Origin of the sequence: Labrys sp. WJW (assembly GCF_001676615.1) — a bacterium.
Lineage (GTDB): Bacteria > Pseudomonadota > Alphaproteobacteria > Rhizobiales > Labraceae > Labrys > Labrys sedimenti.
The window spans coordinates 56,955-113,742 of sequence record NZ_LYXZ01000035.1 but is presented as its reverse complement, the minus strand read 5'-3'; the positions used below and the strand labels follow the sequence as shown (position 1 = coordinate 113,742).

Annotated in this window: 50 protein-coding genes (2 of these 50 only partly in view); 18 read left to right on the top strand and 32 right to left on the bottom strand. The window is 64.7% G+C overall.

Annotated elements, in window-relative coordinates:
* From BA190_RS21255 to BA190_RS21245, 3 genes are all read right to left on the bottom strand, one after another.
* Positions 1-398, bottom strand: the start of a protein-coding gene (locus tag BA190_RS21255; protein ID WP_068291753.1) for an MFS transporter. It extends 760 nt beyond the left edge of the window; 398 of the gene's 1,158 nt are visible here — the first part of the coding sequence; the start codon lies at positions 396-398; its stop codon lies beyond the left edge, outside the window.
* A gap of 241 nt (positions 399-639) precedes the next feature.
* Complete coding sequence (locus BA190_RS21250; protein WP_068291972.1) at positions 640-1,527, bottom strand: DMT family transporter; 888 nt, start codon at positions 1,525-1,527, stop codon at positions 640-642.
* A gap of 172 nt (positions 1,528-1,699) precedes the next feature.
* Positions 1,700-2,686, bottom strand: a complete 987-nt coding sequence (locus BA190_RS21245; protein WP_068291752.1) for an MDR family oxidoreductase — start codon at positions 2,684-2,686, stop codon at positions 1,700-1,702.
* 372 nt (positions 2,687-3,058) lie between these two features.
* On the opposite strand from BA190_RS21245, the gene ppdK reads away from it, so the two are divergent.
* Positions 3,059-5,725: a pyruvate, phosphate dikinase gene (ppdK, locus tag BA190_RS21240; protein WP_068291749.1), complete on the top strand. Its 2,667-nt coding sequence runs from the start codon at positions 3,059-3,061 to the stop codon at positions 5,723-5,725.
* Positions 5,726-5,824: 99 nt separating this feature from the next.
* On the opposite strand, the gene BA190_RS21235 is transcribed toward ppdK, so the two are convergent.
* Complete coding sequence (locus tag BA190_RS21235) at positions 5,825-6,985, bottom strand: S8 family serine peptidase (protein ID WP_068291745.1); 1,161 nt, start codon at positions 6,983-6,985, stop codon at positions 5,825-5,827.
* A gap of 186 nt (positions 6,986-7,171) precedes the next feature.
* On the opposite strand from BA190_RS21235, the gene BA190_RS21230 reads away from it, so the two are divergent.
* From BA190_RS21230 to BA190_RS21220, 3 genes are read left to right on the top strand one after another with little or no spacing between them, the layout of a single operon-like run.
* Positions 7,172-7,774, top strand: coding sequence for a LemA family protein (locus BA190_RS21230; RefSeq protein WP_068291742.1), 603 nt, complete (start codon positions 7,172-7,174; stop codon positions 7,772-7,774).
* Between the two features lie 13 nt (positions 7,775-7,787).
* Complete coding sequence (locus BA190_RS21225) at positions 7,788-8,669, top strand: YgcG family protein (protein WP_082979934.1); 882 nt, start codon at positions 7,788-7,790, stop codon at positions 8,667-8,669.
* Between the two features lies 1 nt (position 8,670).
* Positions 8,671-9,369, top strand: coding sequence for a TPM domain-containing protein (locus BA190_RS21220; protein ID WP_068291738.1), 699 nt, complete (start codon positions 8,671-8,673; stop codon positions 9,367-9,369).
* 152 nt (positions 9,370-9,521) lie between these two features.
* On the opposite strand, the gene BA190_RS21215 is transcribed toward BA190_RS21220, so the two are convergent.
* The 4 genes from BA190_RS21215 to BA190_RS21200 all read right to left on the bottom strand — a co-directional run bounded on the left by BA190_RS21215 (position 9,522) and on the right by BA190_RS21200 (position 14,143).
* A complete protein-coding gene (locus tag BA190_RS21215) occupies positions 9,522-10,673 on the bottom strand; it encodes a Gfo/Idh/MocA family protein (RefSeq protein WP_068291737.1) in 1,152 nt (383 codons plus the stop codon).
* A gap of 201 nt (positions 10,674-10,874) precedes the next feature.
* Complete coding sequence (locus tag BA190_RS21210) at positions 10,875-11,708, bottom strand: carbohydrate ABC transporter permease (protein WP_068291736.1); 834 nt, start codon at positions 11,706-11,708, stop codon at positions 10,875-10,877.
* Positions 11,708-12,586, bottom strand: coding sequence for a carbohydrate ABC transporter permease (locus BA190_RS21205; protein WP_068291734.1), 879 nt, complete (start codon positions 12,584-12,586; stop codon positions 11,708-11,710). The genes BA190_RS21210 and BA190_RS21205 overlap by 1 nt, the downstream gene beginning before the upstream one ends.
* A 210-nt stretch (positions 12,587-12,796) precedes the next feature.
* Positions 12,797-14,143: an extracellular solute-binding protein gene (locus BA190_RS21200; RefSeq protein WP_068291732.1), complete on the bottom strand. Its 1,347-nt coding sequence runs from the start codon at positions 14,141-14,143 to the stop codon at positions 12,797-12,799.
* Between the two features lie 219 nt (positions 14,144-14,362).
* Between BA190_RS21200 and BA190_RS21195 the strand changes: the two genes are divergently transcribed.
* Together BA190_RS21195 and zwf are read left to right on the top strand one after the other, a co-directional pair.
* Positions 14,363-14,962: a GNAT family N-acetyltransferase gene (locus tag BA190_RS21195; protein ID WP_068291731.1), complete on the top strand. Its 600-nt coding sequence runs from the start codon at positions 14,363-14,365 to the stop codon at positions 14,960-14,962.
* A gap of 143 nt (positions 14,963-15,105) precedes the next feature.
* Positions 15,106-16,482, top strand: coding sequence for a glucose-6-phosphate dehydrogenase (zwf, locus tag BA190_RS21190; protein ID WP_068291728.1), 1,377 nt, complete (start codon positions 15,106-15,108; stop codon positions 16,480-16,482).
* Between the two features lie 165 nt (positions 16,483-16,647).
* On the opposite strand, the gene BA190_RS21185 is transcribed toward zwf, so the two are convergent.
* Positions 16,648-17,460, bottom strand: a complete 813-nt coding sequence (locus BA190_RS21185) for a hypothetical protein (RefSeq protein WP_156771627.1) — start codon at positions 17,458-17,460, stop codon at positions 16,648-16,650.
* 301 nt (positions 17,461-17,761) lie between these two features.
* A complete protein-coding gene (putA, locus tag BA190_RS21180) occupies positions 17,762-21,472 on the bottom strand; it encodes a trifunctional transcriptional regulator/proline dehydrogenase/L-glutamate gamma-semialdehyde dehydrogenase (protein WP_156771626.1) in 3,711 nt (1,236 codons plus the stop codon).
* Between the two features lie 163 nt (positions 21,473-21,635).
* Here putA and BA190_RS21175 point away from each other — a divergent pair, with 163 nt between their 5' ends.
* On the top strand, positions 21,636-22,112 hold the full coding sequence (locus BA190_RS21175) for an Lrp/AsnC family transcriptional regulator (RefSeq protein WP_068291726.1): 477 nt from the start codon (positions 21,636-21,638) through the stop codon (positions 22,110-22,112).
* Positions 22,113-22,688: 576 nt separating this feature from the next.
* Entirely contained in the window at positions 22,689-24,887 is a 2,199-nt protein-coding gene (locus BA190_RS36910; protein ID WP_068291723.1) for a patatin-like phospholipase family protein, read from the top strand.
* A 27-nt stretch (positions 24,888-24,914) separates the two neighbouring features.
* Here the strand turns inward: BA190_RS36910 and BA190_RS21165 are convergent, their stop codons facing one another.
* Positions 24,915-25,946 carry a GlxA family transcriptional regulator gene (locus tag BA190_RS21165; protein WP_068291718.1) on the bottom strand — a complete coding sequence of 344 codons (1,032 nt, stop codon included), beginning with the start codon at positions 25,944-25,946 and terminating at the stop codon, positions 24,915-24,917.
* A 312-nt stretch (positions 25,947-26,258) separates the two neighbouring features.
* On the opposite strand from BA190_RS21165, the gene BA190_RS21160 reads away from it, so the two are divergent.
* Complete coding sequence (locus BA190_RS21160; RefSeq protein WP_202908500.1) at positions 26,259-28,202, top strand: M1 family metallopeptidase; 1,944 nt, start codon at positions 26,259-26,261, stop codon at positions 28,200-28,202.
* A gap of 88 nt (positions 28,203-28,290) precedes the next feature.
* Here BA190_RS21160 and BA190_RS21155 read toward each other — a convergent pair whose 3' ends face one another.
* Both BA190_RS21155 and BA190_RS21150 read right to left on the bottom strand, forming a co-directional pair.
* Positions 28,291-29,454: a winged helix-turn-helix domain-containing protein gene (locus tag BA190_RS21155; RefSeq protein WP_068291717.1), complete on the bottom strand. Its 1,164-nt coding sequence runs from the start codon at positions 29,452-29,454 to the stop codon at positions 28,291-28,293.
* A 232-nt stretch (positions 29,455-29,686) separates the two neighbouring features.
* Complete coding sequence (locus tag BA190_RS21150; protein ID WP_068291715.1) at positions 29,687-30,706, bottom strand: zinc-dependent alcohol dehydrogenase family protein; 1,020 nt, start codon at positions 30,704-30,706, stop codon at positions 29,687-29,689.
* Positions 30,707-31,009: 303 nt separating this feature from the next.
* On the opposite strand from BA190_RS21150, the gene xseA reads away from it, so the two are divergent.
* Both xseA and BA190_RS21140 read left to right on the top strand, forming a co-directional pair.
* Entirely contained in the window at positions 31,010-32,587 is a 1,578-nt protein-coding gene (gene xseA / locus BA190_RS21145; protein ID WP_068291714.1) for an exodeoxyribonuclease VII large subunit, read from the top strand.
* Between the two features lie 55 nt (positions 32,588-32,642).
* Positions 32,643-32,864, top strand: a complete 222-nt coding sequence (locus BA190_RS21140; RefSeq protein ID WP_068291712.1) for a DUF2093 domain-containing protein — start codon at positions 32,643-32,645, stop codon at positions 32,862-32,864.
* Between the two features lie 117 nt (positions 32,865-32,981).
* Here the strand turns inward: BA190_RS21140 and lpxK are convergent, their stop codons facing one another.
* The 6 genes from lpxK to BA190_RS21110 all read right to left on the bottom strand — a co-directional run bounded on the left by lpxK (position 32,982) and on the right by BA190_RS21110 (position 37,761).
* Positions 32,982-33,998 carry a tetraacyldisaccharide 4'-kinase gene (lpxK, locus tag BA190_RS21135; protein ID WP_245314873.1) on the bottom strand — a complete coding sequence of 339 codons (1,017 nt, stop codon included), beginning with the start codon at positions 33,996-33,998 and terminating at the stop codon, positions 32,982-32,984.
* A complete protein-coding gene (locus BA190_RS21130; protein WP_068291711.1) occupies positions 33,995-35,275 on the bottom strand; it encodes a 3-deoxy-D-manno-octulosonic acid transferase in 1,281 nt (426 codons plus the stop codon). The genes lpxK and BA190_RS21130 overlap by 4 nt, the downstream gene beginning before the upstream one ends.
* Entirely contained in the window at positions 35,272-35,976 is a 705-nt protein-coding gene (locus BA190_RS21125; RefSeq protein WP_082979931.1) for a lysophospholipid acyltransferase family protein, read from the bottom strand. The genes BA190_RS21130 and BA190_RS21125 overlap by 4 nt, the downstream gene beginning before the upstream one ends.
* Before the next feature lie 6 nt (positions 35,977-35,982).
* Complete coding sequence (locus BA190_RS21120) at positions 35,983-36,228, bottom strand: DUF4170 domain-containing protein (protein WP_068291710.1); 246 nt, start codon at positions 36,226-36,228, stop codon at positions 35,983-35,985.
* Between the two features lie 118 nt (positions 36,229-36,346).
* Complete coding sequence (locus BA190_RS21115; RefSeq protein ID WP_082979930.1) at positions 36,347-37,165, bottom strand: 3'(2'),5'-bisphosphate nucleotidase CysQ; 819 nt, start codon at positions 37,163-37,165, stop codon at positions 36,347-36,349.
* 77 nt (positions 37,166-37,242) lie between these two features.
* The gene (locus BA190_RS21110) at positions 37,243-37,761 is read right to left on the bottom strand and encodes a GNAT family N-acetyltransferase (protein WP_068291952.1); all 519 of its coding nucleotides are present in this window, start codon (positions 37,759-37,761) and stop codon (positions 37,243-37,245) included.
* A 238-nt stretch (positions 37,762-37,999) separates the two neighbouring features.
* Here BA190_RS21110 and BA190_RS21105 point away from each other — a divergent pair, with 238 nt between their 5' ends.
* Both BA190_RS21105 and BA190_RS21100 read left to right on the top strand, forming a co-directional pair.
* Positions 38,000-38,365 (top strand): nuclear transport factor 2 family protein, encoded by a 366-nt coding sequence (locus tag BA190_RS21105; protein WP_068291706.1) that lies wholly within the window; start codon positions 38,000-38,002, stop codon positions 38,363-38,365.
* Entirely contained in the window at positions 38,362-39,204 is an 843-nt protein-coding gene (locus BA190_RS21100; protein ID WP_082979928.1) for a helix-turn-helix domain-containing protein, read from the top strand. The genes BA190_RS21105 and BA190_RS21100 overlap by 4 nt, the downstream gene beginning before the upstream one ends.
* 392 nt (positions 39,205-39,596) lie before the next feature.
* Here the strand turns inward: BA190_RS21100 and BA190_RS21095 are convergent, their stop codons facing one another.
* The 9 genes from BA190_RS21095 to BA190_RS21055 form a co-directional block, all read right to left on the bottom strand.
* A complete protein-coding gene (locus tag BA190_RS21095; RefSeq protein WP_068291702.1) occupies positions 39,597-39,932 on the bottom strand; it encodes an antibiotic biosynthesis monooxygenase in 336 nt (111 codons plus the stop codon).
* 19 nt (positions 39,933-39,951) lie between these two features.
* Positions 39,952-40,911: a TonB family protein gene (locus BA190_RS21090; protein ID WP_068291701.1), complete on the bottom strand. Its 960-nt coding sequence runs from the start codon at positions 40,909-40,911 to the stop codon at positions 39,952-39,954.
* On the bottom strand, positions 40,908-41,369 hold the full coding sequence (locus BA190_RS21085) for an ExbD/TolR family protein (protein ID WP_068291699.1): 462 nt from the start codon (positions 41,367-41,369) through the stop codon (positions 40,908-40,910). The genes BA190_RS21090 and BA190_RS21085 overlap by 4 nt, the downstream gene beginning before the upstream one ends.
* The gene (locus BA190_RS21080; RefSeq protein WP_068291698.1) at positions 41,366-42,034 is read right to left on the bottom strand and encodes a MotA/TolQ/ExbB proton channel family protein; all 669 of its coding nucleotides are present in this window, start codon (positions 42,032-42,034) and stop codon (positions 41,366-41,368) included. Before BA190_RS21080 ends, BA190_RS21085 begins: the two co-directional genes overlap by 4 nt.
* Positions 42,035-42,101: 67 nt before the next feature.
* Positions 42,102-42,530: a Tat pathway signal sequence domain protein gene (locus tag BA190_RS21075; protein ID WP_156771624.1), complete on the bottom strand. Its 429-nt coding sequence runs from the start codon at positions 42,528-42,530 to the stop codon at positions 42,102-42,104.
* Entirely contained in the window at positions 42,527-43,342 is an 816-nt protein-coding gene (locus tag BA190_RS21070) for an ATP-binding cassette domain-containing protein (RefSeq protein WP_068291689.1), read from the bottom strand. Before BA190_RS21070 ends, BA190_RS21075 begins: the two co-directional genes overlap by 4 nt.
* A complete protein-coding gene (locus BA190_RS21065; RefSeq protein ID WP_068291685.1) occupies positions 43,339-44,394 on the bottom strand; it encodes an iron ABC transporter permease in 1,056 nt (351 codons plus the stop codon). The genes BA190_RS21070 and BA190_RS21065 overlap by 4 nt, the downstream gene beginning before the upstream one ends.
* Before the next feature lie 4 nt (positions 44,395-44,398).
* Positions 44,399-45,271, bottom strand: coding sequence for a hemin ABC transporter substrate-binding protein (locus BA190_RS21060; RefSeq protein ID WP_068291681.1), 873 nt, complete (start codon positions 45,269-45,271; stop codon positions 44,399-44,401).
* Between the two features lie 10 nt (positions 45,272-45,281).
* Positions 45,282-47,414, bottom strand: a complete 2,133-nt coding sequence (locus BA190_RS21055) for a TonB-dependent hemoglobin/transferrin/lactoferrin family receptor (RefSeq protein WP_245314871.1) — start codon at positions 47,412-47,414, stop codon at positions 45,282-45,284.
* A 246-nt stretch (positions 47,415-47,660) separates the two neighbouring features.
* Here BA190_RS21055 and BA190_RS21050 point away from each other — a divergent pair, with 246 nt between their 5' ends.
* Entirely contained in the window at positions 47,661-48,539 is an 879-nt protein-coding gene (locus tag BA190_RS21050) for a ChuX/HutX family heme-like substrate-binding protein (protein WP_082979927.1), read from the top strand.
* Complete coding sequence (locus BA190_RS21045; protein ID WP_068291674.1) at positions 48,536-48,907, top strand: bleomycin resistance family protein; 372 nt, start codon at positions 48,536-48,538, stop codon at positions 48,905-48,907. Before BA190_RS21050 ends, BA190_RS21045 begins: the two co-directional genes overlap by 4 nt.
* A 65-nt stretch (positions 48,908-48,972) precedes the next feature.
* Here the strand turns inward: BA190_RS21045 and BA190_RS21040 are convergent, their stop codons facing one another.
* Complete coding sequence (locus tag BA190_RS21040) at positions 48,973-49,962, bottom strand: zinc-dependent alcohol dehydrogenase family protein (protein WP_068291673.1); 990 nt, start codon at positions 49,960-49,962, stop codon at positions 48,973-48,975.
* Between the two features lie 103 nt (positions 49,963-50,065).
* On the opposite strand from BA190_RS21040, the gene BA190_RS21035 reads away from it, so the two are divergent.
* Positions 50,066-50,965, top strand: a complete 900-nt coding sequence (locus BA190_RS21035; RefSeq protein ID WP_068291671.1) for a LysR family transcriptional regulator — start codon at positions 50,066-50,068, stop codon at positions 50,963-50,965.
* Positions 50,966-50,973: 8 nt separating this feature from the next.
* Here the strand turns inward: BA190_RS21035 and ubiA are convergent, their stop codons facing one another.
* Both ubiA and BA190_RS21025 read right to left on the bottom strand, forming a co-directional pair.
* Positions 50,974-51,936: a 4-hydroxybenzoate octaprenyltransferase gene (gene ubiA, locus BA190_RS21030; RefSeq protein WP_068291669.1), complete on the bottom strand. Its 963-nt coding sequence runs from the start codon at positions 51,934-51,936 to the stop codon at positions 50,974-50,976.
* A gap of 15 nt (positions 51,937-51,951) precedes the next feature.
* Complete coding sequence (locus tag BA190_RS21025; protein WP_068291668.1) at positions 51,952-52,416, bottom strand: hypothetical protein; 465 nt, start codon at positions 52,414-52,416, stop codon at positions 51,952-51,954.
* Between the two features lie 221 nt (positions 52,417-52,637).
* On the opposite strand from BA190_RS21025, the gene BA190_RS21020 reads away from it, so the two are divergent.
* The gene (locus BA190_RS21020) at positions 52,638-53,375 is read left to right on the top strand and encodes a 16S rRNA (uracil(1498)-N(3))-methyltransferase (protein WP_068291666.1); all 738 of its coding nucleotides are present in this window, start codon (positions 52,638-52,640) and stop codon (positions 53,373-53,375) included.
* Between the two features lie 146 nt (positions 53,376-53,521).
* Positions 53,522-54,892, top strand: a complete 1,371-nt coding sequence (locus BA190_RS21015; RefSeq protein ID WP_068291660.1) for a glutamate--cysteine ligase — start codon at positions 53,522-53,524, stop codon at positions 54,890-54,892.
* Positions 54,893-55,176: 284 nt separating this feature from the next.
* Here the strand turns inward: BA190_RS21015 and BA190_RS21010 are convergent, their stop codons facing one another.
* A protein-coding gene (locus tag BA190_RS21010; RefSeq protein ID WP_068291658.1) for an aromatic amino acid ammonia-lyase crosses the window boundary here: on the bottom strand, positions 55,177-56,788 show its 3' portion. It continues 209 nt past the right edge of the window; the window shows 1,612 of its 1,821 coding nt (coding positions 210-1,821); its start codon lies off the right edge, out of view — the gene reads right to left on this strand; the stop codon is at positions 55,177-55,179.

Here is a 56,788-nt window from a genome sequence, read left to right as displayed (position 1 = left end):
AAGATCACGCCGATGGCGCGGCCCTTCCTGCTCTCGTCGACAAGTTCGGTGGCGAGCATGGTCGCCAGCAGGGCGATGGTGGCGCTTGCCGCCGCCATGCCGATACGAGCGGCGAACAGCACGCCGTAACCGGGGCTGGCCGCAGCCAGCAGGTTGCACAGGGCGAACATGGCCAAGGCGGCTATGAAGGCCGTCTTGCGCTCGAGGCGCCCGGTCAGCAGCAGAGCGAGCGGTGCGGCCAGGGCGAAGGTGATCGAAAACACCGCCGTGAGCTGGCCGGCCAGGCCGATGGACACGCCGAGGCCGGTCGCGACATCAGGCAGGATGCCGATGACGATGTTCTCGGCGGTGCCGGTGACGAAGGTGGCGAGTGCCAGGAGAAGGACGCGGCTATCCATCAGAATTCCCGATCATGAACAATCGGGTTTCGAGGCAGCGCTTCGGTTATCCCTTCGAGCCGGCTGGATAGCACGAAAAGGGTGGGTTTGGAACGGCTCCGGGAGCGGGATGTCCCGGCCCTGCATCGGCTCTGTAGAGACAGGCAGAGATTTGGTGTGCCGATCTCCAGATCGGCATTCTTTGAAACGATAGGTTTACCGGCAAGACATGCCGATCCGGAGATCGGCACACCGCGCAAGCTCACCCCGCGGCGCGGCCTGCCCCCACATTGGCGAGCGCGATGGCGCCGAGGATGATGCCGACGCCGGCCCATTGCGAGGGCAGGAAGGCCTCGTGCAGCAACAGGCCGGCCATCACAACCGCCACCGGCAGCTCCACCGAGGACAGCATGGCCGCCAGGCCGACGCCCGTGGCCGGAATACCTTTGTTGAACAGGAAGGGCGGCAGCACCGTACCGAGCAAAGCGATGATCAACCCCCAGCTCCAGAAGATGCTGGGATCGAAACGCACCGTCAGCTGTGGCAGGGCGATCAGCACGGCCACCACCGCGCCGCCCAGAACCATCAGGAAGCTGCGGCTGACCACGTCGACATGCAGGCCGACATGGCTGGAACACCAGATCACCAGCGTGTAGCTCACCGCCGCCAGCAGGCCGAAGACGACGCCGAGCAGGCTGAGATGGGCCGCATCGCCGAGCAGATTGGTGGCCAGAATGGTACCCACCAGCACCAGGATCGAGGAGACCAGCTTGAGCGGCGAAGGCCAAGCCCGGCCCAGCGCGGCGTCGAGGGCCACCCCCATCCAGACGCTCTGCATCAGCAGCACGATCGCCGCCGACACCGAGGTATAGGCAACGGAGAGATAATAGAACGAGCCGGTGAAGCCGATGCTGGCGCCGCCGGCCATCAACTTGAAGCGGTCGGGCCAGCCCAGGGGCACGGCGGGCCGCAAGCCGGTCACCAGCTTGATCAGCCCGAGAATGACGGCCCCAATCACGAATTGCGCCCCGATCACCTCGCCGGGCGAGTAACCCTGGCCATAGGCCAGCTTCACGCAGGTCGACTGCAGCCCGTAGCAAGAGGCCCCGACCAGGACGAGCACGATGCCCAGGATGAGATCTTTGCGCATGGAGACCTTGGTGTGAAGAAGAGGGGCGGCCCGGCCGTCCATGAATTGCGCAACCCTTGTCATTGCCGGACTTGACCCGGCAACCCAGCTTCAATCGCGGAAGCCCTGGATGCCTGGGTCAAGCCCGGGCACGACGAAGGTGGCGTCTCCAGTCCGACTCCGGGGATTCCCCTCAGCCGATCTCGACCACCACCCGGCCCCTCACCTTGCCTTCCAGGATGTTGGCCGCAGTTTCGCGCACCTCGTCGAAGGGGATCGAGCTCGTCATGGCATCGAGCTTGTCGCGGTCGAGCTCGTTGGCAAGGCGCCGCCAGGCTTCCTGGCGGACGACCTGGGGACATTGCACCGAATCGATGCCGAGCAGCGAGACCCCGCGCAGGATGAAGGGCATCACGCTGGACGGCAGGTCTGCCCCGCCTGCAAGGCCGCAGGCCGCGACGGCGCCGCCATATTTGATCTGCGAGATCACATTGGCAAGGGTGAGCGAGCCGACCGTGTCGACGGCACCGGCAAAGCGCTCCTTGCCCAGCGGGCGCACCGGCCCGGTCAGCTCGGCGCGATCGATCACCTCGGAGGCCCCGAGATTCTTGAGATAGTCGGCCTCTTCCGGCCGCCCGGTGGAGGCAATTACCGTGTAGCCGGCCCGTGCCAGCAGGGCGACGGCCGTGGACCCGACGCCGCCGGCGGCCCCGGTCACCAGCACCGGCCCGCGCGAGGGCGTGATGGCATGGGCTTCCAGCGCCATCAGGCTCAGCATGGCGGTATAGCCGGCCGTGCCGATCGCCATCGCCTGCGCATGAGTCATGCCATAGGGCACCCGCACCAGCCATTCGCCCTTGACGCGAGCCCGCTCGGCATAGCCGCCGAGATGGGTCTCGCCCACGCCCCAGCCGTTGAGAATGACATGGTCGCCGGGATCCCAGTCCTTCGAGGAGGAGGCGATCACCTCGCCGGCGAAGTCGACCCCCGGAATCATCGGAAAACGCCGCACCACCGGCCCCTTGCCGGTGATGGCGAGGCCGTCCTTGTAGTTGACGGTCGAATGGGTAATCCGCACCGTGACATCGCCATCCATCAGATCGCGCTCGTCGAACTCGGCGAAGTTGCAGGCATAGCCGGTATCCGGCTTGGTGACGACGAGAGCCTTGAAAGTCGACATGCACGCTCCTGCAATTGCTGTCTGGTGTCCAGATCGTATACTGGCGTTTTCGAGGCCCAGGCCGGTTATGGCAAGCGGAAAAATGGCCGCATGGTCGAGCGAACCGTCGCGCTCGTCCGGCAAACAAGCGACAGGCAAAGCCATCATCGAGCGTTCAGCCGGATTAATCCGACATATTGCGCGTCAAACCTGCCAGTTCTTCAGACAAAAGCGCGATCAGGCGCAATTATTACACTCTGACACATTTTGTTATCCGCCCAACCTATCGATTTAGACGTTTGAAGAATTGAATTTATCGGCCGGCTGTGGAAAGGCTCTGCGCCAAATACGTGCCGGCACAATCGGCCAATCCGAAATCACTGAGGAAGTGCAATGACGAAGTGGGTGTATGGGTTCGGCGACGGCAAGGCCGAAGGCGAACAGGGCATGAAGAACCTGCTGGGCGGCAAGGGCGCCAACCTGGCGGAGATGTCGAATCTGGGCTTGCCGGTGCCGCCCGGCTTCACCGTCACCACCGAAGTCTGCACCTATTACTACGCCAATGACCGCAGTTACCCGCCGGAGCTGCGGGCCCAAGTCGAAGCGGCCCTGGCCGAGATCGGCCGCATCACCGGCAAGGCTTTCGGCGATGCCAGGAATCCGCTGCTGGTCTCGGTGCGTTCGGGCGCGCGCGCCTCGATGCCTGGCATGATGGACACCGTGCTCAATCTCGGCCTCAACGACACCACGGTCGCCGCGGTGGCGGCCGCTTCCAACAATGAGCGCTTCGCCTGGGATTCCTACCGGCGCTTCATCACCATGTTCTCCGACGTGGTGCTCGGCGTCGACCACGGCCATTTCGAGGAGATCCTCGACACCTACAAGGAGCGCAAGGGCTATGTGCTCGACACCGACCTGCAGGCCGCCGACTGGAAGACCCTGGTCGGCCAGTACAAGGCCCTGGTGCTCGAGGAACTCGGCAAGCCCTTCCCGGAGGATCCGCAGGAGCAGCTCTGGGGCGCCATCGGCGCCGTCTTCGCCTCCTGGATGAATGCGCGCGCCATCACCTATCGCAGCCTGCACGCCATCCCGGCCGAGTGGGGCACGGCCGTCAATGTTCAGGCCATGGTGTTCGGCAACCGCGGCGACACGTCCGCTACCGGCGTCGCCTTCACCCGCAACCCCTCCACCGGCGAGCATGCGCTCTATGGCGAGTTCCTGATCAACGCCCAGGGCGAGGACGTGGTGGCCGGCATCCGCACGCCGCAGCCGATCTCCAAGGCCGCGGCCCAGGCCGGCGCCTCGAACAAGCCTTCGATGGAAGAGGCGATGCCATCGGCCTTCGCCGAATTCGTCGGTATCACCAAGGTGCTCGAAAAGCACTATCGCGACATGCAGGACATCGAGTTCACGGTCGAGGACAACAAGCTGTGGATGCTGCAGACGCGCTCGGGCAAGCGCACGGCCAAGGCTTCGCTGCGCATCGCGGTCGAGATGGCCAAGGAAGGCCTGATCAGCGAGGAGGAAGCAGTCGGCCGCATCGATCCCGGCGCCCTCGACCAGCTCCTCCACCCCACCATTGATCCCAAGGCCGAGCGCATCGAGATTGCCCGCGGCCTGCCGGCTTCCCCCGGCGCGGCTTCCGGCGAGATCGTCTTCACCTCCGACGAGGCCGAAGCCGGCAAGGCCGCCGGCAAGACCGTCATCCTGGTGCGCCAGGAGACCAGCCCGGAGGATATCAAGGGCATGCTGGCGGCCTCCGGCATCCTCACTCGCCTCGGCGGTATGACCTCCCACGCCGCCGTGGTGGCGCGCGGCTGGGGCAAGCCCTGCGTCTCCGGCGCGGGCAGCATCCGCGTCGACACCGCCGCCGGCACGCTGCTGGCCGGCGGCAAGACCTACAAGAAGGGCGACGTCATCACCATCGACGGCTCGACCGGACAGGTGCTGGCCGGCAAGATCGCCATGGTGCAGCCCGAGCTCTCCGGCGAGTTCGCCGAGTTGATGACCTGGGCCGACGGTGTCAGGCGCATGAAGGTGCGCACCAATGCCGAGACGCCGGCCGATGCCCGCCAGGCCCGCCAGTTCGGGGCCGAAGGCATCGGGTTGTGCCGCACCGAGCACATGTTCTTCGACGAAGGCCGCATCGTCTCCATGCGCGAGATGATCCTGGCCGACGACGAGAAGGGCCGGCGCGCGGCCTTGGCCAAGCTCCTGCCGATGCAGCGCGAGGATTTCCGCCAGCTCTTCGAGATCATGTCGGGCCTGCCGGTCACCATCCGCCTGCTCGACCCGCCGCTGCACGAGTTCCTGCCGCATTCGGAGGACGAAGTTGCCGAAGTCGCCGCGGCGATGGGGGCCTCGGCCGCCAAGCTCCGGGCCCGGGCCCAGGAACTGCACGAGTTCAATCCGATGCTCGGCTTCCGCGGCTGCCGCCTGGCGATCGCCTTCCCGGAGATCGCCGAGATGCAGGCGCGCGCCATCTTCGAGGCGGCCGTCGAGGCCGCCGCGTCCACCGGCCAGCCGGTGACGCCGGAAATCATGGTGCCGCTGGTGGCGACCAGGACCGAGCTCGACCTCGTCAAGGCTCGCATCGATGCCATGGCGCAGGCGGTGGAAAAGGAAAAGGGCGTCAAGCTGGTCTATCAGGTCGGCACCATGATCGAGCTGCCGCGCGCGGCCATCCGCGCCGGCGAGATCGCCGAGAGCGCCGAATTCTTCTCCTTCGGCACCAACGACCTGACGCAAACCACCATCGGCATCTCGCGCGACGATGCTGCCTCCTTCCTCGGCACCTATGTGCAGAAGGGCATCTTCGCCATCGACCCCTTCGTCTCGATCGACCAGGAAGGAGTCGGCGCATTGGTGGAGATCGGCGTCGAGCGCGGCCGCAAGCAGCGGGCCAACCTCAAGCTCGGCATCTGCGGCGAGCATGGCGGCGACCCGGCCTCGATCGCCTTCTGCGAGCGCAGCGGGCTCGACTACGTTTCCTGCTCGCCCTTCCGCGTGCCGATCGCCAGGCTGGCCGCCGCGCAAGCCGCGCTCGAGGCCAAAAAATAGGGCCTGGACCTCGAATGCGCTTCGCTTAGGCATCTTCGAGTTTGCACGACCTTTGCGATAGCCGGCCAAGCCCGGCTATCGCAGTCGGCTTCGGGCATCTCATTCCGGCGCCGTAACCATGCCCTGCCCGATATCGACCTCGGGGATATCCGCGGCAAAAACGCCTCTGCGGGCGCTGGCGAGAATGCGGGCGCCGACGCTGGCCGCGCTGCCGCTGATGCCCTTCTGCTCAAGCGCCTGCCACCACAAGGCGGCCACGCCCGAGACATGCGGGCAGGCCATGCTGGTGCCGCTGATGGTATGAAGGCCTCCGCCCGGCCAGGCCGAGGTGATGTCGACGCCGGGGGCCGCCACCGCGGCGAGCATGTTGGAAAAGGGCGCCACCTTGTAGGTGTCGGCGTCCCGTCCGACCGCCGCCACCGCGATCACGCCATCGGCCGCGGCCGGCAGGGATGCGGCGATGCGATAAGGCGTCACGGCAGCCCGCTTGCTCTCATTGCCCGCCGCCGCCACCACAAGCGGCGATGTGCCGAGGGCGCCATGGGCCTTGAGCATCGACATGATGGTGTCGAGCATGCGCAGATTGCTGCGGTAGCCCACCAGTGCCATCGAGGTAGCCGGCTCGATGTCCCAGCCCTCCGAGGTCAGGCTCTTCACCAGCCCCGGGAAATCGAAGCCCAGCGACATCGAGACGATGTCGGCCTTCTCCGCCAGTGCCCATTGCAGGGCTTCGAAGATCATGCCGGAATCGCCCTTGCCGTCATCGCCGAGCACCTTGCCGATCAGGGCCTTGCCGACACCGCGCGCAATGCCGATACGCTGGCCGCCGACGTCACGGCCGAAAATGGTGCCGGCACAATGGGTACCATGGCCCTTGACGTCACCATTGCCGATGCCGGTGAAATCCTTCTCGACCAGCGCCACGCCCGCAAAGGCCGGATGGGCCGCGTCGATGCCGGTATCGAGCACGGCAACCGTGACCCCGGTACCGGTAAACGGGCTGGCATCGGCGCCGACGGCCGCAATGCCCCAGCTCGCGCCAGCCTCGGCTGCCGCCGGCACAGGGCTGGCGAGGGGTTCGATCAGCGCCGTCGGCATGTTCTCGGCATAGGAGGTGTCGGGATCGGCCTCCAGCTCGCGCAGGGCGTGGTCCGGCAGGTTCTCGACCGTGATTTCCGGCGGCTTGGGTTCGAGCCTCTCCAGCCCCATTCGACCGGGCGGAGCCGCCTTGGGTCGACGCAGAATGACATAGGATCTCATGACTTCCCCCTGCCTGCCGCCGTGCCGAACGTTCCGCCTCTTGTCATGCAATGGCGGGCGTTATCACGCCGTGACAACGACATACGGGGCTGTGGGCTGTTCTTCGGGATGCTTTGCCCACACCGGCCGCGTGGATATAAGGACATGATCGCCGGCCGATCGCCGGCACGACAAAGGGGGCCCTGCATGTCGGGACTGGCACGAATTCTTGCGATCCTTGCCGTTATCGTGGTGGTCGTCGGCCTGGTGGTCAGCGGCGGCATCAACACCATTCCAACCGATGAAGAGAAGGCCAAGGCTGCCTGGAGCGAGGTGCAGAACCAGTATCAGCGCCGTGCCGACCTGGTGCCCAACCTGGTCGAAACCGTGAAGGGCTATGCCAAGCAGGAAGAAAAGGTGCTGACCGAGGTGGTCGAGGCCCGCGCCAAGGCGACCAGTGTGAAGATCGACGCCAGCACCATCACCGATCCCGAGAAGTTCAAGCAGTTCCAGGAAGCCCAGCAGGGCCTGTCCGGCGCTCTCGGCCGCCTGATCGCCTTGCGGGAAGCCTATCCGGACCTGAAGTCGAACCAGAACTTCCTGTCGCTGCAATCGCAGCTCGAAGGCACCGAAAACCGCATCGCCGTGGCACGCAAGGACTATATCGAGGCTGTGCGGGTCTTCAACACCGACCTGCGTACCTTCCCGCAGAGCATCTACAAGGCGATCTTCTACAGCTCGACCAAGCCGATGGAGACCTTCAGCGCGGCGCCGGAAAACCAGGCGGCCCCGAAAGTGAACTTCAACTGAGGCTTCGCGAGGCATGAGCAAGCAGGCGTTCTTCGGTGTGCCGGTCTTCTCGGCTCCATCGAGAGATGGAACGGGACCGGCATGGGCCGCAGAGAATGCCGGTCTGAAGACCGGCACACCATTTTGCGCTGCGCTCGCCTTGCTGCTTTTCTTCCTGTCCTCAGCCTTAGCGATCGACTTTCCCGCGCTGACGGATCGCGTGGTCGATCAGGCAGGCATCATTCCCGCCGGCGAACGCGCCGGCCTCGACCAGTCCCTGAAGGCTCTGGAGGACAAATCGAGCGACCAGCTCGTCGTCGTCACCCTCAAGAGCCTGGAAGGCCTGGAGATCGCCGATTACGGCTATCAGCTCGGCCGTCATTGGGGCATCGGCCAGGGCAAGCTCAACAACGGCGTGCTGCTCATCGTCGCGCCCAATGAGCGCAAGGTGCGCATCGAGGTCGGCTATGGCCTGGAAGGCACGCTGACCGACGCGCTCTCCAGCGTGGTGATCCAGCAGGCGATCCTGCCCAAATTCAAGGCCGGCGACATGCCTGCCGGCATCAAGGCCGGCGTCGCCGCCATCGAGGACGTGCTGCTCAACAATGAGAGCGAATGGAAGCAGCGCGCCAAGGACGGCGCCCGCAGCGACGAGGGCTTCGATCCCCAGACAGTCTTCGTGATTTTCTTCATCCTGTTCTTCATCTTCGTGATCGCCTCGGGCTGGATCGATTCCTCGCGCGGCGGCCCCCGCGGACCGGGCGCCAGGCGGCGTGGCTCCGGCCCCGTCTTCATTCCGACTTCGTCGGGTTGGGGCGGTGGCTCGAGCTGGGGCGGCGGGGGAGGATCGTCCGGCGGCGGCTTTTCCGGCGGTGGCGGCTCCTTCGGCGGTGGCGGTTCGAGTGGGAGCTGGTGAGATGACCCGGGTGCTGACGCAGAACGATCATCGGCGCATCGCAGCGGCCATCACCGCGGCGGAAACGGGCACGTCCGGCGAGATCTATTGCGTCGTCAGCCATGCCGTGGCGAGCTATCGCTGGATCCCGGTGACCCTGGGCGCGGTGGCCGTCCTGCTCACGCCCGTGCTGATCGGCCTGCTGGCGCCCGGGCTGCTGCACGCCTCGCTGTTCGGCGCGGAATGGAGCAGCGGCAATTTCAGCCAGGCCGATATGGCGTCCGCCCTCAGAAAGGGGTTGCTCACCCTCAGCCTGATCCAGATCGCCGTCTTCGCGCTGGTCACCGCCCTGAGCTGGCCGCAGCGCGTGCGGCTCTGGTTCGCACCGCCGCCCATGCGCCGGCACAAGGTGATGCTTGCAGCCCGCAGCCAGTTCCTGGCCCAGGGCCTGCAGCAGACGGCTGACCGCACCGGCCTTCTATTGTTCATCGCCATGGCCGAGCGGCAGGCCGTGCTGATCGCCGATGACGGCATCGATGCCAAGGTCGAGCAGCAGGTCTGGGACGACACCATCGCCAGCCTGACCAAGGCCGCCGCGACCGGGCGCCTTGCCGAGGGCCTGGTCATCGCCATCGGCCAATGCGGCAGCCTGCTGGCGCAGCATTTTCCGCCGGAAAGCCAGCCGCGGAACCAGTTGCCGAACCGCGTGGTGGAGCTATAGGGCTCATACCCACAGCATTGATGCTTGACCGATCAAGCACCGTCATTGCGAGCGTAGCAAAGCAATCCAGGGGCCGTGAGCTTTGTGCCTTCAAGCCCTGGATTGCTTTGCTACGCTCGCAATGACGGATCAGCCTTAGGCCTGTCCTGATATCATTCCCCCGTCAGCGCCTCGTCGAAGCGGCGCCAGGCATCGGTGAGGTCGAGCACGGCGCGGCTGGCGCGGGCCTCGTCCATCTTGATGGCGGTCAGGCCCGCCGCGAGCGCGTCGACCACCGAGACCGGCAGCGGCGCGCCGTCGATCAGGTGCTTGCCGATATCGGCGGCCATCTGCTCGTCGGCGCCGTAATGGGCCGAAAGCTCGCTCACTTCATAGGTCTTGTCGACCAGCTTCTGCGAAGTGCGCGCATCGTGCACCCGAAAGTAGTTGCGTACGAAATCGCCCTCGGCCATGCCCTTGGAGCCGATCACGCAGAAGCGCCGGAACTGGTCGGGCACGTTGATATTGGTGTGGAAATTGAGGGCGACACCGTTCTCGAATTCGACGATCGCCACCTGGAAGTCGATGATGTCGGCGTCGGAATCGAACACCTTGTCCGTGCTCAGCCAGCCGCTCGGCTTGCGGTGATAGACCTCCATGTCGTTGACACCCTGGGCGCTGGGCGCATTGCCCGGCAGGAAGGTGCGGCGGCCGCCAAAGCTTGCCACGCGCACCGGACGCGAGCCGATCAGGCCCTGGTAGAGGTCGATGTCATGGCAGCATTTCTCCAGCATGAAACCGCCGGAATAATGCTGGTAGCGCCGCCAGTCGCGCATGAAGAAGGCCCCGTGATAGGGCGCCAGGTGCTCGGAGGCCTCGATCGAGACGATGTCGCCCAGAACGCCCTCGTCGCGCATGCGGGTGAGATCGCGATAGAGCGAGGCATAGCGCAGCACCAGGCCGACCATCACGCTGTCGCTGCCGTGAATGCGAAGCAGCTCGAGCAGCTTGAAGGTGTCCTCCTGGGAGGTCACCACCGGCTTTTCGGCGAAGACCTTCACCCCATGCTCGAGCCCTGCCTGGATATGGCCGAGATGCATCGCATTGGGCGAACCGACCATCAGGAGGTCGAGCTTTTCGGCGGCGAGCAAGGCCTCGGGGCTGTCATGGACGCGTCCCGCCTCGATGCCATGTTCCTTCATGTAACCGAGGCCCGCCGGTGCGGGATCGACATAGCCGACCACGGTGAAGCCCGGCACCATCAGGCTGAAGATGCGGGCGAGATAGCCCATGCGATAGCCGAGCCCGATAATGCCGACCTTCATCGTTTCCGCTCCGTGACTGTTCAGACAATTCCTACCAAAGCGTTTGGCGATTTGAACGATTCATTTCAAATCGCAAAGACGCGTCGAAGGGGTGAGTTCGAGCAAAGCGCGTTTTGCCAAAACGCGCTTTGCTTCGGGCTTCCGCGGCCGATTGAACAGACCATTGGTCGCATGGATCGTTCCCCACAGCCTGGAGGCGCCTCACTTGACCGCCCCGGCCGTCAGGCCCTGGATGAAATTACGCTGGAAGATCAGATAGACCACGATGATCGGCGCCACGATGATCACCGCCCCTGCCGTCAGGGTCGGGATATCGACGATATATTTGCCCTGGAAGAACAGCATGCCGATCGGCAGCGTGCGCACGGCGTCGTTGTTGACCAGGATCAGCGGGATCAGGAATTCGTTCCAGGTCCAGATGAACAGGAAGAGCGCCAGCGTCGACATCGCCGGCTTCATCAAGGGCAGGATGACATGGCGTAGCACCTGCAGCCGCGTGGCGCCGTCGATCACCGCGGCATCGACGAGTTCGGACGGCAATTGCCGCATGGTGCTCGCCATGAACAGGGTCGCGAAGGGGATGGACATGCCGATCTGCGGCAGGATCAGGGCCCAATAGGTGTTGAGCAGGCCGAGCCAGTGGAACTCGTAGAACAGGGGAATGATGAAGGCTTCGGTCGGCACCATCATGCCGATGGTCAGCATCACGAAGAGCGTGCGCTTGAGCGGCAATGTGAGGAAGGCGAAGGCAAAGCCCGAGAGAATGCCGAGGAAAACGGCAATGGCGACCACCGGCACCACCACCAGCACGGAATTGACAAAATAGGTGCCGAAATGGCCATCCACCCAGGCCCGCACGAAATTCTCGAAATGCGGCTGCTGGGGCAGGACGAAGGCGCCTGCCAGAAGATCCTTCTGGCTCTTGAGCGAGGTTAGCAGCAGCAGCGCAAAGGGCGAGACCGTCAGCAGGGCGAACAGCCACAGCAAGGCCCGCAGCGGCAGTAGGGACGGGGCGCGGCGCGACGAAACGGCCATCAGCGCTCCCCTCCCCGCTCCGGCATGAAGCGATGGATCACGGCATTCACGGCAAAGATCAGGATCGCCCCGATCACCGCCACCGCCGAGGCATAGCCGTAGCGCCCGAGATCGAAACCGAGCTGATACATGTAGAGGTTGGGCACCAGCGTCGCATTGGCGGGGCCGCCGCGCGTCATGGTGAAGACAAGATCGAAGCTCTTGATCGAGGCGATCACGGTCAGCAGCAGCACGATGCGCATTTCCGGCAGCAACGAGGGCACGCTGATATGGCGGAAGGACTGGATCGGCGTGGCGCCGTCGACCCTGGCGGCATCGTAGAGCGAGGGTTCGATGCGCGCGAGGCCCGCCATGAAGATGGCCATGCAGAAGCCGGCATAATACCAGGTGGCGACGAAGCCGACGGCCGGCAAGGCAAAGGTGAAGCTGCCGAGCCAGGGCAAAGCGAGCGCTTTGAGGCCGATCGCCTTCAGTGCCTGGTTGAGCGGCCCGAAGGCCGGGTTGTAGAGCCAGCGCCAGATGATGCCGAGCACGGCCGTGGGCATCACATAGGGCATGAAATAGAGCGTGCGGAGGATGAGCTGCTCACCGCTGCGGATCGAAGTGACGATGGCGGCCATCACCAGGCCCAGCAGCAAAGGCAGGGCCACGTAGAAGACCAGCAGCAGCAGATTGTTCTTGAGCGCGACGGTGAACACCGGATCGGAAAACAGCGCAATGTAGTTTTCCAGGCCGACGAAACGCGGCGCGCTGATGCCGTCCCAGGCCGTGAAGCCGAGGGCTATGGAGCTGAGGATCGGCACCAGAACGAAGGCGCCATAGATCAGGAGCGACGGCAGCACATAGAGAAGATTGCGGTATTTGGAGGCGTCGAGCATGGGGCTGTCTCGGATCCGATCCAGTGAGACGCGCGGAGCCTTCTCCCCTTGCGGGGGAAGGTGCCCCGAAGGGGGCGGATGAGGGGAATACGCGACCTCACCGGGGTATGCGCCAACACCCCTCATCCGGCCCGGCTTCGCCGGTCCACCTTCTCCCGCAAGGGGAGAAGGCTGACAGCGCCTCCCTGGGGAATGATCCCGGTGGCCGCCTTATTTCTTCAGGCTCGCAATATAGCCCTGATAATCCTTGTCGACCGCAGCGACGAAGGCTTCGGGCGTGTCCTCCTTGGCAATCACCCGGGTCAGGCCATCGGAGAGGGTCTTCAGCATGGTGGGGCTGGCCCAGTCCGGATAATGGCCGAGGGCATTGGCGGCATTGACGGTGTTCCACACCTTGATGGTCTCGCCGAGCAAGGCCGGGATCTGCACCTTATCGGGCTTTTCGAGAGCTGCCACGGGCAGGTAGCCCGCCGCCGCCCAGGCGGCCGCGGCATCGTCGGAGAGGAGATAGTCGATATAGTCACCGGCTAGATCCTGCGTCGCCTTGTCCTTGGCGAGCGCGGTAATGGCCCAGGCAAGTTCCACGCCGCCCACCACCAGCGGGTCCTTCACGCCGGCAGCCGGCGGCAGAGCCATGAAATGGATGTCGGGATTGGCCTGCATGTCGCCCAGGCGCCAGGTGCCGGTGACCTGGAAGGCACCCTGCCCGCCCACGAAGAGCTGCACGGCGTCATCATCGGCAATGCCCTGATAGCCATCATTGAAGGCGCCGCCATTGGCCCAGTCCTGGATCTGCTTGGCAGCGGCGATGTAGCTCGGCGTATTCCAGCTGCCGCCCCGGCCATAGACCAGATCATCGAGCCCCTTGCGATCGGCGGCGCCGATCATGGCTTGCGACAGGGCAGCGTACATATGGAGCGACATGTGGCCCTTGGTCAGGCCTATGGTGAAGGGCACGGCGCCCTTGGCCTTCAAGGTCTCGACATCCTTGGCCAGCTCGTCCAGCGTGGCCGGCGGCTTGTCGATGCCGGCCTCCTTCAGCACCTTGGCGTTGTAATAGAGGCCCACCAGTTCGCCGAGGGCCGAAATGCCATAGGTCGGGCCGGTGCCGAATTCTCCCTTGTCGGACCAGCGATCCCGCGCCAGCACGCTATCGGACTGCTTCTTGTCCCAGCCATATTTCTTGATGTAGTCATCGATAGGCAGCAGCAGCTTCTGCTTGACCATCGCCCCCATTTCCTGGGCGCCCTGATTGGCCTTGGTCACTGCGGGCCCCTCGCCGGTGGAGAGCGTCAGCTTCAGGGTCATGGCGAGATCGTCGAAGGTCCGGGCCGTGCGCGCGATCTTCACGCCCGGATGCGCTGCCTCGAACTTGGCGTTGATGTCCGTGATGACCTTGGCTTGCGAAGGCAGGGCATTGTCGTCCCACACCGTCAGGGTCTGCGCACCAGCGCCATGAAGGGTGCTTCCCCACCACAAGGTGGTGGCTGCCAGGCAAGGTAGAAGCCGGCGCAATAGAACATTGGTTCTCAAAGAAGACGTCCCAGTCCGCAACATCGGTGGTCCCTCCCTGCGTTGCGCTATGCTGGACGCTGGTCGCCTCTCCGAATTGGATGTGCGAACGGCCGCGCCCCATTCTCGTTGGCGCTACCATCACGGGGAAGCAGGCGGTTGGCAAGTTGCAATTGCGTATTGGTAAGACGATAGTGCGGGAATGGACGGCAAGGGCCTTCCTCCCGGCCTTCCCTCCCCGCTCGTTCTGCACGGAGATCCTCCTTGGCCGAGAACGCCGTCATCCGCCCTGCCACCGAGGCCGACCGCCCCGCCCTTTATGAAATCTGCCTGCGCACGGCCGACAATGGCTCCGATGGGAGCCATCTCTATTCCGACCATCGCCTGCCCGGCTTCATCTGGGCCGTCCCCTACCAGGTCCTGGCGCCCGACTTCGCCTTCGTGCTCGATGCCGGTCGCGGAGCCGTCGGCTATGTCGTAGCCGCGCTCGATACCAACGCCTTCGCCGACCGGCTCGACAGCGAATGGTGGCCACAAGTGCGCCTCGAGGTTGCCGATCTCACGCCCAGCAAGGCCAGTGACGAGCGCGCCCTGTCGCTGATCCGCCGCCCCGAGCGCAAGGATACGGCCATGATCGCCGACTATCCGGCCCATCTCCACATCAACCTGCTGCCGCCATTCCAAAGCAGCGGCTGGGGCCGCCGGCTGGTCGAGACCGAACTCGCAGCCCTCAGGACCAAGGGCGTGCCGGGCCTTCACCTCGGCGTCAGCGCCGGCAACGCCAAGGTACTCGGCTTCTACGAGAAGCTCGGCTTTCGCGAAATCGCGCGGCCGGCGAGCATCTATATGGGTATGCGACTGTAGCAACGCTGGCGGGCGAGAGGCCCGTCCTGCCGGTCCCGATCGAAGGCTGGGCTGACGTAACGTCTTTCCGGCTTCCCATCAGGCCTCTTCCGCTTTACCAACGGGGAGTTCCGCTGGGTGGCAGTTCAATTCGGGAAGACATCATGCCGGCACCGCATTCCGACGCTTTCGTTCTCTTCGGCGCCACGGGTGATCTCGCCTTCAAGCAGATCTTTCCTGCTCTTTACGCCATGGTCCGGCGCAACGCCCTCTCTGTCCCGGTAATCGGCGTCGCCTTCGATCCCTGGGACGTGGAGAAGCTGCGCGCCCGGGCCCGCGAGAGCACGGTGAAGGCCTATGGCGATGCCTTCGACGAGAGCGTATTCGCCAGGTTTTCCAATCTTCTGGGTTACGTCAGCGGCGACTATCGCAGCCCCGAGACCTTTGCCAAGCTGAAGGCGGCGCTGGGCCAGGCGAGCCGCCCGCTGCATTACCTCGCCATCCCGCCGAGCCTGTTCGAGACGGTGGCTGAGGGCCTGCAGGAATCGGGCTGCGCCGCCAATGCCAGGCTGATGGTGGAAAAGCCTTTCGGGCATGACGAGGCCTCCGCCAAGGAGCTCAATGCCGTCCTGCATCGCTTCTTCGACGAGAGCGCCATCTTCCGCATCGACCACTATGTCGGCAAGGAAGCCATCCAGAACCTGCTCTATTTCCGCTTCGCCAATGCCTTCCTCGAACCGGTCTGGAACCGCAATTTCGTCGAGAGCATCCAGATCACCATGGCCGAGAACTTCGGCGTGCAGGGCCGCGGCAAGTTCTATGACGAGGTCGGCACTATCAGAGACGTGATCCAGAACCATCTCGTCAACGTGCTGATCCTGCTCGCCATGGAGCCGCCGGCCGGCCGGCTCGAGGACGACCTGATCGAGGAGAAGGTCAAGATCTTCAAGGCGATCCGCACGCTGACGCCCAAGGACGTGGTACGCGGCCAGTTCGTCGGCTATCATGACGAGCCCGGCGTGGCACCGAATTCCAGCGTGGAGACCTTCGCCGCCGTCAGGATGTTCGTCGACAGCTGGCGCTGGGCCGACGTGCCCTTTTATATCCGGGCCGGCAAGAACCTGCCGGTGCGCTGCACCGAAGTCGTGGTCCGGTTCCGCAAGCCGCCGCACGACGTCTTCGCCGAAAAGCTGCAGGGGCCTTCCAACGAGCTTAGGTTCCGCATCAATCCGCAGATCACCATCGGGCTCGGCTCACGCATCAAGGCGCCCGGCGAGAACCTGGTCGGCGAGCCGGTCGAACTCGTGGCCGTCGACGACGGTACCGGCGACCTCGCCCCTTATGAGCGCCTGATCGGCGATGCCATGGAAGGCGACAACGCCCTGTTCACCCGGCAGGATGCCGCCGAAATCGCCTGGCGCATCTTCGATCCCGTCATCGGCAATGTCGTGCCCGTCACTCCCTACCAGCCCGGCACCTGGGGCCCGGCGACCATGGCGGGCTTCGAGCCGCCCTTCGGCTGGGTCGACCCGACGGTGTGAGGGGCCGCCCATGAAGGGCGACACTGAGCTTTGTCATGCCCGGTCTTGACCCGGGCATCCATTGCAACGCCCGGCGCGATGGCGAGAAAAGACCGGGATTGCCGGGTCAAGCCCGGCAATGACAACGGTCGCGCGAGTTCAAGCCCGCTTGCGCCGGCCGAAGCCTCAGTTGCACTTCACGTCATAGTCCGACACCGAGGGGTAGTCGTTGTCGCCCGCCGTGGTGACAGACAGCGTGCCCGCCTCGCCGCGATAATTGTAGCTGCAATAGCCGAGGCCGGTGCCCGAGCAGCTCTCCGCCTCGATCACGCCGAGCTTGACGAGATCGGCGACGCGGCTGTCGGTGCGGTCCTGCTCGCTCGACGGCACCGGTTCCCAGCCATTGGCTTTCAGCGCCGCACGCGCCTTGTCGATCGGCATGTTGTTGATGTTGGGCACCTTGGCGCGGCCGCCGCAGACGCCGTCACTGGCTGCCACGGGGTTGAACTCGAACTTATAGTCGTCGATCGAGCGGATATCGCCGAGCGGCGTGGCGAGATAGTCGCCATCGATGACACGCACCCCGCCCCCTTCGAGAGCCTGGACGCTACCCAGCGATTGCTTGGAGCCCTTTTCGGCATAGAGCAGGGCAACCAGTTTGCTGCCGTCGAAGATACCGACATTGCCGTCATTGACGAGACAGGTGCCGCTGGTGCCCGGCTCGAACCCGCCGGCGAAGCTGACGGCGCGCAGGGAGGTCCCCAGCTTGGCCTCACCCGTCACGGCCCAGCCACGCCCCGCCACAACGCGGCCAGCCTCCGAGCTCGGCTTGACGGTCAGATGGCTGCACTCGTCCAGCCCTTCCACGGTCCCCGGCGCGCGCGGCAGCGTGGTGAGAAGGCGGAATGCCACGCCCTTGACCTCGCTGCTGGTGGAGGGCGGCTCGTCCCCCATCCCCATTGCCGCGGCCAAAGCCGGAGCCGCCGAGGCACCCACCATCAACACGCCTGCCAAGGATGCGGCGAGAAACGACCGCCCCTTCCGCTTATCCGCTTCAGCTCGCCGTCCGTCCGTCATCATCGTCTCCACCATGGCCGATTCAGGGGACCGGCGCAGGCGCCAAGATATCGGCATGTCACGACAAGACAATCGCCATGGCGCGAAGTTTCAAGCTCCGTTGGGGATAGAGGTTTCGCAGGGAACACGGCAGTGTTCGTTCGCGGCCAGAGGGGCGCAAATGCCTTCTCCCCTTGCGGGAGAAGGCTGGTTGCACCTTTTACGGCATGGTCGTGATGCGGGACTACCCGATGGTCATCAAGCTGGCATTGCCGCCGGCGGCCGTGGTGTTGATGGAGGTGGAGACCTCTTCCAGGAGCCAGTTGAGGCAATAGGCGTCCGCCTTCCCCGCCAGTTCCTGCGAGGAGGCCGCCTGGACCAGGACGAGCGGGCCCGGCAAGGCGGCGATGGCCTTGTTCGCCTCCTGGATCTCATCCGGGCTTCCTTCGACCAGGGCTCCCGCGAACGGCCCCGATTTCTTCCAATCCTTGCTCCAGCTCACCCGCGCCGCCACGCTGACGGGCAGGGTCTTGAGCACGGGCTGCAGGCCGGTGGCGGCATCGATCACCACACTGTTGCCGGTGGCGAGTGCCGCCGTGAGCTGCCGATGCAGGCCGATCTCGGTCTGCGGCACCAGCAGGATCTGGCCGCGCGGATGCAGGGCGTAGAGGTTGCGCTCGCCGACGGGGCCGGTCAGCTCGATCTCCAGGCCGAGAGCGGAGTCGCCGCCGATTTCCCGCGCGTCCTGGGCCAGATTGTTCATGCCGCGCTGGCCCAGCCATTTAGCGAAATCCGTCAGCACCGGATCGGTATGGACGGAGCTGTGCCGCGGAGGGATCGGCGGCGTATCGACCAGGCGCCCGAGATAGAGCGGCCCGCCAGCCTTGGGGCCAGTGCCGGACAGGCCGCGCCCGCCGAAGGGCTGCACCCCGACGACCGCGCCGATGGTGTTGCGGTTGATATAGACATTGCCTGTTTTCACCAGGCTGGTGACATGGGCGATGGTCTCGTCGAGGCGGGTATGCAGGCCGAAGGTGAGGCCATAGCCGGTGGCATTGATCTGATCGATCAGGCGCTCCAGATCGTCGCGACGATAGCGCACCACATGCAGCACCGGACCGAAGACCTCGCGCGTGAGATCGGCCAGTTCGTTGATCTCGATGATGGTGGGCGCCACGAAGGTGCCGCCCTGCGTCGCCTCGCCGAGGGCCACCTGCTCGACCTTGCGGCCGCGGTCGCGCATCGCTTCGACATGGCCCTCGATGGTTGCCTTGGCCTCGGCCGTGATCACGGGGCCGATATCGACCTTCAAACTGTCGGTCGAGCCGATACGCAGCTCCTTCAGCGCGCCCTTGAGCATGGCGAGCGTGCGGTCGGCAACATCCTCCTGCAGGCAGAGCACGCGCAGGGCCGAGCAACGCTGCCCGGCGCTGTCGAAGGCCGAGGCGATCACGTCGAACACCACCTGTTCGGCCAGGGCCGAGGAATCGACGATCATGGCGTTCTGGCCGCCGGTCTCGGCAATCAGCGGGATCGGCTTGCCGTTGGAGCCAAGGCGGGTGGCGAGCTGAGCCTGGATCAGGCGTGCCACCTCGGTCGAGCCGGTGAACATCACGCCCGCGGTCTCGGGAGCGGCAACCAGCGCCGCGCCGACCCTGCCGTCGCCCGGCAGGAGTTGCAGGGCATCGGCAGGGACGCCTGCCTCATGCAGGATGCGCACGGCCTGGGCCGCGATCAGCGGAGTCTCTTCCGCCGGCTTGGCGAGCACGGCATTGCCCGCCACCAAAGCCGCGGCAACCTGACCCGAAAAGATCGCCAGCGGGAAATTCCAAGGGCTGATGCAGACGACCGGGCCGAGCGGCCTGTGGGAGACACCGAGGGTGCGGCGGGCCTGGTCGGCGTAATAGCGCAGGAAATCGATGGCCTCGCGCACTTCGGCAATGGCGTTCGGCATGGACTTGCCCGCCTCGCGCATGATCAGGCCGAGCAGCACCGGCATCTCGCTCTGCATGATGTCGGCGGCGCGCTCCAGGCAAACGGCCCGTTCGACGGGCGTCCAGCGTGACCAGCCCTGCATCGCCTTCTGGGCGTTCGCCATCGCCGTCGCGACATCGGCCTCGGTGGCCTCGGTCACCCTGCCGACGACGTCGCCATGGTCGCCTGGATTGAGCACGGGCCGGCTCTCCCCGGCACTCTTGATGCCGGCGAGTTGCGGCTCCGACGTCCAGGCCCGGCCGGCGCTCTCCTTGAGGATGGCGGCGATCTCGGCCAAAGTCGTCTCGTTGGAGAGGTCGAGCCCGGCGGAATTGGCCCGCTCGTCATAGAGTTCGGCCGGCAGGGAGATCTGGTCGTGCCGCGCGCCGACCACCGCCATCGAGCGCACCGCCTCGGCCGGATCGGCGATCAGTTCATCGACGGAGACGGTGGGATCGCCGATGCGGTTGACGAAGGAGGAATTCGCGCCGTTCTCGAGCAGGCGACGCACGAGATAGGCGAGCAGCGTCTCATGCGTGCCGACCGGCGCGTAGATACGGGCCGGGCGGCGCAGCTTGTGCGCCCCGACCACCTCGTCATAGAGCGGCTCGCCCATGCCGTGCAGGCACTGGAACTCGTATTGGCCGATTTTGAAGTCGGGGCCGGCCAGGTGATAGATGGTGGCGAGCGACTGGGCGTTGTGCGTGGCAAATTGCGGGAAGACGGCGTCGGTGGCCTCGAGCAGCTTGCGCGCGCAGGCGATGTAGGAGACGTCGGTGTGGACCTTCCGGGTGAAGACAGGAAAGTCGGCGAGGCCGTCGACCTGCGCCCGCTTGATCTCGGCATCCCAATAGGCGCCCTTGACCAGACGCACCATGATGCGGTGCCCGGTGCGGCGGGCCAGATCGATGATGAAATCGAGCACGAAGGGGCAGCGCTTGCCATAGGCCTGCACCACGAAGCCGATGCCGTCCCATCCCGTGAGATCCGGGTCTTCACACAGGCTTTCGAGCAGGTCGAGCGAGAGCTCCAGCCTGTCGGCCTCCTCGGCGTCGATGTTGAGACCGATGTCGTACTGCTTGGCGATCGCGGCCAGCGCCTTCACCTTGGGCAGCAATTCCGCCATCACCCGTTCAGCCTGGGCACGCACATAGCGCGGATGCAGCGCGGAAAGCTTGATGGAGATGCCGGGCCCCTCATAGATGCCGCGGCCTGCCGAAGCGCGGCCGATGGCGTGGATGGCGGTCTCGTAGTCCTTGTAATAACGCTCGGCATCGGCGGCGGTGGTCGCCGCCTCGCCCAGCATGTCATAGGAATAGCGAAAACCTCTTTCCTCCAGCGGCCGGGCGCGCTTGAGGGCTTCGGCGATGGTCTCGCCGGTGACGAACTGCTCACCCATCATGCGCATCGCCATGTCGACGCCGCGCCGGATCACCGGTTCGCCGCAGCGGGCGATCAGCCGGGTCAGCGCCGCCGACAGGCCGCGGTCATTGACGGTGTTCGAGAGTTTGCCTGTAACCACCAGGCCCCAGGTCGCGGCGTTGACGAAGAGCGAGCGCCCGCCGCCGACATGGGAGCGCCAGTCGCCATCGGCGATCTTATCGCGGATCAAGGCATCGCGGGTCGCCATATCGGGGATGCGCAGCAGGGCCTCGGCGAGGCACATCAGCGCCACGCCTTCCTGGCTAGAGAGGGAATATTCATGCACCAGTGCTTCGACGCCGCCACCCCGGCGCTTGGCGCGCAGCGTCTCGATCAGCTTGCGGCCCGTGGCGCTGATCGCCTCCCGCGTTCCCGCCGGCATGTCAGCCTGTTCCAGCAGCGCCGCCACGCATTCCTCCTCGGACCGGCGATAGGCCGCCGTGATCGCCTGGCGCAGCGGCGTCTGCGGCCGGATCGGCGGCGCAAAATCGGCAAAGGGCGTGGTGGCTGGCAGGGGATCTTGCAAGGAACCTTGGCTGAGTGCGGCAGATGTCGTCATGGCGGTCTCGCTCTTGAAAACGTCACGTGCCATTGGCCCGGATTGGCGATGATAGCTCGCGTCGCAGCGATCACATAGCACGCCCGGAATTTGCATTTCTGCCAAGATTATGCCCATTCATAGGCATTATTTCTTATGTTTAGGCCTGAGGCAGGAATATTGGATGGCAAAGGTAGCAGAAACAGGAAATCTGGATAGTTTCGACCGGAAGATCATCGATGCATTGGTCGAGAACGGCCGCATGTCCATCACTGAACTGTCTGAAAAGATTGGACTTTCCAAGACGCCCTGTCATCAGCGCCTGAAGCGTTTGATCGACGAGGGCTATATCCGTGGCTTCCGCGCCATTCTCGACTCCAGCAAGATGGGCCTGGACCATATCGCCTATACCGAAGTGAAGCTTTCGGACACGCGCGAGGCTGCGCTGAAGGCCTTCAACGCGGCCGTGTTCAAGATCCCGGAAGTCGAGGAATGCCACATGATCGCAAGCTCCTACGACTATCTCCTCAAAGTGCGGACCGCCAATATACGCCGCTACCGCCAAGTGCTGGGCGAGCGTATCTCCAGCCTGCCCCATGTCGCCAACACCTCCACCTTCGTGGTGATGGAATCGGTCAAGGACACCGACCTGGTGCCCTGAACCGTGCGCGACTGCGCTTTTTCAGAGCATTACGCGAACGCGACGACGGCAGCGCAAGCTGGCTGACGACCACGCGTGGGGAGCCGCCGCGTGAACCGTCCGTGACATCGTCCTTCCGCCGAGATTGCAGAGCCTTGAATTCCGCCCGAGTCTGGCAAAGATTTTCCGGTACGCGACCATCTTCGAACGAACTGCCTGTCCCCAACCCGGATGGAGGGACCAGTGGCCGAACCGGAAGACCGAGGGACCGAAGCGCAAGGCGGCGCCGAGCCTGGCAGCGAGCACTTTCGACGGCTCCAGGCCGAAGTGGCAGCCCGTCCTCCCATTGCCAAATTGGCGAACGATCCGCTGCCCACGGCCACTCGAAGAGGCCTGGAGCGTATTGCGGAAGACGATCCCCTTCGCCTCGTTCTCGACAAGGAATATCAAGCCATACTCGGCCGGCGCAAACAGCCTTCGCAGCCCCCTTCCGGGTCGGATTGGCCCTCAGACCCCGGTCCGCCATGGCAAGGCCCCCCGCCGCTGGGCATGCCAGCGCCGCCCACACCTCCCCCGCGCGATCCAAACGCGCCCACGGTGCCCCCAGACGAAAAGCGCGAACTCGTCGGGCTGGCCCTGTCCGGCGGCGGCGTGCGGTCCGCAGCCTTCGCGCTCGGCGTCGTGCAGGCCGTCACCTCCAACCGCCTTCTGAAACGGATAGACTACCTGTCGACGGTATCGGGCGGCGGCTTCACCGGCAGCGCTCTGACCTCGACCCTGACGCGCAGCAATGGCGAGTGCCTCCTTGCCAGCGCGCTCTCTCCCGTGACACCGGCGCCCCAGGAGATCGCAGACACCAAGGTGGTCGGACGCATCCGCGACTATTCCAACTACCTCATTCCCAACGGCCTGCCCGACGTCTTCCGGTCCGCCACGGTCGTCCTGCGCGGTATCGCCGCCAATGGACTCATCGTGCTGACGGCACTGTTCCTCCTTGCCGCCATTACGGTGTTCTTCAATCCCAGTGCGCTCGAACTCGACAGTCTGCACATCTTTGGCTGGCGGCTGCCGCTTGGAAAGCCTGCGCATCTCCTACCCAGTCTCGTCGCGGCTGGCGTGTTGTTCCTGGCCTATGCGATATGGGCGATCAACCGTTCGCAAATCAGCCAAAGAGGCGCACCCGAGCGACGGGTCGCGCCCGTCTGGCTCCTGGGCGCAACACTCGCCGTCTTCGCGCTCGACTTCCAGCGCCTAGCCCTGCAGATTCTGTTCGAACATCAAGGCTTCGGCGCCCTGACGACCTGGATCCAGTCGATCCTTGTGCCGATCGCAGCCGCCGTCACCTTGTTCTACGACAAGCTGGTCCCGCTACTCGACCGTGCCAAAGTCGCCGGCAGCCTAAGCGCCATCATCGGCCGTGTCGCCGGCAAGGCCGTGGTGTGGGTGGCCGCCCTGGTCCTGCCTTTGCTGCTGTGGCTGCTCTATCTTGACTTCTGCTATTGGGGCATGACCGGCCTGTCGCTGCATGAGCCGACGCTGAACCGGCCGGCATGGCTGTCCTGGCTCGCCGGCTGGCTGGCAGTGGCGGGCCGCTACGACACCGCCATCGTTTACGGCGCGCTGGGCCTGTTCGGCCTCATCGGCGTCTCGCGCCTGCGCGGAAACGCCAATTCGCTTCACCAACTTTATCGCGACCGTATCGGCAAGGCCTTCCTGTTCGATCCGCGGAGCCCCGATTTTCCGCCGGACGACACCCGGAAGGTGAGCAGCCTCGACCCGGTCTACGCGCCCTATCACCTGATCAACGCCACGGTGAACCTGCAGGGTTCGCACTACCTCAACAAGAGAGGCCGTGATGCGGATTTCTTCATCTTCTCGCCCCTGTACACCGGTAGTGCGGCCACCGGATATGCCAGCATGCAGCAACTGGAGCGGAGCGAGATATCACTGGACCTCGCGCGTGCGATCGCCATTTCGGGGGCGGCAGTTTCCTCCAACATGGGCGCCAACTCCATCCGCCCGCTAACCTTCACGCTTGCGCTTCTCAATGCCCGCCTCGGTTATTGGCTGACCAATCCCTATAAGCTCACCGCATCGCCCCCCTCTCTTCATGGCTGGCAGCGCCTCAAGGGCTGGTTCAACCGGCAGGGCTGGCTTTATCTCGGAGCGGAGATCTTCGGCTTGCTGTCGGAGAAGATGGACTCGATCTATCTGACCGACGGCGGCCACATCGACAATCTGGGTATCTATGAACTGCTGCGTCGGCGCTGCCGGGTGATCATTCTGGCCGACGCCGAAGCCGATGCCGGCATGACCTTCGGTTCTTTCGTGAGGCTGCAGCGCTATGCCCGCATCGATCTGGGCATTCGGATTTCACTGCCCTGGCAGGCTATCGCCACCACCACGCGCAGCCATATGGGCGCCAATGCCGGCACCGGCGATTGCAGAAGCGGGCCTCATGCCGCGCTCGGGACCATCGACTACGGCGACGGCTACAAGGGTTGCCTGCTCTATCTCAAATCCTCGCTCAGCGGCGACGAGAATGACTACATCCGCGACTACGGCCGGCGCTATGGGGCTTTCCCCCATGAGACCACGGGCGACCAGTTCTTCTCGGAAGAACAGTTCGAGGCCTATCGCGCCTTGGGCTTTCATATCGCCAACGGTGTATTCCAGGGCAGCGACGCCGTCTGCCTGGACGACTCCATATCGCCCTTGCCCAATACCCCGATGGAAAGCCTGCGGACCAGCCAAAGGGACCTTGCCCGCCTGTTCAGATATGTGATGGGGCTATAGCCGCGGCGATACGAACTCGCGCCGACGTCAAGCCTGAACCATCCCGTTCTGCCGCTCCAGCCACTCCTTGCGGAATTCGCTCGGCGTCGTCGTAAAGCGCTGGCGGAAGCGCCGGCTAAAGTGGGCCGAATCCGAGAAGCCGCACTCGATGGCGATCTTGGCGAAGGACTTGTTGGAGGTCTCGACCATATGCCGGGCGAGCGACAGCCGCATCTCCATGAAAGCCGCGCGCGGCGAGGTGGCGAGCGCGCTTTCGAAATGGCGCTCGAGCCGACGCTTGGTGATCCCCAGATGCCGGGCGATCTGGCCGACGGAGAGCGGCGCATCGAGGCTTTGCTGCACCAGCAGCAGCGCCTTCCTGACGAAGGGGTCCGAGGTGTTGAAATCGAGCGTCGGGCTCGGCTGCGGCGCCTCGCCGACCTCCGCGCCGTTGATCATCATGATGTGAAGGCTCTTGGTCGCGGCGGCCTTGCCAAGATGCCGCTCGACCAGGAAGGCGGCCAGATGGGCTGCGCTGGCACCACCCGGGCAGGTGAGGCGGTCACGATCGACGATGAAGATCTGGTCGGAGACCGGCTGGAGGCCATCGAACTGCTCCAGGAAATCGGTATGGTGGAACCAGCTCACGCAGCAGCGATAGCCGTCCATCAGCCCGGCATGGTGCAGGATGAAGGCACCGGTGCACACGCCGACGAGCGGCACCTTCGCCGCCGCAGCCCGCTGGAGATAGCGTGAATAGGCGGGGCCGAGCCTGGGGACCTCGTCGATCAGCCCGCCCACCACCACGATATAGTCGAACTTGCCGGGATCCCCGAGCCGCTCGGAGGGAGCGACCACCACGCCGCTGCTGGAGGCGATCGGGTTCATGGTATCGGACAGCACGCTCCATTCGAAACGGATCGGCCGGCTGCGGTCGCCTTCATCAGCCGCCAGGCGCAGCACGTCGACGAAATTGGCAAAGGCGTTCAGGGTGAAGTGCCGGGCCAGGATGAAGCCGACGGACAGGCGCGGCGCCTGCTTTTCCGACCGGGGCGGCTTCCTTGTTTCCGCTTCGCTCAAGCGATGCCTCCCTGTGCCGGGCCGTCGCACTTATAATACCCGATCGACGCAATCATTCTATTCGCGCCGACGAGGGGCGGCAAGATGCCGGGATCGGGCTGTCGTCCGACCGGTGCAATTCTGTTGCACCGGTCATACAAGCCATGGCGAGGAAAGCATTCATACTCTAAGAAGAGATCGGAGATTACCGATTGGGATGGAGGGGACAGTCCATCGACAGCAGGTATTTCCATGAATATGGTAGAAACATACCGATACTTCTTGCGCCGTAGACCGCGCCCCGCGCGTCTTTTTCCGATCGTATTCCTCGGCTTGGCCGCGACGCCTGCCCTGGCACAGTATCAGCCTCGGGAAACCTTTGCACCGCGCCCCCTGACGCAGGCTGTCAATGCCTATCGCTCTGCCGATGGCCTGCCCGGTCCGCAATATTGGCAGAACAAGGCCGACTATCAGATCCACGCCACGCTCCAACCCGACCAGCCCGCCATCAGCGGCGACGAGGTCATCACCTATACCAACAATAGCCCCGACCGGTTGAGCGAGCTCTGGCTGCAGCTCGACCAGAACATCTACAAAACCGACAGCCGCAGCGGCTTTGCCAATGGCAAGGCGCGCGACGGCACCACGGACGGTTTCGTGCTCGACAGCGTCTCGATCGGCTCCCGCAAGGCAGCATCGATTTCCTATACCGTCAGCGACACCCGCATGCGCATCGCCTTGCCGACACCGCTGGCCGCCAAGGGCGGGCAGGTCAAGCTCCATATCCGCTATCACTTCACCATTCCCGGTGAATGGGGCGGACGCATGGGTTGGGGCAAGGCCAAGGCTGGCCCCGTCTACGAGATCGCCCAATGGTATCCGCGCATGGCCGTCTATGACGACATCCGTGGCTGGGACACGCTGCCTTATCTCGCCCAGGAGTTTTATCTCGAATACGGCAATTTCGATTATTGGGTGACGGCGCCGAGCGCCATGCTGGTCGCGGGCTCGGGCGAACTGGTGAACCCGCAGGAAGTGCTGACCTCCGAGCAGCAGGGCAGGCTCAAGAAGGCCCGCGCCAGCGACAAGACCGTGACGATCCGCAGCGTGCCGGAGATCGACGATCCCAAATCACGCCCGAAGAAGGACGGCACGCTGACCTGGCACTATCAGATGAAGAACAGCCGCGATGCTGTTTTCGCCGCCTCGGCGGCCTTTGCCTGGGACGCGGCGCGCATCAACCTACCGGCCGGCAAGTCGGCTCTGGCCATGTCCTTCTACCCGGCCGAGAGCCAGGGCGCGGAGCGCTGGGGCCGCTCGACCGAATATCTGAAGGACGCGGTCGAGCGCTTCTCGGCCCGCTGGTATCCCTATCCCTGGCCGGTCGCGGTCAATATCGCCGGCCCCGACGATCTCGCCGGCATGGAATATCCCGGCCTGCTCTTCGACGGCATCGGCGACAAGACCAAGGATTTGTTCTGGGTCACCGCCCATGAGATCGGCCACACCTGGTTCCCGATGGTCGTCGGCTTCGACGAGCGTCGCGACGCCTGGATGGACGAAGGCTTCAACACCTTCATCGACGTCTATGAATCGGACGATTTCAACCACGGCGAATATGCGCCGAAACGCGATGTCGAATATGCCCCGGGCGGCGGCAATCCCGTCGACGAGATCATCGAGGTATTGAAGGACCGCGAGGCGCCGCCGATCCTCTCGCGCGCCGACACGGTGATCGAGAAATACCGCCACCCCGTGACCTATTTCAAATCGGCGCTCGGCCTCGTCCTGCTGCGTGAGCAGATCCTCGGGCCGGAGCGCTTCGACGCCGCCTTCCGTCAGTTCACCGCCGCCTGGGCCTTCAAGCATCCCAAGCCGGACGATTTCTTCCGGGCGATGGAAAGCAGCGCCGGTGAGGACCTCTCCTGGTGGTGGCGCGGCTGGTACGACAACAACTGGACGCTCGACCTCGCCATCGACAAGATCGCACCGGCGACCGACGAGAAGGACAAGGACAGCAAGGCCAAGGAGCCGAAGGGCACCGCCATCACCATCGGCAGCCATGACAAGCTGGTCATGCCGGTGACCCTGCGAGTCGACTTCGCCGACGGCGGCCATCGCGACTATCGCCTGCCCGCCGAAAGCTGGATCCGGCAGGCCGCGACGACCATCGTCGTCGAGCCCGGCAAGAAAGTGGTGCAGGCCACGCTCGATCCTGACCACAAGCTCCCCGACCAGAACCGAGACAACGACAAGCTGCGCGCCGACACCAAATAGCGCGCCGTTCTGCCGTGCCCGTGAAAGGGCACGGCAATTTCCGGATTTTTCTGGGATCGCAGGCAGAGTCGCCCTCACGATTCCGGCTTCACTCCGCCAGCTGGAAGGCCTCGAAACGCCCCAACGCTTCCTCGATCGCCGGCTTGTGCGCGGCGCCATCGCCCTCACCCACCCAGTTCCATTGCTGGATCAGCATCTTGCCGGCAGCGCGGTCCGTCTTCAGATCGATGGCCGCCACGATGTCCTCGCCCACCAGAACCGGCAGGGCGAAATAGCCGAAAACCCGTTTTTCCTTCGGTACATAGGCCTCGAAGCGGTGATCATAGTCGAAGAAGAGCTTCAGGCGCTTGCGCTGGATCACCAGGGGGTCGAAGGGTGAGAGAATATGCACGAGTTCGGTGGGCGGCGCCTCGGCGGCACTGGCGAGCGTCTCGGGCGTTGCCCAATGCTCGGTCTTGCCCGCACCCTCCACCTCGACGGCAACGAGTTGCTTACGCCGCATCCGGCTTTCGAGGCGCTCGCGCACCGCGCCCTTGCGGCCGGCATCGAGATGGCAGATCGAATCGAGGCTGACGAGGCCCTGCGCGCGCAGCGCCCGGTCGATGACATAGTCGAGCCGCTGGCGCTCGGTGGCCGGCTTGGGCCTGAGGTCGCGCTGCTCGGCCCAGCCGAAATGGCGCTCCATCAGCTCATAGCTCTTGAGCATGCCCACGCGTGCACTGATGGTGAGCATACCGGTATAGAAGGCAAGCTGGAGGGCTTTCTTGGAAGGCTTGCGGCTGGCCCAGGGATGGGTCTTCTCCACCAGCACGTCATCGTCGATGTCGCGGATGGAGAGGGCCCCGCCTTTGCGGATCAAGGTCATCACCTTGCGCAGGTCCGCCTTCGACACGCTCTCGAACCAGCCATTGGGCTTGTCGAGATAGGCCTTCATGTCGGGCAGGAAGTAGCGCAGATCCGCCGTGGGAATATAGGACAGCGCATGCGTCCAATATTCGAACACCGATTTGTCGGCGCTCTGCGCCTGCACGAGATGGTCACGCCGATAGTCGGGAATGCGCGTCCACAGGATGTGATGATGGCTGCGCTCGATCACGTTGATGGTGTCGATCTGCACATAGCCCAGATGCGCCGTCGCAGCGGGGGTGGCCTGCGGTCCGTCGCCGAAGGGGGAGAGACTGTCGAGGCGCTGGGCCCGGAGCCAGATGCGCCGGGCCTGTGTCTTGTCGATGAAAGGCGGTTTACGGGGCATGGAAGCTTCATTTCAAAGCGGAGCGGCTGGGACCGCGGACGTCCCGTCCGCTCTTGGAAACGTCGCGCTCTCGGGAAGGAAAGAGCGGACGTGGCCGCCACATTGAACGAAATTCAACGTGGCTGTCGTCCGCGGTCCCAGCCTTCATCCCCAACAAGATAGGTTTTCCCGGCCGAGTCGCCAGCCCCGCGCCACCATTTTGTTCACGAAACGTTTACGGTCCGACAGCCCGTCAGGGCACGTAGAGGATCTTGACCTCGCCTGGTCCGGCCGGCCTTGCGATGATGGCGGGGACCTCCTCCAGCCTGACCTCGCGCGAGATCAGCTCATCGAGCTTGAGGGCACCGCTGGCCACCAGTTCGGCCGCCCGCCGATGCGTGAAGGGGTTGATGAAGGAACCGAACACCTTCAGTTCGCGGAACAGGATGTCGAAGGGCTCGACCGCCACCTTCTCGCCTTGCGCCATCACGCCGAGGATCACCACCGTGCCGCCGGGACGGGCGAGCTGGAAGGACTGCTCCACCGTCTGCGCCACGCCGGCGCATTCGATCACCACGTCGGCACCGCCGGGCAGCAGGCCGTCGGGACCGGTGACGTTGGCGATGAAGTCACCCTGCGTCGGATCGATGCTGGCGGTGGCGCCCACGCGCTCCGCCAGCTCGCGCTTGACGGCCTGGCGGGTGGAGAGAACCACGCGCGACGCGCCGGCGAGCCTGGCCAGTTGCACCGTGATCAGCCCGATCACGCCGCCGCCGAGCACGATCACCGAGGACCCGGCCTGGATATTGGCGATGTCGATGCCGTGCAGGCAGCAGGCGATCGGCTCGCAGAAGGCGCCATGGCTGGCCTTCAGCGACAGAGGCAGTTCATGGGCCTGCTGCTGCGGCACGATCACATAGTCGGCCAGCCCCCCGTCGCGGTGGATGCCGATAGCGGTGAGATTGCGGCACAGATTGATCCGCCCGTTCTGGCAGTGCACGCAACGCCCGCACACGATATTGGGATCGCCCGTCACCCGCATGCCGGCACGAAAGCCCTGCACATCAGGGCCAACCTCCTCGACGATGCCGCAAAATTCGTGGCCCAGGGTCACCGGCGGCTTGGAGGGGAACTCGCCCTTGAGGAGATGGCGGTCCGTGCCGCAAATGCCGGAGGCCTCGACCCGCACCAGGAGATCCCCCGGCCCGGGCTTGGGTCTGTCCACATCCTTGAGAAAAAGCTCTCCCACCGTGTCGAGCCGCACCGCCTTCATCGTTGCCTCCGCTTGTCGTCTTGATTGTTCATACAATTCTAGGCCGGATTCGTGCCGGCTGGATAGTAGCCACCGACATTTCCCTGAAGCGCCGACAGGAAGCCCATAAGCGTCAACTTAGCGAGTGAAGGCGCCCGAAACGCGGTCTGCCGATCTCCAGATCGGCATTTTCCTATCGGCAAGTGCGACGTTTCCAAGACGGTCGATCTGGAGATCGACCCTCCAAATCCGCATTGTCCGGTTCAGTCGGCACCTAAGGGCAGGATGTCCACGCTTCCAAGCATGTTGGTATAAGATGCCGCCATGCCCGACATATCCCCTGATTCTCAGCCCTCCAATGCTCCCGAATGGTCCGTCTCCGAGCTCTCCGGCGCCCTCAAGCGTACGGTGGAGGATGCTTTCGGCTATGTGCGCGTGCGGGGCGAGATTTCGGGCTATCGCGGCCCGGTGGCGTCGGGACACGCCTATTTCGCCCTCAAGGACGAAGGCGCCAAGATCGATGCGGTGATCTGGAAGGGCAATCTCGCCCGGCTGCGCCAGCGCCCCGAGGAAGGCATGGAGGTGATCGCCCACGGCCGGCTGACCACCTTCCCCGGCAAGTCCTCCTACCAGATCATCATCGACCGGCTCGAGCCGGCCGGCCTCGGCGCGCTGATGGCGCTCCTGGAGGAGCGCCGCCGCAAGCTCGCCGCCGAGGGCCTGTTCGACGAGGGGCGCAAGCGTTCCCTGCCCTTCCTGCCGCGCGTGATCGGCGTGGTCACCTCGCCCACGGGCGCGGTGATCCGCGACATCCTGCATCGCATCACCGACCGTTTTCCGCGCCGGGTCATCGTCTGGCCGGTGCGGGTGCAGGGCGAGACCTCGGCCGCCGAGATCGCCAATGCCATCGCCGGCTTCGACGCCCTGCCGGCGGGCGGCGCCATCCCACGCCCGGACGTGTTGATCGTCGCGCGCGGCGGCGGCAGCCTCGAAGACCTGTGGTCGTTCAACGAGGAAATCGTGGTGCGCGCCGCCGCGGCATGCTCGATCCCGCTGATCTCGGCCGTGGGACACGAGACCGACTGGACCTTGATCGACCATGTCGCCGACCGCCGGGCCCCGACGCCGACGGGCGCCGCCGAGATGGCGGTGCCGGTCAGGGCCGACCTCTTCGCCAACCTGCACGACCTCGGTGCCCGCCTCACCGGCCATGCGCTACGCATGATCGAGCGCCGGCGCCAGGACCTGCGCAATCTCGGCCGGGCCCTGCCCAGCGGCGAGGCCCTGCTCGCGACGCCGCGCCAAAAACTCGACCTTGCCGCCGGCCGCCTGGTGCATGCGCTCACGCTCAACACCCGCCGCCACCACCAGCGCTACGATGCCCTCACCCGCCGGCTGCTGACGCAGAGCCCGGCAAATCGCCTCGATCGCAGCCGCGACCGCTTCCAGGCCGTCGCCGAGCGCCTGGAAGCCTCCGCGCGCATCGCCCTCGCCCGCAAGCGCGAGGCCTTCGCCGGCCGTGCCGCGCAACTCACGCCGCTGCTGCTGTCCCGTCGCAGCGAAGCCGGGCGCGAGCGCCTGCAAACGCTCGCCGGACGCCTGCTGCAGGCCGCCGCCGCGCGCACGTCAGCCCAGCGCGAAAGGCTCGATCGGTTTGCCGTGCTGCTGGACGCCTATTCCTATCAAAGCGTGCTGCAGCGCGGCTTTGCCCTGGTGCGCGACGAGCAGGGCCGCCCCGTGCGCAACGTCGCGGCAGCGCAGGCGGCCGCAAGCCTTGACCTGCAATTCGTCGATGGCCATTTCGTCGTGGGCAATGGCAATCCGCCGCCGACAGCAGGTCCGACAAAAGCCAGATCGAAGAGCGAAAAGCCCGGCCCCCAACCGAGCCTATTCGACGATTAGAATTGGCTCTGTTATAGTTTTACCAAATTCTTCCAACACACAGGCCAGCGCCTCCATGAACCGTCACGAAAGCCGCATGACTCTACCCGGCGAAGCACAGGTCCAGTACCTCGATTCCGATTTCCGTATTCTCAAGCCTGGCAATTATGTGCGTTGCGCCGTGACCGGCACGCATATCCCGATCGACGAATTGCGCTACTGGAACGTCGACCGCCAGGAAGCCTATGCCAGCCGCGAGGCCGTGCTGGAGCGGCTGAAGGAGCTTGGAGAGATCTGAAGGGGCGCGCGGGAAGCACCGCGGCTGGGACCGCGGACGTCCCGTCCGCTCTTGGAAACGCTGCGCTTGCTGGGAAGGAAGATGCGGACGGGACGTCCGCGGTCCCAACTACAGCGCTTACCCCGCCAGGCGGAAGCGTTTCACCAGGAAGTCGTGCATCGCTTCCGCATCGTCGAAGGAAAGCTGGATCGGCACGGTCTGGCTGATCGAGGCGAGGCCGATACGCGCAGGGCCTCCCGTGAGGCGCGTCATATCCTTGGTCGTCGTCACCGGAATGAGCTTGGCCGCCTGCGCCCGCGCCGCGACCCTGGCGGCTTCTTCCTCGCTGAAGGCATGGTGATCGGCGAAAACCTCCGTCGCGGCGATGATGGCCCCCATATCGGCCAAGGTCTTGAAGAATTTCTCGGGACGGCCGATGCCGGCAAAGGCCAGCACCCGCTTGCCGCGCAGAGACGGGGCTTGCGGATCAAGGCCGATACGGGCCCGGAAGACGGCGACACTCGAACCGCGGGCGAAATCATAGACAGCGGTGCCGGCGTCGCCCGGCCCGATCACCACCACCGCCGAGGCAAAGCCGATCTGGTCATGGATATCGGCCCGCAACGGGCCGGCGGGAAAGGCCAGGCCGTTGCCGATGCCCGTCTCGCCGTCGACGGCGATGATCGAGCAATCCTTGGTGAGAGAGGGGTTCTGGAAGCCGTCATCCATGATGACGATGCTGGCACCCTGCTCGATGGCCAGCGCCGCGCCGGCCGGCCGGTCGACGGACTTCACCGTCAGCGCCTTGCGCGCCAGTAGCAGCGCCTCGTCGCCCACCTTGTCGGCAGCGTCGTCGGGCTTGACCACCAGCGGTCCCTTCTCGCTGCCGCCATAGCCACGGGTGAGGAAGGCCGGGCGCTGGCCCGCGGCGATCAGGATATCGGCAACCGCCAGCGCCAGCGGCGTCTTGCCGGCACCGCCAAGCGTGAAATTCCCGATGCAGACCACGGGAACACCGGCCCGGCTGCCCGGCTGGCGCATGCGCGCCGCGACCTTGCCGCCATAGAAACGAGACAGCGGCATGAGCAGGCGGGCCGGCCAGCCACGAGGCCGATACCAGAAGGCCGGCGCCTTCAGGCTCATGCGCACGCTCATGGCCGCCTTGCTCCGAGGGGCAGCAAGGCGGCAAGCGTGCGCTCCAGTGCCCCGGTCAATGCCGCGATCGCCCTGGCGCCGCCGGCTGCGACGCGCTCGACCTCTGCCGGCTCGGACAGCAGCCGCGCGACGGCACCGGATAACTCGGCTGGGCTGTGCACGACCACGGCGCCCCCCATGCCATCGAGCGCGCCATAAGCCTCGACGAAATTCTGGATATGGGGTCCATGCAGCACCGCTCCGCCAAGCTTGACCGGCTCGATCGGATTCTGCCCTCCCTTGCCCAGCAGCGACTTGCCCATGAACACGATACGGGCAAGGCGATAGAACACGCCCATTTCGCCGACCGTGTCGGCGACATAGACATCGTGCTGCGCTTCCAGGGCAGTGCCCCGTGAGCGGAGGGCAACGTTCAATCCCTTTTCCCGCAAGGCCGCGGCGATTGCCTCGCCACGCTCGGGATGGCGCGGCACGATCAGCGTCAACAGGCCCGCAAAGCGCCCCTTCTGTGCGGCATGCACCTCGCCCGCCAGTGCTTCCTCGCCCTCATGCGTCACCGCTGCGAGCCAAAGCGGGCGATCCGCCACCGCTTGCTGCAGGCCCTCAAGTATACCCGGATAGGCGGGCGGCAGCGGCGCGTCGAATTTGAGATTGCCGGTGACGATGACGCGCGGCGCCCCGAGCGAGGCAAAGCGCCGGCCGTCATCCTCGCTCTGGGCAGCGATGAGATCGAAGCTGCCCAGCAAGGCGGCGCTTGTACGCGGCAGGCGGCACCAGCGCGCAAAGGAACGCGGCGACATCCGCCCGTTGACCAGCGCCAAGGGGATGTCGGCCGCGTTGATCTCGGCGATCATCCCCGGCCAGAGCTCCGATTCCAGGAAACAGACGAGATCCGGCCGCCAGTGATCGAGGAAACGCCTGACATAGGCTGATATGTCGAGCGGTACGAACTGATGGATCGCCCCGGCCGGCAGGCGCTCGGCCATCAGGGCCGCCGAGGTGACGGTACCCGTCGTCATCAGGATGCGATAGCCTTCGCCCGCCAGGCGCGTCGCCAGCGGAAGCAGAGTGATGGCTTCTCCGACGCTGGCGCCGTGCAGCCAGGCCAGCCGCCCCTCGGGCCGAGGCCGGCCGGCAATGCCGAGGCGTTCGGACCGGCGTGAAGCATCCTCCTTGCCACGGCGCTGGCGCTTGTCCAGCAGCAGGCCGGCGAACGGGCGAAAGCAGCTCGTCGCCAGCCGGTAGGCCTTGAGGCTGAGGGGAAGCACTGTGCTCACGTGCCTGCCTTCACGAAGGTGCGCCCGACCATGGCATAGGCCGTGCGATGCGCCGCATCGAGGGCGTTCTCGACCTCAAGGCGCTTCTCCTCCATCAACGCCTTATCGGCATCTTCGGGCACATGCACGAGATCGCCGACCACGAAGGCGCCACGCGAAAAGGGCATGTTGATCACGGCCTTGTCCCAGGTGGAGAGCTGGATCATGTTCGAGGTCGCCACCGCAACCGGCACGATCGGTCGCCCCGACAATCGCGCAAGCGTGACGATGCCGAGCCCGGCCACGCCGCCGGTGCGCGGCACGTCTGCCGTCACGCCGACCGACTGGCCGTCCTTCAGGGTCGCCACCAGTTCGCGCAGGGCCGCGGGACCGCCCTTGTGGTGCTGGCGCTGGGGCCTGCCGCCCGAGCCGCGCACCAGGCCGAGCCCCAGACGCGTCACCGCAACCGCATTGATCTCGCCATCGCCATGGCGCGAGATCAGGATGCGGAACTCGTGGCCCTCGCGGCGCATGAAGGGCACCAGGAAATGCTGCCCGTGCCACATCGCCACGATATAGGGATACTGATCGCGAATGGGCCCGTAGAGATCGGCCGGACTGTCGGCAAAGCGGCTGGTGCCATGCACGAGTTTCAGCCATGCGGCGAGGCCCTCGCCGATGGCCTTCTGCACGAAGTGGGATCGGCCGATATTCTTGATCATGCAGGATTACGAGCGTTTCGTCGTGTCGGTCGTCGGATCAAGCAGACGATGCAGATGCACGATGAAATAGCGCATCTGGGCATTGTCGACGCTCGCCTGGGCCTTGGCCTTCCAGGCCGCTTGGGCGCTGGCATAATTGGGGTAGATGCCGACGATGTCGAGGCCCTGAAGATCCTTGAACTCCACGCCTTCGATCGAGCTCAACTCGCCGCCAAAGACCAGATGCAGCAATTGTTTCTGAGGTTCGCTCATCCCATGCTCCTATGGCGTCTTCAAGAATAACTGACAGATTTCCAGATCAAGAAAACGCGTTAAAACAAAGAGTTAGAGCAAAATGGCGATTCAGGGAAAAGTCATTTTGCTCTAAAATTCAAATCATGCCCTCGAACAGGGCAACCAAAGCGCCCTGGCGCTCGCGCCCGGCCATGACGAGCGGCCGGTGCACGGGGTCGGGGCGGTTATAGACGATGTCCTTGCCGGCCACGGTGGTGAGAAGCCCACCGGCCTCGCTGAGAATGATGTCGGCCGCCGCGATGTCCCAATCATGGGAGGATCCCGAAGCGAAAGCACCGTCGACGCTCCCCTCCGCCACCATGGCGATGCGCAGCGCCAGCGATGACATCGACGAGGCCCGCTCGACCCGAGGCAGGGTGCGCTGGGCCAGATCGAACATCGGCTTGGGCCCGGCAAGCGTGCGGATCGAAGCAAGAGCGCCCTGCCTGGCCCTCAGCGCGACGCCATTCTTGAAGGCACCCAGGCCATGGCCGCCCGTATAGAGATCGCCATTGCTGGGACGAAAGAGCACCCCTGCCAGCGGCCGCCCGGCTTCAACCAGCGCAGCCGAGATCACCCATTCGCCATTGCCGGCGATAAAGCCGCGCGTGCCGTCGATGGGATCGACTACCCAGACCTGCTGCTTGTCCAGACGCTCGTCCGTGTCGACGGCCTCCTCGGACAGCCAGCCGATCGCGCCGGACAGGCCGCGCAGCCGCTTGGCCAGATGGGCATCGATGGCAAGGTCCGCCTCGGTGACGGGCGACTTGTCGGCCTTGTCGAAGACGCGGGCACCCTCGCGCGCAAAGCCGAGCCCGATATCGCCCGCTTCCCTGACAGCCTCGATCAGCAGAGGCAACGCCTCGCCCGCACTCAACCCCCGGGCCATACGCCCTGCCCCATCCTTCTCGATCATGGCTCGGATTTAGGCGAGCAGGCCAGCACGTGCAAGCGAGAACCATGGGTTCGGAGCGGTTGGCCGTATAAGACGTATCAGCGGCGTCGCCGCGGCACGTGATAAATCACCGCGGTATATTTCCTGTCGCGCCGCTCTGCTGCCGGGATTCCACCCAGACCCTCGGCAATCCGACGGCTCGCCAGATTCGCCTCTGCGACGGGATATTCGAAATAGCGCACGGCCGGATCCTCGGATGCCCAGTCGGCAATCGCTGCGACAGCCTCACGGCCATAGCCGCGCCCATGTTCGTCTTCCCGGATCCAGATGCCGAGTTCCGGCGTCCTGCTCCCGGCCCGATGAAGCCCGACCAGACCGAGGAACAGTCCGTCCCGTCGGCGGACGACGAAAATATGGTCGCTGCCGACCTCGGCCAAGGTCTCCCAATTGCGCCAAATCGAGGCAAAGGCCTCGCGTGACGGCAAAGGCTCCCATGCCATGAAACGCGTCAGGCTCGGCGTGATGCAGGCGAAGATCTCGTCGGCGTCATCCGGTGTGAAAGACCTGAGCAGAAGACGGTCGCTGACAAGGCCGGCGGGCGGTGGATCAAGGGACACATTGTTCTCCGCTCGCGAAATTGCGGCCTGCCGGTGGGCGGGAACCATGCCGTTTTGGGTGGTCTCAAATTTGAGACCACCCGACGATGCAGGCAATCGACAACGGCGATAATGTGCCTTTGGAAAGATTCGTCCAAGACCGCTGCCTTGATTACCCCGCGCGTAATTGAGAGGCCCCCTTCTGCCGGCCATGCTGAGCGGGCCTGAAGCAGTCAGGCTTGCAAAAGGAAACCCTTCGATGACCGATCCCGCCACCATCGCCCGTATCTATATCGCCACCTGGAACGAAACCGATCCTGCGCGCCGGCGCGCCTTGCTGAGCGCCTCCTGGGCACAGGACGCGCTCTATGTCGATCCGCTGATGCGCGGCCAGGGCCATGACGAGATCGACGGGCTGATCGCAGCCGTGCAGCAGCGCTTCCCCGATTTTCGCTTCTCCCTGATCGGCGAGGCGGACGGCCATGGCGACCATGTCCGTTTCTCCTGGCAGCTCGGCCCGGCCGGCGCGGATGGTCCGATCAAGGGCACCGATTTTGCCCGGCTCGACCAGGGGCGGCTGCACCAGGTCAGCGGTTTCCTCGACCAGGTTCCGGCGGCGGCATGAGCGCCCGCAGCAATATCCAGGCTGTCCGCCGCCCGGGCGCCTCGCCGCAAGCGAGGGCCGCCCGGGGGGTTGGCGACCATCTGCGTGCCTGGCGCCAGCATCGCCGCATGAGCCAGCTCGATTTCGCGCTGGAAGCGGAAATCTCGCAGCGCCACCTCAGTTTCATGGAAAGCGGCCGTTCCAAGCCGAGCCGCGAAATGGTGCTGCATCTGGCCGAGAGGCTGGAAGTGCCGCTACGCGAGCGCAATGCCCTGCTGCTCGCGGCCGGTTATGCGCCGATCTATCAGGAGCGCGGACTGGACGATCCGGCCCTCGCTCCGGCCCGCGAGGCGATCGACCTGGTGATCGGGGGGCACGAGCCCTATCCTGCCCTCGCCGTCGACCGCCACTGGACGCTGGTCGCCGCCAACAAGGCGATCGCACCTCTGCTGGTCGGGGTTGCCGACAAGAGCCTGCTGGAGCCGCCGGTCAATGTGCTGCGCCTCGGCCTGCATCCCGGCGGCCTTGCGCCCCATACCGCCAATCTGCCCGAATGGCGCGACCACCTGCTCGAACGCCTGCGCCAACAGATCGCCGTCAGCGGCGACGAGGTCCTGGCCCGGCTCCTGGAAGAGCTTTCCGCCTATCCGGCGCCGGCCTCGCGCCCCAAGCCCCGCGCCGACCTCGGCGGCATCGTCGTGCCTTTCGAGCTCAGGACACCGCAGGGCCTGATGTCCTTCTTCTCGACCACCACCGTGTTCGGCACGCCGGTCGACATCACCCTGTCGGAACTGGCGCTGGAATGTTTCTACCCCGCCAATGCCGAGACGGCGGATATTCTCAAGCGGGCAGCGTTGTGAGAGGGAGCGTGCGAGATCGGAGGGTCCATCTCCCGATCAACCATCTTGGAAACGCTGAGCGTGAGAGAGGGCGAAGACGGTCGATCGAGAGATCGACCCGCCAATCCCGCGTTCGCCCCGGAAGGTAAGTATCTATTCGCAGGGACACCTGTTCCAGACATCTCTGTCTTTGCATAGAAAACGGGCGGGTCCCTGCCCTCGTCCACCCGGAAGCTGGAGGTCGCCTTCTCCCGGGAGGACGCGGCCGAAACCCGCCCGTCATTCCCCTCGTGGAGGGGAAATGCGTGATGACGAGAGCAAACCGCGTTTAGACGGAAACGCTTGTTTGCTCTCACTCTTTGGTTCGGCGCGTCTTTGCGATTCTTGGCGTGACCACCAAATCGCAAAACGCTTTAAGCCGCCTTGCTTTCGGCCGGCGCATCCAATGTCTGCAGGACTTCGAAGCCTTCGAAGACGGGATGGCCGAGCGTCAGCGCCGGGCCCTTGCCGGCATTGCGATGCGACAGGCGGAAGGCCTCCGACTGGGTCCAGGCCTCGAAATCAGCCTTGGAGCGCCAGACCACATGCGAGGAATACAGCACATGGTCCTCCCGCTCCGGACCGCGCAGCAGGTGGAAGGAGACGAAGCCGGGCAGCTTGTCGATATGCACTTCGCGATCGCGCCAGACGGTCTCGAAATCCGCGGTGGCTTCCTTCTTCACCTGGAAGCGATTCATGGCGATGAACATGGGTAGTTCCTTTCTTGAGTTAAGATCTTGGGCATTGAACGGGGACGATACGCGAGACGGCACCTCCCGGTGGAGGTGGCGGCGATATCGCTCGAACGGCCGCAAGTGCGGCTCGGTCCAGTGCGGCGTCCCCTGACGGGCTGCTGAGACGTACGCCGCCAACGCTGCCCGATGCAGAAACATTAAAGCCAACATTGGCACGCCTGCCGCCCTGGCACGCGATTCCGCCCATGGCCCTGACACGGCTATTCACGGCTGCGACAAGTATTGAGTTGTATTTTTTGACTGCAGCCCCATTGCTTCGGGCACTGTCGGCGACACCTATATCCGACATTGCACCCTGCCCGCCCTGCTGCGCGCGACGCGTCTGTACGGTCGTGTCGAGCTTGGCCAGCCGCTTGACCTCCGGCTTGTCCTTGATCGGCGTTTCGACCACCTTCTTCTTCAAGGGCTGCTCCTTGGGCTTCTCCACCTTATGCTTCGGTCTTTCGGGTGCCGGTTTCTGGACCACCGTTTCGCTCGGCACAGTCTCGGGAACGGCCGGAACCGTCTCGCTTGGCTGGGTCGACCTCGTGGTAACGATATCCGGCGTCAGGGCTGCCATTCTATCAGGCTCGACAGGCTTCGGCGGTGTCTCCTCGGTCGCCTGAACGGGCGGGAGCTCCAAGGTTTGCTCGGGAGGCGTCACTGGTTCGGCGGCCACCGCATCAGGCGGTATCTCCGTGACCGTATCCTCAGTCAGCGTCTCGCTCTCAGCTACCGGCGAGACGACCTCTTGCGACAGTGGCGAGCTTATCTCGTTTACGGCATCATTCGAAGGCGCCGGCATCAGCGATGCCTCGATCGGGCGATCGAGGCGCGTCTCGACCCCGTCATGCGGCACCATCACCCAGGCGCCGGCGAACGCCGTCAGATGCAGGAGCGCCGCTCCCGCGATCATGCCGACCCGCCAGTCCCTGAAGATGTCGGCCGATGTCATGGCTGGGCAGCCGCCTTGTCGGCCTTGCCGATGAAAGCGAGCTGGCTGACGCCGTTGCGGCTGAGATCGGCCATCAGGTCCAGCACCTTCTCATAGGGCACGCTGGCATCGGCGCGGATATGGGCCATCACCTTGGGATCGGCGGCGAGACGGGCACGGATATCGGTGTCGAAAGCCTCACCGCTGCGGGCTTCCTGCCCGATATAGAGGGAGCCGTCCGCCTTGATCGAAACCACCAGCGGCTCCTTGGTCGGTGACATCGCCGCCACGCCACTCGCCTTGGGCAGGTCGACCTTGACGCCGGCTGCCAGCATGGGCGCCGTCACCATGAAAACGATGAGCAGCACCAGCATGACGTCGACGAAGGGCGTCACATTGATGTCCGAAACGGCCTTGGGCGCCCAAGACGCATGACCGGATGCATCGCCGCCTTCGGGGTCCTGGAGGGAGAAGCTCATTCCGCAGCCTCCCTGAAGCCTGCGACCTTGGCCGACGTTCCGCGGCGGGCCGCCATGGTTTCCGCTTCACGGCGCAGGATCTGCTCGAACAGCCGGCCGAGGCCGGCCATGCCCTGGGACAGCCGATTATAGGCGATCAGGGCGGGAATGGCCGCAACCAGGCCGAGCGCCGTGGTGAACAGGGCTTCTGCGATGCCGGGGGCGACGGTGGCCAGCGAGGTGTCGTTGGCGCCGGCGATGGCGGAGAAGGAGTTCATCACGCCCCAAACCGTGCCGAACAGGCCGATGAAGGGCGTCACGGCGGCGATGGTGGCGAGGATCGACAAGCCGGCATCGCTGGCACCCACCAGCCCGCCAGCCGCCTCGCGCATCGCGCGTTCGATGCGCCCCCGATATTCGCCGCCGGTCTCGCCGGGCACGGCAAGCCCGGCCGATTGCTCGCCCTGCGCATGCAAGGCCTGGCCCACGACCGGTGCCGCGCCGAGACCCTTGCCGGTTGCGGCTTTCAGCAGCCGGCGAAGCTTCGCCTGCCGCCTCACCGTCTCGAAACCCAGCCCCCAGGACAAGACCGAAGAGATCACGAGGATCAGCATGACACCCTTCACCACCGGATCGGCGTTGAGCAGCATATTCACGAAGGAAAAATGCGTGGCGGTTTCGGTCATGACACTCTCGCTCTCACTCTTTGTTTCGACACCCGTTTGAACCAAGCCTCACTTGAAGAATTTGGCCTCACTTGAAGAATTTGGGGCCTGCCTTCGAACTGACGCTGACTGCCTCGAGGCAGGAAGGAGCCCCTGCCTTGCCATTGGCGAACTGGCAGGTCGGCACGTCGTTGAGCAGGATGCTGCCGATGCCCTCGCAGGCGAGCCCGGCGACATCGAAGGCCTTGACGATGGTCTTGCTGGCCGGGATCGGGGCGAGATCGACGGCCAGGCGCTTGGCGACCACGCCATCCGCGCCGAACATCACCAGATCGGCGCGCAAGCTCTGCGCCGCTTCCGCGCTTGCGTTCACCAGCACCATGGTCAGTCGGCAATTGCCGTTCTGGGTCTCGAGCTTGTTGAGGTCGATCGACACATCAGCGGCCAGGGCCGGCAGGGGCGCCAGAACAGGCACCAATACGGCGAGAACGGCGGTGAAGCGGGACAATTTCATCATGCGGCTTGGTCCTGTGGAACGGCGTGCATGATGCTGGGGCCGCCATCCTGGATGGCGGTACCCACGCGCACCTTGAAGACACGCTCGATGAGGGAAGGTGTGAGAGTTTCGGCCATGGCACCCTGCGCCGCAATGCGGCCGCGATCGAGCACCAGCGCATCGTCGCCATAGATCGAGGCCAGCGTCAGGTCGTGCAGGGTGACCACCACGGTCGCGCCCTGCCTGGCCAGCTGCCGGGCCTGGCCGAGCAGGCGGTGCTGGTGTTCGGGATCGAGGCTGGACACCGGCTCGTCCAGGATGACGAGATGCGGTTCGCCCGCCATGCTGCGGTCGAAGATCTGTGCCGCGGCCTTGGCGAAGGCCACGCGCTGGCGTTCGCCGCCGGAGAGCATGGTGACGGGACGGCGGGCCAGGGATGCGAGATCGGCGCTGGCAAGCGCTGCCGCAATTGCCGCCTTGTCCTGTGCGGCGCGCGGCGTACCGGCATGGCAGAGCCGGCCCAGGGCCACGATGTCCTCGACGCTATAGGCAAAGGGACAATCGAAATGCTGCGCCATATAGGCACGCTGGGCCGCCATCGCCGCCGGGCGCAGGCCGGTGAGCGGAGCCCCGCCGAAGTCGATCCCACCGCCGGCCGGTTTGATCGCTCCGCCGATCGCGGCGAGCAAGGTCGTCTTGCCGGCGCCGTTCGGCCCCATCACGATGAGAACGCGGCCGGCTCCGGCTGCGAACGAGACGTCGTGCAGCACCGGGCGGCCGTTGCGCTCGACCGTGAGATTACGGACTTGCAGATTGCCGAATTGGAGGCTCATGCGCGCTGGGCCTTCTTCAGAATGGCGATGAAGACCGGCCCGCCGATCAGGCTGGTGACGAGGCCGATCGGCAGCTCGGCCGGCGTGATCGCGACCCGGGCCACCGTATCGGCCGCCACCACCAGCGCCCCTCCCAGCAGGGCCGAGGCCGGCAGCACGAAACGGTAGCGCTGCCCGCCCAGCAGGCGCACGCAATGGGGTGCGATCAGGCCGACGAAGCCGACCAGGCCGGTGAAGGCGACGGCCGCGCCGATCGCCAGGGCCGTCGCGGCGATCACCGTGCGCTTGAGATGGACGGTGTCGACGCCGGAGAGGAAGGCTTCGCTTTCGCCGAGCGTGAAGGCGTCGAGCCCGCGAGCCTGCTGGGCCATCAACAGGGCGGCAACCAAGAGCGCCAGGCCCGTCGCCACAACGGCGACCCAGTTGGCGCCCGAGAGCGAGCCCATCATCCAGAACTGGATCGAGCGGAGCTGGGTGTCGTCGGCGATGGTGATGAACAGGCCGATCACGGCCATGGCCAATGCGTTGATGCCGATGCCGGCCAGCAGGAGATTGGCGATGCTGACATGGCCGTCACGGTCGCGCGCGATGCGATAGGTGATCACCGTGGTCAGGCCGCAGGCCGCCGCAGCAGCGGCCGGCAGCGCATAGCTGCCGAGACCGCCTGTGCCGCCCACATGTTCCAGCAGAACGATGCCGGCGACCACGGCGAGGATGCCGCCGGAAGCCGCCCCCGTCAGCCCGGGATCGGCCAGGGGATTGCGGAAAAGGGCCTGCATGCCGGCGCCGGACATGGCCAGCCCCGCCCCGACCAGCGCACCCAGCAGCACGCGCGGCAGGCGGATATTGACCAGGATACCGGAATAGAGATCCCAGCTGCCCATCGCCGTCGAGAACCAGGTCGAGACGGGAATGCGCACGCCGCCGAAGCTGAGGCCCATGGCCAGGACAGCCGCCAGCAGCAGCGCCAGGCCGGCCTGCACCAAAGCCTCCCGCCGATGCGGCGAGAGGCCTTGCGCAAGGCTTCGCGGTGTGACTTGCACCAGACTCATCACCCTACCCCGAGAACCGATCCGGATGCAGGCGCCGCGCCAGCGACTGGATCTGCGTGGCCGCCGATGGCCCGAAACTGAACAGCGTGGAAAGATCGGTCTCGACCAGCCGGTCGGGCCGGCCCGCAAAGGCCGAGGTCAATCCCAGCTGATCGAGAAAGGCCGCCGCGCCGCCGGTATTGGAAACAACCGCGCTGTCGGCCAGGATGAAATCCGGCGGCGTGGCAGCGAGCACCTCGCGCGACACCGGCTTGAACAAGGGGAAGTCGCCGAAGGCATTGGCGCCGCCGGCCAGGGCATAGGTGGCATCGACCAGCCCCATCTTGCCGCCTGCCATCGGCGTGCCGCCATCAATGGAACGGATGAAGCCGATACTGGGATGACTGGTGATGCCGTCGAGGCGCTTGGAGACGTCGACCATGGTGGCGCTCACCGTCGCGGCCAGCGCCTCGGCGTCCTTCTCGCGCCCGAGCAAGGCGCCGACATGCTTGATCTTGGCGGCCATGCCCTCCCCGCTCAGGGGGAAGGCGACGATCTCGATGCGCAGTCCCGTGCTGCGCAATTGCTCGACCGCGGTCGGCGGTCCGAGGTCGCGATTGGCGATCAGGATGTCCGGCTTGAGGGAAAGGATGCCCTCCACCGAGATCTGCCTGAGATAACCGATGGACGGCAGCTTGGTCACCTCGGGCGGCGCCTTGGAGGTGGAATCGACGCCCTGGATGACCGTGACGCCGGCCAGCCTGGCCACGATCTCTGTGACATCCGCCCCGGCGCAGACCACGCGCTGGATGCCTTCGGCGCGCGCCATGGACGGCAGGGCCAGCAAGGCGAACGCACCGGCCAGGATATTACGGCGACTGAGTTCGGGAGTTCCCATCACCGCCTCCTCACTTGCCTGCGAGCTTGACGGTGAGCGCGAACTTCGCCGCCAGGCCGGTGGAGTAGTCGGAGTTGAGGAACGCCTTGTAGCGGCGGTCGAAGATGTTATCGACAGCCAGGCTGGCGCTGACATTGTCGCTGTATTTGTAGCTGGCAAAGACGTCGACCAGGCCATAGCCGCCGGTTGGCTCGGTCACCTTGCGGGACGTCGCACCGACCAGGGTGACGCGCGAACCGATCGTCAGGCGGTCGTCCAGAAAGCGCAAGCCCACGGTACCGCTGACCTTGTTGGGCGCTACGGTGTTGAGCGGCAGGCCGGTAATCCTGTTCTTGCCATTGGTGTGCGAGCCGGCAATCGATACGAAACCGCCACCCCAGTCATACGCTGCCTCCAATTCGACACCCATCAGGCGCGCCTTGGCGATGTTCACATATTGCTGCGACTGAATGGGGAAACACAGCTGCGGCTGGAACTGGCAGACGCTGACCGGCATGCCGGGTATGAAGGGCACCAGATAGGAGTCACCGGTGGACGCCATGTCAATGTAGTCTTCGACATTGTTGACGAAGCCGGTGATCTTGGCCCGGAAATTGTCACCGTCACGGAAGACGTTGTCATATTTGATGTTGGTTCCAGCCTCGAAGTTCCGGCCGACTTCCGGGCGCAAATTCGGATTGGGCAGGATGATGAAGGCCGGATAGGGATGTGTGCCGGAGATCAGCGTTTCTGTAATAGATGGCGCACGATAGCCCTCGGCATAGGTGCCGTAGAGTTCGATACCTTTGATCGGGGTCACACCCACAGTGAATTTGGGAGACCAGTGTGATCCGCTCGAGCTATATTGCCCCCCCTCGAGACGATAGTCGTCATAGCGAAGGCCCGCCTGAACGCGCAGCCAGCCGCCATAGCGCATCTCATCCTGGATATAGGCGCCCAGCAGGCGTCGGTCGCCGGACGGTGTCAGCGCCGATACGTAACCGCCGGCTCGATCTTGGGTCTTGACCTTGTCAAAGGCTGCATCCGCGCCATAGGTCAGGGCGTGATCGATGCTGCCGGTCGAGAAGCGTGACGTGTTGTAGACGTCGAAGCCAAAGGTGCCGATGCGATCGAAGAGCTTGTCGCCGGGCTGGACCCCGAGCGCCTGGTAGGTCGCGTTCGGAACCAGGATGGTCTGCTGGTTTTCCGTCTGCGAGTAATACGCCTTGGCGCTGAAGTTGATCAGGGGATTGTCGGGACTTTCGAACTTGTAGCCCGCAGTGAAGGTCGAAGTCGTGACGTCGTTGCGCCAACGCGAACCGCCCTGGCTAGTGCCATTGTTGTCGTAGTCGAACTTCTGGCTGAGCGCACTGAGGCTGATGGTCTGCCCATCGCCGGGATGATAGTTGACCTTGAACAACCCACCGAAATTGTTCTTGCCGGTATCGCGGACGCGATCGCCGTCGCCGTCGCGATAGTCACCGGCACCGCGATAGATGAACTGGCCATAGATGTCGGCGACGGTGCCGAAGCGCATGCCCGCCGAGGTCGAGGTGAAGGCACCGAGGCCGTTGGAGGAAACGCCGACCTTCTGCTCCACGCCCCAGTTCTGGTCCGGCGTCAGGATGGAATCGATGCCGCGGGTGGTGAAGGAGGCGACGCCGCCGATAGCGCCCGAGCCGTAGAGGTTGGAGATCGGCCCGCGCACGATGTCGATATTGTCGATGAATTCGGGCTCAAGATAGAAGCTGCCATTCGCGTTGTGGCCGGAGATCTGGTAGTCCTGCCGCGCACCGTCGACCAAGACGTTGACGCGGCCGAAATCCTGCATGCCGCGAATGTTGATCGACTGCATCGGGTCGTTCGAACTCACCTGCGTGGTGACGCCCGGCACTGTCTTCAACAGATCCGAAACCGAAGCGGGCTGGGCCCGGTCGATCTCCGCCTGGGTGATCTGGCTGACGCCGCCCAGCGTGTCGATCAGCTTCTCCGACGTCTTGGTCGCCGTTACCGTTACGGTATCGAGCACCACCGGCTCGTCGGCTGCGGCAGCCTGGCCGGCCGGCGCCTGCTGGGCGCGTGCCAGCGTCACGCTTCCCGCCAGCAAGGCTAGAGCAGCTACTGTCGCAAGGCTGCGACTGCGCATGTAATTCGACCTGACCATCTCGGCTCCGCAACGTATAATTATTCAAAACTGCGCTGCAGATAATTTATCTTGTAGAAGCAGACGCCGTTTCATACAATTTTGAGCGATTTGCGGCAGCAAACAGGACGTGTCAAGGAATTAATGCCTGATTTTATTAGCATAATTTGCGCAGTTTTTCTTTATTCTAAACTGCATAACTCCTTGTGACGTCCAGTTTTGAATTTTTCTATTTTGCGCCGATCAGAACCGAAGGAAAGAAGGGAAATGAGCGAGTTAAAACAACGGTGGCAGTCTCTCCGGGAAAGTCAGTCCGGATTGCGCATTCGCGATGCCGCGGCGCAATTGGGGGTTTCGGAAGCCGCCCTGCTGGAGACCCGGATCGACGAAGGTGTGAAACGCCTGGCTGTCCGGATCGACGCGCTCTGCGCTGCCTTGCCGCACCTGGATACCGTCATGTCACTCATCCGCAATGAGTCGGCCGTGCATGAAAAGGATGTGGCCTTCCCTGTCGGCGTCGACTCCGATGGTGAGATTCGTTTCTCCGGCACCGGGTTCGACCTTACCTTGATACCTTCAACGATCGCGCACGCCTTTTATGTGGAGGATGCCAACCCCAAGGGACCGTTGCGCAGCATCCAGTTGTTCGATGCGGCGGGCAACGCGCTCTGGAAGATCTACGCCCGTGACAAGGCCGATCATGCCGCGTTCGAACGGCTCCTGGCGGATCTTGCCTGGCCGGAGGACGTACAGCCCATCTCCTTCTCCCGCCCTGCCGCAATGGCGGCGGAAGCCGCTCCGGCCGGCACCCCGGTCGACCTCCAGGCTGTGTTGGAGGCTGCAGCCGCCGAGGCCATTCCGGTCCGGCTGGAAGTCGCCAATCACGGCGTCAGGCAGAGCCATTGCGGGCCGCTGGTACGGATCGTCAGGATGGGCCCCTGGCTCAACGTGCTCGACCCCGGCTTCGACTGGCATCTCAACGAGAAACCCTTGTCTGGCGGCAGCGTCGAGCCCGGCGACAGGCCGAGCCTGGTGCTGCACCTCGCCTCAGGCGGCGAGGCCGCGCGGCTGCGCGCCGACGATGGTGCCACTGCCGTTCAGCAGGCAGTCTGGCGCGGCATCCTGGAAAAGGTGGCAACCTCATGAACCAGGCCGTGACCGCACGCCTCACCGGTGCAATCCCCACCCTCGCTTCGCTCAGTTTCGAGGAGACCACGCAGTTCTACCAGAAGCTCGGCTTCGAGGTGCTGCACAGCGATATTTCCTTCCTGCTCCTGCATCGCGACGGCGTGCGCCTCAGCTTCTGGCTGACCGGCAATCGCCGGGTACCGCAGGCGACCAGCTGCTGGCTGGAAGTCACCGGCATCGCGACACTCTACGAGCATTTCAATGCGCTCAATATCGTGCACCGCAAGGGCCATCTCGACGCCAAGCCCTGGGGGACGCGCGAATTCTCGATCACGGATTGCCACGGCAACCTGATCCGCTTCGCCGAACAGTTGCAGGAGCACTGAACCCTTCTGAAATCAGCATCCCGGTTCCGGACAATCGCATTGCGACCGGAACCGGGGCAGATCGTTTACAATGTCACCACCACCTTGCCGAGTTGCTGGTTGCTCTCCAGGAAGCGGTGAGCCTCGACGATCTGCTCGAAGGCGAAGGTCCTGGCGATCACGGGACGAAGCGCACCTTTTTGCACTCCATCGAGGATGAAGGCCTTGGCAGCCTCGAGGCGCGCGGGATCGCCCGTGATCTCGTGGACGAGATAGCCGCGCAGCGTCAGGCTCCTGCTCAATACCGTGAACAGCGGAAAAGGCGTCGGCTCGCTGCTCAGGCCGCCATATTCGATCAGCATGCCGCCACGCGCCATGACGGCCGTGAGCGGTACGAAGAGCGGACCACCGATCGCATCGAACACCACCCTCACCCCTTGCGGCCCGGCGATCGCCCTCAGGCGTGCTTCGAGATCTTCCTCCTCGGCCGCAATGGCATCGCCGGCGCCGTGATCCAGCAGCGCCTGTCGCTTGGCGGAGGTCCGCGTGATCGCGATCGGCCGGGCGCCAAGATGATTGGCGATCTGGATCGCCGCCAGCCCCACGCTGCTCGAGGCGGCCGTGATCGCCACGAACTCACCCGGTCGAACCTTGGCAATGTCGATCAAGGCCCCATAGCCGGTAAGATATGGCATCCAGAGCGCTGCGGCATCGGCCCAACCGAGTAACGGCGGATGCTTGACGACGAGGCCGGCGGGAAAGGTCGCCAGTTCGCCATAGGCCGGCCAGCGCACCATCGATTGCGGCGGGACGATACTGACGGCATCGCCAAGCGAGAAGCCACCCACGCCGGGACCCAGGCTTTCAACCACGCCCGCAGCCTCCAGGCCAAGTCCCGAGGGCAGGGTCGGCGTCTCGATATAGCTGCCCTGGCGCAACAAGGCTTCCGCCCGGTTCAGTCCCAGCGCCTTGACCTGAATGCGGATTTCGCCCCGGTCCGGCAGCGGAAGTTCTGCTTCCTCGATGCGCAGGACCTCCGGGCCGCCATGGCGATGGAAGCGAACGACACGAGACATCACTGTAACTCCTAATCAATTGAACTGAATGAGCTATGCACCGGCGATTTTTCGCGATAAATGACGGTTTCGGCAGAGAAGAAGAAACCGTTGGTTTTGAATAATGGGCCGCCTCGAAAGCATGGCCGTCTTCGTCAGAGCCGTCGATCTCGGCTCCTTCGCCGCGGCGGCCGCGGCCCTCGATCTGTCCGGGCCGATGGTGGGCAAGCATGTCCGCTTCCTGGAAGAGCGTCTCGGCGTCCGCCTGCTCAACCGAACCACCCGCCGTCAGAGCCTGACGGAGTTCGGCCGGGCCTATTATGAACGTTGCCGCGTCGTGCTCGCGGAAGCCGAGGCCGCGGACGCCCTCGCGGCGGACCAACTGTCCGAACCACGGGGCAAATTGCGGGTGGCCATGCCCGCCCTGTTCGGCCGGCACTGCATCATGCCGGTCCTGCTGGAACTCGCACGGCGGCATCCCGCCCTCGAATTCGACCTGTCGCTCGGCGATCCCATCGTCGATCTTGCCGAGAACGGTTGCGATCTGGCGATCCGCACCGGCGTGCTCGACGACAGGGCCGGCATCATCGCGCGCCGTGTCGCGCGCCAGCGCATGATCCTGTGCGCCGCCCCCTCCTACCTCGCCGATCATGGCACGCCCCTAGGGGTCGAGGATCTCGCCGGTCATGCTTGCGTCATCTATCGCCGCTCAGGCCGGATTCGCCCTTGGCTTTTCCCGACAGCGCAAGGACAGCCACGCGAGTTCATGCCGAACGGCCGATTGCGGCTGGACGATCTCGCCGCCATCGCCGACGCGGCGACAGCCGGCATGGGCCTGGCCTGGCTTCCCTCCTGGTTGGTCCGCGAGCGCATCACGGCTGGCGCCTTGGTCAAGCTCCTGCCGGATCAGCCGGACTATCTCTACGATGCCTATGCGCTATGGCTTGAAACGCCCCATCTGCCGCTGAAGGTACGCGTGACGGTCGATGCCCTTGCTGCGGCCCTGCCCGCGGTGATGGCCTGACGGCCGCCTCAAAACCAGTTCCAGAGGCCATCCGCCATCAGGCCCGCAAACAGGATGGCACCGGCATCGCGATTGGAGCGGAACAGGATCAGGCACAGCCCACCGTCGCGATGATCGAAGCGCACGACCTGCTGGGCGAGATGAAAAGCAAAACCGATGAGGCCAAGATAGGACAGCAGGCCGGCTCCGTTGGCCGTCAAGGCCAGCCCGATCAGCACTACGGCGCCGGCGTAGAAGGCACCGACCGCGCTACGCGCCCTGTCGCCGAACAGCAGCGCCGTCGAGCGTACGCCGACGATCGCATCGTCCTCCTTGTCCTGGCAGGCATAGATGGTGTCATAGGCGATCACCCACAGCACCGATCCGGCGAACAACAGCAGCGCCGGCTGGGCCAGCCCTGCTGCAGCACCCGCCCAGCCCATCAGCGCTCCCCAGGAAAAAGCAAGGCCGAGAACGGCTTGCGGCCAGGAGGTGATGCGCTTCATGAAGGGATAGATCGCTACGACCGCCAGCGATGAAATACCCAGCAGCACGGCGAAAAGATTGAATTGCAGCAGGATGACGAGGCCAGCCAGGGCCTGGGCCCCCAGCCAGACCGCGGCGGCAAGGGCGGTGACCTGCCCCGACGGGATTGGCCGCGAGCGCGTGCGCTCGACCTTGTCGTCGATGTCGCGATCCACGAGGTCGTTGAGCGTGCAACCGGCACCGCGCATGATGAAGGCGCCGATCAGGAACAGGGCAAGATGCCAGAGCGTCTGGCCAACGGTGCCGTAGTGAAGGGCTGCAAGTGCCGCCGACCACCAGCATGGCCACATCAGGAGCCAGCCGCCGATCGGACGATCGGCGCGCGACAGGCGCAGAAAAGGCCGCCAGGCAGCCGGTGCGTAGCGGTCGACCCAATTGCCGGTGGGGGCGTCGGCCACCTTGTTCGCCAGCCCGGTCGGACCGGCCTCGGCGGGAAGCGGCCCCATGCCGGCGCTCTCCCCTTACTGCAGGCGCAGATTGACGGGCGGCTTGGGCGCAGCGGGTCCACCCCCGCCACGACCGGGCTGCGGTGCGGCCTGCTGGCGCGGCGGATGGGAGCAGATCTTCGCCTTGGTTTTCTGAGTCTGGGTCAGGTCGGCCGTGATCTGCTTGATGTTCTCGTCCGTGATCGAGCAGAATTCCTTGTTGGACTGCATGTAGTCCAGCATCTTCTTGTCATTCTCGATATAGGACGACAGGCTGCCGCAGAACTCGTTGAATGTCTTCTTGGCCTGCTCGAAGGTCTTGGGCCGACCGCGCTTGTTGATCGATTGCAAATTGGTCGCGATCTTCGTGCGCCGATCGATCATCGGCTGCAGGTCCTTGTTGCAGAACTGATTGCCGATCGGCGCCGACTCCTGCGCTGCGACCGGCGCTGCAGCCAGCAGGGTGCCGGCGACGAGGGAAATCGAAACGAGACGCAACATGAGGACATCCGCAAGATTGGTGGTGACACTCTCGATACAGAGGAACTATTGATCTCGCAAGTTCGGGGCAGCTTGATGGCGTGTCGCCCCCCTGTTTTTTGGTGTGTTTTGTAATTCGAACATGGCGGCAGTAACCGCAAAGACGCTTCGAAACGAAGAATTGCAGCAAACGAGCGTTCATGCCCGGACGCGCTTTGCTCTAGAGAAAAAAGACCCGGTACATGGCCGCCTATGATTTTCTTTCCGTCCGGCTTTTCGTCGATGCGCCGCTCGGCGAAGGACAGCCCGTCGCGCTCGACAAGACGCAGCAGAACTATCTGGGCAATGTCCTGCGCCTGAAATCGGGCGCCCGCATCCTGGTCTTCAATGGCACAGACGGCGAATTCGCTGCCGCGGTTGCGCATGAAGGCAAGCGCATCGGCCTGGCGGTCGAGGAACAGACCCGGCCCCAGACCCCGATGCCGACGCTGCGCTGGCTGTTCGCGCCGCTCAAGCACGCAAGGCTCGACTACATGGTGCAGAAGGCGGTGGAGATGGGCGTCGGCACCATCGAACCGGTGATCACCCGTCGCACCCAGGTCTCCCGGGTCAATCTCGAGCGCATGCGGGCGAACGCCATCGAGGCGGCCGAGCAATGCGGCGTGATTGCCGTGCCCGAAATCAAGCCGGAACAGAATCTGATGCGCCTTGCCGAGAACTGGGATCCCGAGGTGCATCTGATTTTCTGCGACGAGAGCGCCGCGATCGCCAGCCCGCTCGAGGCGCTCACCAGCGTTCCCAAGGGCCCGCTCGCCGTGCTGATCGGCCCGGAAGGCGGCTTCGACGATGTCGAGCGCAGTGCCATCGGCCGGGTATCGTCCCACACCCGCCTTTCGCTCGGCCCCCGCATCCTGCGCGCCGACACGGCGGCGGTGGCGGCCCTCGCTCTGGTGCAGGCTGCTCGCGGAGACTGGCGCTGAGACATGGCACCGACCGCGGCAGGAAGGGGCGAGACTTGCCTTCTCCTTTTCTCCTCACACTTTTGACGCGATCTTGTGTCGGCGCCTGATTGTTTTCCCGGATGGCACTGTCTATGGTCCGGGCCGTTTTGTAAGGTTCTGCCCGCATGGCCCGCGACGTAATCGATTCAACCCCCATTGGCTCGCGCGACGAACTCGTCGCCTGGATCGAAAAGGGCGTTAAACCACCGTCCCAGTTCCGCATCGGCACGGAGCACGAGAAGTTTCCCTTCCGGGCCGGCACGCACCAGCCCGTTCCCTATGAGGGGTCCAACGGCATCCGCGCGCTGCTCGAGGGCATGCAGGCCATGCTCGGCTGGGAACCGATCATGGAAGGCGAGCATATCATCGGCATGCTCGACATCACCGGCGGCGGCGCCATCTCGCTGGAGCCCGGCGGTCAGTTCGAGCTCTCCGGCGCGCCCCTGAACTCGATCCACCAGACCTGTTCGGAAATCCACGCCCATCTCGCCCAGGTGCGCGAGATCGGCGGACCGCTCGGCATCCGCTTCCTGGGCCTGGGCATGTCGCCGGTATGGACGCGGGAGCAGACGCCGCGCATGCCCAAGCGCCGCTACGAGATCATGACGAACTACATGCCCAAGGTCGGCGTGATGGGGCTCGACATGATGTACCGGACCTCGACGGTCCAGGTGAACCTCGACTTCTCCTCCGAAGCCGACATGGTGAAGAAGCTGCGCGTCTCGCTCGCCCTGCAGCCGATCGCCACCGCCATCTTCGCCAATTCGCCCTTCCTGCACGGCAAACCCAATGGCTTCCTGTCGCTGCGCTCGGAAGTCTGGCGCCATACCGATCTCGACCGCACCGGCATGCTGCCCTTCGCCTTCGAGGACGGCATGGGCTTCGAACGCTATGTCGACTATGCCCTCGACGTGCCGCTCTATTTCGTCAAGCGCGGCGAGGTCTATCACGACGTGGCCGGTTCCTCCTTCCGCGACCTCCTGGCCGGCACCCTCCCGCAATTGCCGGGCGAGCGCGCCACCATGTCGGACTGGGCCAACCATCTCGGCACACTGTTCCCGGAAGTGCGGCTGAAGCGCTATCTGGAAATGCGTGGCGCCGATGCCGGGCCGACAGGCAAGCTCGCGGCGCTCTCGGCCTTCTGGGTCGGCCTGCTCTACAACAACGACACGCTCGATGCGGCCTGGGACCTGGTCAAGGACTGGAGCGAGGCCGAACGTCAGGCCCTGCGCGACAGCGTCAGCCGGCAGGCCCTGAAAACGCCGTTCCGCAATGAAAGCGTGCGCGACATCGCCCTGCGCACCCTCGCCATTGCGCGCCGGGGCCTCAAGGCCCGTAACATCGAGGATTGGGAAGGCCGGAACGAAGAGCACTTCCTCGATGGCCTGGACGACGTCGTCGAAAGCGGCCTCACCGCCGCCGACGAGATGCTGGCCCGCTATCACGGCGAATGGGGCGGCAAGATCGACCCGATCTTCGACGAAAAGGCTTACTGAACCAGCCGGGCAAGGCTCGTTCGGGCAAAACACCGCCCTTTGCCAGGACCACGCTTCATAGCGCTACGAAATGATAGCAGGTCAGGTAGTTTGACCTGTAGGCAAACGGGAGTGTCGTCATTCCCGGCCGAGCGCAGCGGTGGGAAGGGAATCCAGGGCCGAAAGCCGTGCCGCCCCTGGATTCCCTTCCCACCGCCTTCGGCGGTGCCGGGAATGACAGGTCAGACTTATTTGCGATCTGATACGACGGGCGCTGTTCCGGACCAGCACCCGTCATCAGTCGGCTATTGCAGCCCCGCCTTCGGTACTGGCCGGCCTTCCGGGGGCTTCGGCCCACCAGCATAGAATTTCGATGCCGGATTGGCCTGCAGGAAATCGTAGACCACCATGCCGATCGGCCGTTTGGGGCGGTCTTGCGCAGGCTGCTGCCACGGCACGACCTGACGCAACGCCGCGAGGGCTGCGGACGGTGCCTTGCCGAAATTGCGGGACGGGTTCTGGATCTTGCGGATCTCCATCCAGTAGCTTGCGGTCAGCAGGTCATGCGCGAGCAGTTCGAAGGAGAGGTCGACGGCCTTGCGGGCGCGTTCGGTCTTGATCCTGGTCTGCGCCTGGAGGTCCTCGACGGTCGAGACGATGGCCTGGCCGGCCGGCGCGACGGGCGTACCCATCTCGGCCAGTTCCTGCCACAGGTCGGTCGGCAGGTAGCCGCCGAATGTCGGTGCGTTCTTCCGCATTTCGGCGCTGAGGACATCGGCCGGCTTGACCACGGTGAAGAACGGGTTCTTGAACCGTTCGATCCGCTGGGCGATCACCACTCCCATATTCGTCAGGGCGAGGGTGAACGCCTCGACCTGATTGGCGAGCGGATAGGGATCCCAGTTCGCGTTGGAGAAGATGTAGCCCGACTTGCCACCGCTGAGCTTGCCGCCCTTGACGTAGTACTTCATGAATTGCGGCGTGCTCAGTTCCCAAGAGCTTTCCGGAGTGAGGCCCGGTATGGTGGCGGGATTGTGATCCGATGAATTGATGGAAAGACTGACGGAATCCCTGAGGTCCGCCCAGGCCTGCCAGGCTGAGCCCTGCCGCTGGCTCGAGGCCCGCATGCTCTCCGGATCCTGGATGATGCGTGCGGCATCCTCATCGAAGAGATAGCTGCCCCTGATCATGTCCATGATGCGGGCCGCGTTCCAGGTGAGCCAGCCATAGGGGCGCATCGACTGGACCGGCGCGGAAATCGGCGTGACGCTGGAATTCATGCCCAGCAGGTCCATCGCATAGACGAGATCGGTCCATTCCAGCAGCCTGCGGGAGTCCTCGAGCAGCAGAACCGCCTGTGCCTGCGCATAGGCATTGGTGCTGATCAATGCCGCTTCGTCCGCGGCAAAAGGTTCGAGAGGCTTGATTCCGGCCTGGGCGAGAGCCTGTGAGGCAGGCATCCGGACACCGCGGTAATAGGCGTCCCCCTCCCCGACCATCGCAGCTCCGATATTGCCCAGGGTGTTCAGATCGCCCTCGCCGAGCGTGCCGCGCGACTGCACGACGGGCGTGATGCGCCTGTTCAGCATGTCGACGAGGATCTGGGTCAGGGGCGGACTGGCAGCCTCGTAGGACATCGTGTTGGCGCGAATGGCCATGATGGCGCGCACCAGCGCTTCCTCCCGGATCTCCGGCCCATAGCCATCCCTGACACCATCCTTGAAGCGCGCGAGTTGCTGGTCCTTCAGGAGCTTGGTGTTCTCCGGCGTCGTGGGATCGCCCGAGAAGATCACCGTCTCGCGCTGATCGCCGGCGCCGCGATTGAACCAATAGATGGTGACGTTCTCGGCAGCGCCCTGCAGCAGAAGACCATAAGCATCGGCCGAACGCTGGCGGGCTTCGGGGCTGAGCTCGACC

What these genes read in the sequence shown, in the direction of transcription:
- BA190_RS21150 (WP_068291715.1), bottom strand. Translation starts at nt 30,706, where the DNA reads ATGAAGGCGGTGCGGCTCGACACGGTGGGAGAGCTTTTTCTCAAGGAT.
- BA190_RS21085 (WP_068291699.1), bottom strand. Translation starts at nt 41,369, where the DNA reads ATGAGCTTCTCCCTCCAGGACCCCGAAGGCGGCGATGCATCCGGTCAT.
- BA190_RS21045 (WP_068291674.1), top strand. Translation starts at nt 48,536, where the DNA reads ATGAACCAGGCCGTGACCGCACGCCTCACCGGTGCAATCCCCACCCTC.
- BA190_RS21250 (WP_068291972.1), bottom strand. Translation starts at nt 1,527, where the DNA reads ATGCGCAAAGATCTCATCCTGGGCATCGTGCTCGTCCTGGTCGGGGCC.
- putA (WP_156771626.1), bottom strand. Translation starts at nt 21,472, where the DNA reads ATGACGACATCTGCCGCACTCAGCCAAGGTTCCTTGCAAGATCCCCTG.
- BA190_RS21070 (WP_068291689.1), bottom strand. Translation starts at nt 43,342, where the DNA reads ATGAGCCTCCAATTCGGCAATCTGCAAGTCCGTAATCTCACGGTCGAG.
- BA190_RS21155 (WP_068291717.1), bottom strand. Translation starts at nt 29,454, where the DNA reads ATGCCCCGTAAACCGCCTTTCATCGACAAGACACAGGCCCGGCGCATC.
- BA190_RS21245 (WP_068291752.1), bottom strand. Translation starts at nt 2,686, where the DNA reads ATGTCGACTTTCAAGGCTCTCGTCGTCACCAAGCCGGATACCGGCTAT.
- BA190_RS21090 (WP_068291701.1), bottom strand. Translation starts at nt 40,911, where the DNA reads ATGACATCGGCCGACATCTTCAGGGACTGGCGGGTCGGCATGATCGCG.
- BA190_RS21055 (WP_245314871.1), bottom strand. Translation starts at nt 47,414, where the DNA reads ATGGTCAGGTCGAATTACATGCGCAGTCGCAGCCTTGCGACAGTAGCT.
- BA190_RS21215 (WP_068291737.1), bottom strand. Translation starts at nt 10,673, where the DNA reads ATGAAGGTCGGCATTATCGGGCTCGGCTATCGCATGGGCTATCTCGCC.
- BA190_RS21220 (WP_068291738.1), top strand. Translation starts at nt 8,671, where the DNA reads ATGACCCGGGTGCTGACGCAGAACGATCATCGGCGCATCGCAGCGGCC.
- BA190_RS21235 (WP_068291745.1), bottom strand. Translation starts at nt 6,985, where the DNA reads ATGAGATCCTATGTCATTCTGCGTCGACCCAAGGCGGCTCCGCCCGGT.
- BA190_RS21075 (WP_156771624.1), bottom strand. Translation starts at nt 42,530, where the DNA reads ATGATGAAATTGTCCCGCTTCACCGCCGTTCTCGCCGTATTGGTGCCT.
- BA190_RS21225 (WP_082979934.1), top strand. Translation starts at nt 7,788, where the DNA reads ATGAGCAAGCAGGCGTTCTTCGGTGTGCCGGTCTTCTCGGCTCCATCG.
- BA190_RS21105 (WP_068291706.1), top strand. Translation starts at nt 38,000, where the DNA reads ATGACCGATCCCGCCACCATCGCCCGTATCTATATCGCCACCTGGAAC.
- BA190_RS21115 (WP_082979930.1), bottom strand. Translation starts at nt 37,165, where the DNA reads ATGATCGAGAAGGATGGGGCAGGGCGTATGGCCCGGGGGTTGAGTGCG.
- BA190_RS21095 (WP_068291702.1), bottom strand. Translation starts at nt 39,932, where the DNA reads ATGTTCATCGCCATGAATCGCTTCCAGGTGAAGAAGGAAGCCACCGCG.
- BA190_RS21065 (WP_068291685.1), bottom strand. Translation starts at nt 44,394, where the DNA reads ATGAGTCTGGTGCAAGTCACACCGCGAAGCCTTGCGCAAGGCCTCTCG.
- BA190_RS21035 (WP_068291671.1), top strand. Translation starts at nt 50,066, where the DNA reads ATGGGCCGCCTCGAAAGCATGGCCGTCTTCGTCAGAGCCGTCGATCTC.
- lpxK (WP_245314873.1), bottom strand. Translation starts at nt 33,998, where the DNA reads ATGAGCGTGCGCATGAGCCTGAAGGCGCCGGCCTTCTGGTATCGGCCT.
- BA190_RS21200 (WP_068291732.1), bottom strand. Translation starts at nt 14,143, where the DNA reads ATGTTGCGGACTGGGACGTCTTCTTTGAGAACCAATGTTCTATTGCGC.
- BA190_RS21100 (WP_082979928.1), top strand. Translation starts at nt 38,362, where the DNA reads ATGAGCGCCCGCAGCAATATCCAGGCTGTCCGCCGCCCGGGCGCCTCG.
- ppdK (WP_068291749.1), top strand. Translation starts at nt 3,059, where the DNA reads ATGACGAAGTGGGTGTATGGGTTCGGCGACGGCAAGGCCGAAGGCGAA.
- BA190_RS21080 (WP_068291698.1), bottom strand. Translation starts at nt 42,034, where the DNA reads ATGACCGAAACCGCCACGCATTTTTCCTTCGTGAATATGCTGCTCAAC.
- BA190_RS21120 (WP_068291710.1), bottom strand. Translation starts at nt 36,228, where the DNA reads ATGAGCGAACCTCAGAAACAATTGCTGCATCTGGTCTTTGGCGGCGAG.
- BA190_RS21185 (WP_156771627.1), bottom strand. Translation starts at nt 17,460, where the DNA reads ATGGTGGGTGCCTCGGCGGCTCCGGCTTTGGCCGCGGCAATGGGGATG.
- BA190_RS21015 (WP_068291660.1), top strand. Translation starts at nt 53,522, where the DNA reads ATGGCCCGCGACGTAATCGATTCAACCCCCATTGGCTCGCGCGACGAA.
- BA190_RS21020 (WP_068291666.1), top strand. Translation starts at nt 52,638, where the DNA reads ATGGCCGCCTATGATTTTCTTTCCGTCCGGCTTTTCGTCGATGCGCCG.
- BA190_RS21025 (WP_068291668.1), bottom strand. Translation starts at nt 52,416, where the DNA reads ATGTTGCGTCTCGTTTCGATTTCCCTCGTCGCCGGCACCCTGCTGGCT.
- BA190_RS21050 (WP_082979927.1), top strand. Translation starts at nt 47,661, where the DNA reads ATGAGCGAGTTAAAACAACGGTGGCAGTCTCTCCGGGAAAGTCAGTCC.
- BA190_RS21125 (WP_082979931.1), bottom strand. Translation starts at nt 35,976, where the DNA reads ATGATCAAGAATATCGGCCGATCCCACTTCGTGCAGAAGGCCATCGGC.
- BA190_RS21205 (WP_068291734.1), bottom strand. Translation starts at nt 12,586, where the DNA reads ATGCTCGACGCCTCCAAATACCGCAATCTTCTCTATGTGCTGCCGTCG.
- zwf (WP_068291728.1), top strand. Translation starts at nt 15,106, where the DNA reads ATGCCGGCACCGCATTCCGACGCTTTCGTTCTCTTCGGCGCCACGGGT.
- xseA (WP_068291714.1), top strand. Translation starts at nt 31,010, where the DNA reads ATGCCCGACATATCCCCTGATTCTCAGCCCTCCAATGCTCCCGAATGG.
- BA190_RS21140 (WP_068291712.1), top strand. Translation starts at nt 32,643, where the DNA reads ATGAACCGTCACGAAAGCCGCATGACTCTACCCGGCGAAGCACAGGTC.
- BA190_RS21230 (WP_068291742.1), top strand. Translation starts at nt 7,172, where the DNA reads ATGTCGGGACTGGCACGAATTCTTGCGATCCTTGCCGTTATCGTGGTG.
- BA190_RS21060 (WP_068291681.1), bottom strand. Translation starts at nt 45,271, where the DNA reads ATGGGAACTCCCGAACTCAGTCGCCGTAATATCCTGGCCGGTGCGTTC.
- BA190_RS21040 (WP_068291673.1), bottom strand. Translation starts at nt 49,962, where the DNA reads ATGTCTCGTGTCGTTCGCTTCCATCGCCATGGCGGCCCGGAGGTCCTG.
- BA190_RS21210 (WP_068291736.1), bottom strand. Translation starts at nt 11,708, where the DNA reads ATGGCCGTTTCGTCGCGCCGCGCCCCGTCCCTACTGCCGCTGCGGGCC.
- ubiA (WP_068291669.1), bottom strand. Translation starts at nt 51,936, where the DNA reads ATGGGGCCGCTTCCCGCCGAGGCCGGTCCGACCGGGCTGGCGAACAAG.
- BA190_RS21175 (WP_068291726.1), top strand. Translation starts at nt 21,636, where the DNA reads ATGGCAAAGGTAGCAGAAACAGGAAATCTGGATAGTTTCGACCGGAAG.